At 55.5% G+C, this 53051-nt stretch carries 35 protein-coding genes and 21 pseudogenes; 26 read left to right on the top strand and 30 right to left on the bottom strand.

Annotation, left to right across the window (positions count from 1 at the left end; translation table 11 throughout):
• Positions 1–944, top strand: a pseudogene (locus tag ACTBDU_RS05475) (IS3 family transposase); the annotation flags it as partial.
• Positions 945–1200: 256 nt separating this feature from the next.
• Here ACTBDU_RS05475 and ACTBDU_RS05470 read toward each other — a convergent pair.
• The 5 genes and pseudogenes from ACTBDU_RS05470 to ACTBDU_RS05450 all read right to left on the bottom strand — a co-directional run bounded on the left by ACTBDU_RS05470 (position 1201) and on the right by ACTBDU_RS05450 (position 8042).
• A pseudogene (locus tag ACTBDU_RS05470) lies at positions 1201–3201 on the bottom strand (aminotransferase class I/II-fold pyridoxal phosphate-dependent enzyme).
• A 131-nt stretch (positions 3202–3332) separates the two neighbouring features.
• Positions 3333–3578 carry a hypothetical protein gene (locus tag ACTBDU_RS05465; protein WP_438805790.1) on the bottom strand — a complete coding sequence of 82 codons (246 nt, stop codon included), beginning with the start codon at positions 3576–3578 and terminating at the stop codon, positions 3333–3335.
• A 79-nt stretch (positions 3579–3657) separates the two neighbouring features.
• Complete coding sequence (locus ACTBDU_RS05460; protein WP_438805789.1) at positions 3658–3897, bottom strand: hypothetical protein; 240 nt, start codon at positions 3895–3897, stop codon at positions 3658–3660.
• 513 nt (positions 3898–4410) lie between these two features.
• A pseudogene (locus ACTBDU_RS05455) lies at positions 4411–7022 on the bottom strand (MlaD family protein).
• Positions 6994–8042, bottom strand: a pseudogene (locus ACTBDU_RS05450) (paraquat-inducible protein A). The pseudogenes ACTBDU_RS05455 and ACTBDU_RS05450 overlap by 29 nt, the downstream one beginning before the upstream one ends.
• A 273-nt stretch (positions 8043–8315) precedes the next feature.
• Here ACTBDU_RS05450 and ACTBDU_RS05445 point away from each other — a divergent pair.
• The 4 genes and pseudogenes from ACTBDU_RS05445 to ACTBDU_RS05430 all read left to right on the top strand — a co-directional run.
• Positions 8316–8771: pseudogene (locus tag ACTBDU_RS05445) on the top strand (GAF domain-containing protein).
• A gap of 101 nt (positions 8772–8872) precedes the next feature.
• Positions 8873–9535 (top strand): RNA chaperone ProQ, encoded by a 663-nt coding sequence (gene proQ, locus ACTBDU_RS05440; RefSeq protein ID WP_438805788.1) that lies wholly within the window; start codon positions 8873–8875, stop codon positions 9533–9535.
• Positions 9536–9554: 19 nt separating this feature from the next.
• Complete coding sequence (prc, locus tag ACTBDU_RS05435; RefSeq protein ID WP_438805787.1) at positions 9555–11594, top strand: carboxy terminal-processing peptidase; 2040 nt, start codon at positions 9555–9557, stop codon at positions 11592–11594.
• Between the two features lie 192 nt (positions 11595–11786).
• Positions 11787–12260, top strand: a pseudogene (locus ACTBDU_RS05430) (M48 family metalloprotease); the annotation flags it as partial.
• On the opposite strand, the pseudogene ACTBDU_RS05425 reads toward ACTBDU_RS05430, so the two are convergent.
• A pseudogene (locus ACTBDU_RS05425) lies at positions 12236–13405 on the bottom strand (IS3 family transposase). The pseudogenes ACTBDU_RS05430 and ACTBDU_RS05425 sit on opposite strands and share 25 nt — an antisense overlap.
• A gap of 81 nt (positions 13406–13486) precedes the next feature.
• Positions 13487–13879, bottom strand: a pseudogene (locus ACTBDU_RS05420) (MFS transporter); the annotation flags it as partial.
• A gap of 214 nt (positions 13880–14093) precedes the next feature.
• Here ACTBDU_RS05420 and kdgR point away from each other — a divergent pair.
• The 8 genes and pseudogenes from kdgR to cspE all read left to right on the top strand — a co-directional run bounded on the left by kdgR (position 14094) and on the right by cspE (position 18149).
• Positions 14094–14883, top strand: a pseudogene (gene kdgR, locus ACTBDU_RS05415) (DNA-binding transcriptional regulator KdgR).
• Between the two features lie 64 nt (positions 14884–14947).
• Positions 14948–15196, top strand: coding sequence for a DUF2766 family protein (locus tag ACTBDU_RS05410; protein ID WP_438805796.1), 249 nt, complete (start codon positions 14948–14950; stop codon positions 15194–15196).
• Positions 15197–15393: 197 nt separating this feature from the next.
• Positions 15394–15495 carry a PhoP/PhoQ regulator MgrB gene (gene mgrB / locus ACTBDU_RS05405; protein WP_438805795.1) on the top strand — a complete coding sequence of 34 codons (102 nt, stop codon included), beginning with the start codon at positions 15394–15396 and terminating at the stop codon, positions 15493–15495.
• Positions 15496–15603: 108 nt separating this feature from the next.
• The gene (locus ACTBDU_RS05400) at positions 15604–15768 is read left to right on the top strand and encodes a YebO family protein (protein WP_438805786.1); all 165 of its coding nucleotides are present in this window, start codon (positions 15604–15606) and stop codon (positions 15766–15768) included.
• A gap of 194 nt (positions 15769–15962) precedes the next feature.
• Positions 15963–16145: a hypothetical protein gene (locus tag ACTBDU_RS05395; RefSeq protein WP_438805785.1), complete on the top strand. Its 183-nt coding sequence runs from the start codon at positions 15963–15965 to the stop codon at positions 16143–16145.
• A 290-nt stretch (positions 16146–16435) separates the two neighbouring features.
• The gene (locus ACTBDU_RS05390; RefSeq protein WP_438805784.1) at positions 16436–16588 is read left to right on the top strand and encodes a hypothetical protein; all 153 of its coding nucleotides are present in this window, start codon (positions 16436–16438) and stop codon (positions 16586–16588) included.
• Between the two features lie 1193 nt (positions 16589–17781).
• Positions 17782–17916 carry a DUF2627 domain-containing protein gene (locus ACTBDU_RS05385; protein WP_438805783.1) on the top strand — a complete coding sequence of 45 codons (135 nt, stop codon included), beginning with the start codon at positions 17782–17784 and terminating at the stop codon, positions 17914–17916.
• 23 nt (positions 17917–17939) lie between these two features.
• Positions 17940–18149, top strand: a complete 210-nt coding sequence (cspE, locus tag ACTBDU_RS05380; RefSeq protein WP_005968829.1) for a transcription antiterminator/RNA stability regulator CspE — start codon at positions 17940–17942, stop codon at positions 18147–18149.
• 191 nt (positions 18150–18340) lie between these two features.
• Here cspE and ACTBDU_RS05375 read toward each other — a convergent pair whose 3' ends face one another.
• A complete protein-coding gene (locus tag ACTBDU_RS05375; RefSeq protein ID WP_438805782.1) occupies positions 18341–18463 on the bottom strand; it encodes a hypothetical protein in 123 nt (40 codons plus the stop codon).
• 661 nt (positions 18464–19124) lie between these two features.
• On the opposite strand from ACTBDU_RS05375, the pseudogene rlmA reads away from it, so the two are divergent.
• Positions 19125–19944: pseudogene (gene rlmA / locus ACTBDU_RS05370) on the top strand (23S rRNA (guanine(745)-N(1))-methyltransferase).
• A 30-nt stretch (positions 19945–19974) separates the two neighbouring features.
• On the opposite strand, the pseudogene ACTBDU_RS05365 reads toward rlmA, so the two are convergent.
• The 5 genes and pseudogenes from ACTBDU_RS05365 to manX form a co-directional block, all read right to left on the bottom strand.
• Positions 19975–20488, bottom strand: a pseudogene (locus ACTBDU_RS05365) (manganese efflux pump MntP); the annotation flags it as partial.
• 74 nt (positions 20489–20562) lie between these two features.
• On the bottom strand, positions 20563–21021 hold the full coding sequence (locus ACTBDU_RS05360; RefSeq protein WP_438805781.1) for a DUF986 family protein: 459 nt from the start codon (positions 21019–21021) through the stop codon (positions 20563–20565).
• Between the two features lie 61 nt (positions 21022–21082).
• Positions 21083–21931: a PTS mannose transporter subunit IID gene (locus ACTBDU_RS05355; RefSeq protein ID WP_438805780.1), complete on the bottom strand. Its 849-nt coding sequence runs from the start codon at positions 21929–21931 to the stop codon at positions 21083–21085.
• A gap of 12 nt (positions 21932–21943) precedes the next feature.
• On the bottom strand, positions 21944–22744 hold the full coding sequence (locus ACTBDU_RS05350) for a PTS mannose/fructose/sorbose transporter subunit IIC (RefSeq protein WP_438805779.1): 801 nt from the start codon (positions 22742–22744) through the stop codon (positions 21944–21946).
• Positions 22745–22833: 89 nt separating this feature from the next.
• Entirely contained in the window at positions 22834–23769 is a 936-nt protein-coding gene (gene manX, locus ACTBDU_RS05345; protein ID WP_438805778.1) for a PTS mannose transporter subunit IIAB, read from the bottom strand.
• Between the two features lie 581 nt (positions 23770–24350).
• Between manX and ACTBDU_RS05340 the strand changes: the two genes are divergently transcribed.
• Positions 24351–25907 carry a TerC family protein gene (locus tag ACTBDU_RS05340; RefSeq protein WP_438805777.1) on the top strand — a complete coding sequence of 519 codons (1557 nt, stop codon included), beginning with the start codon at positions 24351–24353 and terminating at the stop codon, positions 25905–25907.
• A gap of 66 nt (positions 25908–25973) precedes the next feature.
• Here ACTBDU_RS05340 and ACTBDU_RS05335 read toward each other — a convergent pair.
• The 3 genes and pseudogenes from ACTBDU_RS05335 to pabB form a co-directional block, all read right to left on the bottom strand.
• Positions 25974–26515 (bottom strand): annotated as a pseudogene (locus ACTBDU_RS05335) (L-serine ammonia-lyase, iron-sulfur-dependent, subunit alpha); the annotation flags it as partial.
• Positions 26467–26829: pseudogene (locus ACTBDU_RS05330) on the bottom strand (CoA pyrophosphatase); the annotation flags it as partial. The pseudogenes ACTBDU_RS05330 and ACTBDU_RS05335, both read right to left, overlap by 49 nt.
• Positions 26822–28183, bottom strand: a complete 1362-nt coding sequence (gene pabB, locus ACTBDU_RS05325) for an aminodeoxychorismate synthase component 1 (RefSeq protein WP_438805776.1) — start codon at positions 28181–28183, stop codon at positions 26822–26824. The gene pabB and the pseudogene ACTBDU_RS05330, both read right to left, overlap by 8 nt.
• Positions 28184–28341: 158 nt before the next feature.
• On the opposite strand from pabB, the pseudogene ACTBDU_RS05320 reads away from it, so the two are divergent.
• A pseudogene (locus tag ACTBDU_RS05320) lies at positions 28342–28515 on the top strand (YoaH family protein); the annotation flags it as partial.
• A gap of 90 nt (positions 28516–28605) precedes the next feature.
• Here ACTBDU_RS05320 and ACTBDU_RS05315 read toward each other — a convergent pair.
• The 3 genes and pseudogenes from ACTBDU_RS05315 to ACTBDU_RS05305 all read right to left on the bottom strand — a co-directional run bounded on the left by ACTBDU_RS05315 (position 28606) and on the right by ACTBDU_RS05305 (position 30685).
• Positions 28606–28974: a RidA family protein gene (locus ACTBDU_RS05315; protein WP_438805794.1), complete on the bottom strand. Its 369-nt coding sequence runs from the start codon at positions 28972–28974 to the stop codon at positions 28606–28608.
• 368 nt (positions 28975–29342) lie between these two features.
• A complete protein-coding gene (locus ACTBDU_RS05310; RefSeq protein WP_438805775.1) occupies positions 29343–29519 on the bottom strand; it encodes a hypothetical protein in 177 nt (58 codons plus the stop codon).
• A pseudogene (locus tag ACTBDU_RS05305) lies at positions 29516–30685 on the bottom strand (IS3 family transposase). Before ACTBDU_RS05305 ends, ACTBDU_RS05310 begins: the two are co-directional and overlap by 4 nt.
• Before the next feature lie 433 nt (positions 30686–31118).
• Here ACTBDU_RS05305 and ACTBDU_RS05300 point away from each other — a divergent pair.
• Positions 31119–31496, top strand: coding sequence for a hypothetical protein (locus ACTBDU_RS05300; RefSeq protein WP_438805774.1), 378 nt, complete (start codon positions 31119–31121; stop codon positions 31494–31496).
• 632 nt (positions 31497–32128) lie between these two features.
• Here the strand turns inward: ACTBDU_RS05300 and cgtA are convergent.
• From cgtA to rplU, 4 genes and pseudogenes are all read right to left on the bottom strand, one after another.
• Positions 32129–33298, bottom strand: a complete 1170-nt coding sequence (cgtA, locus tag ACTBDU_RS05295; RefSeq protein ID WP_438805773.1) for an Obg family GTPase CgtA — start codon at positions 33296–33298, stop codon at positions 32129–32131.
• A 16-nt stretch (positions 33299–33314) separates the two neighbouring features.
• Positions 33315–34213 (bottom strand): annotated as a pseudogene (locus ACTBDU_RS05290) (DMT family transporter).
• A gap of 166 nt (positions 34214–34379) precedes the next feature.
• Entirely contained in the window at positions 34380–34637 is a 258-nt protein-coding gene (gene rpmA / locus ACTBDU_RS05285; RefSeq protein ID WP_438805772.1) for a 50S ribosomal protein L27, read from the bottom strand.
• 15 nt (positions 34638–34652) lie between these two features.
• Entirely contained in the window at positions 34653–34964 is a 312-nt protein-coding gene (gene rplU / locus ACTBDU_RS05280) for a 50S ribosomal protein L21 (RefSeq protein WP_438805771.1), read from the bottom strand.
• Positions 34965–35230: 266 nt separating this feature from the next.
• On the opposite strand from rplU, the gene ispB reads away from it, so the two are divergent.
• Complete coding sequence (ispB, locus tag ACTBDU_RS05275) at positions 35231–36202, top strand: octaprenyl diphosphate synthase (protein WP_438805770.1); 972 nt, start codon at positions 35231–35233, stop codon at positions 36200–36202.
• 100 nt (positions 36203–36302) lie between these two features.
• On the opposite strand, the gene ACTBDU_RS05270 is transcribed toward ispB, so the two are convergent.
• The gene (locus ACTBDU_RS05270) at positions 36303–36548 is read right to left on the bottom strand and encodes a YfeC-like transcriptional regulator (RefSeq protein ID WP_438805769.1); all 246 of its coding nucleotides are present in this window, start codon (positions 36546–36548) and stop codon (positions 36303–36305) included.
• Between the two features lie 326 nt (positions 36549–36874).
• On the opposite strand from ACTBDU_RS05270, the gene ACTBDU_RS05265 reads away from it, so the two are divergent.
• Positions 36875–37138 carry a helix-turn-helix domain-containing protein gene (locus tag ACTBDU_RS05265; protein WP_438805768.1) on the top strand — a complete coding sequence of 88 codons (264 nt, stop codon included), beginning with the start codon at positions 36875–36877 and terminating at the stop codon, positions 37136–37138.
• A gap of 48 nt (positions 37139–37186) precedes the next feature.
• On the opposite strand, the gene ACTBDU_RS05260 is transcribed toward ACTBDU_RS05265, so the two are convergent.
• Together ACTBDU_RS05260 and ACTBDU_RS05255 are read right to left on the bottom strand one after the other, a co-directional pair.
• Positions 37187–37564, bottom strand: a complete 378-nt coding sequence (locus ACTBDU_RS05260) for a DNA-binding protein (protein WP_438805793.1) — start codon at positions 37562–37564, stop codon at positions 37187–37189.
• 778 nt (positions 37565–38342) lie between these two features.
• Positions 38343–38465 carry a hypothetical protein gene (locus ACTBDU_RS05255; protein WP_438805767.1) on the bottom strand — a complete coding sequence of 41 codons (123 nt, stop codon included), beginning with the start codon at positions 38463–38465 and terminating at the stop codon, positions 38343–38345.
• 341 nt (positions 38466–38806) lie between these two features.
• On the opposite strand from ACTBDU_RS05255, the gene argR reads away from it, so the two are divergent.
• Complete coding sequence (argR, locus tag ACTBDU_RS05250) at positions 38807–39277, top strand: transcriptional regulator ArgR (protein WP_438805766.1); 471 nt, start codon at positions 38807–38809, stop codon at positions 39275–39277.
• Positions 39278–39890: 613 nt separating this feature from the next.
• Positions 39891–40148 (top strand): YdgH/BhsA/McbA-like domain containing protein, encoded by a 258-nt coding sequence (locus tag ACTBDU_RS05245; protein WP_438805792.1) that lies wholly within the window; start codon positions 39891–39893, stop codon positions 40146–40148.
• 301 nt (positions 40149–40449) lie between these two features.
• Here ACTBDU_RS05245 and mpl read toward each other — a convergent pair.
• Positions 40450–41827 (bottom strand): annotated as a pseudogene (gene mpl / locus ACTBDU_RS05240) (UDP-N-acetylmuramate:L-alanyl-gamma-D-glutamyl-meso-diaminopimelate ligase).
• A 190-nt stretch (positions 41828–42017) separates the two neighbouring features.
• Between mpl and fbp the strand changes: the two are divergent.
• Complete coding sequence (fbp, locus tag ACTBDU_RS05235; protein ID WP_438805765.1) at positions 42018–43007, top strand: class 1 fructose-bisphosphatase; 990 nt, start codon at positions 42018–42020, stop codon at positions 43005–43007.
• A gap of 193 nt (positions 43008–43200) precedes the next feature.
• A complete protein-coding gene (ppa, locus tag ACTBDU_RS05230; RefSeq protein ID WP_438805764.1) occupies positions 43201–43728 on the top strand; it encodes an inorganic diphosphatase in 528 nt (175 codons plus the stop codon).
• 64 nt (positions 43729–43792) lie between these two features.
• On the opposite strand, the pseudogene ACTBDU_RS05225 reads toward ppa, so the two are convergent.
• The 3 genes and pseudogenes from ACTBDU_RS05225 to tamA all read right to left on the bottom strand — a co-directional run bounded on the left by ACTBDU_RS05225 (position 43793) and on the right by tamA (position 49675).
• Positions 43793–44157: pseudogene (locus ACTBDU_RS05225) on the bottom strand (gamma-glutamylcyclotransferase family protein).
• A 2-nt stretch (positions 44158–44159) separates the two neighbouring features.
• Positions 44160–47987 carry an autotransporter assembly complex protein TamB gene (gene tamB, locus ACTBDU_RS05220; RefSeq protein ID WP_438805763.1) on the bottom strand — a complete coding sequence of 1276 codons (3828 nt, stop codon included), beginning with the start codon at positions 47985–47987 and terminating at the stop codon, positions 44160–44162.
• The gene (tamA, locus tag ACTBDU_RS05215) at positions 47984–49675 is read right to left on the bottom strand and encodes an autotransporter assembly complex protein TamA (RefSeq protein ID WP_438805791.1); all 1692 of its coding nucleotides are present in this window, start codon (positions 49673–49675) and stop codon (positions 47984–47986) included. The genes tamB and tamA overlap by 4 nt, the downstream gene beginning before the upstream one ends.
• 454 nt (positions 49676–50129) lie before the next feature.
• Between tamA and msrA the strand changes: the two are divergent.
• The 3 pseudogenes from msrA to ACTBDU_RS05200 all read left to right on the top strand — a co-directional run.
• Positions 50130–50673 (top strand): annotated as a pseudogene (msrA, locus tag ACTBDU_RS05210) (peptide-methionine (S)-S-oxide reductase MsrA).
• A 139-nt stretch (positions 50674–50812) separates the two neighbouring features.
• A pseudogene (locus ACTBDU_RS05205) lies at positions 50813–52058 on the top strand (hemolysin family protein).
• Positions 52059–52405: 347 nt separating this feature from the next.
• Positions 52406–53051: pseudogene (locus ACTBDU_RS05200) on the top strand (transposase); the annotation flags it as partial.

Genomic DNA, 53051 nt, shown 5'->3' with positions numbered 1-53051 from the left:
TGAAATGGAAAACGAAATATTAAAAAAGGCTACAGCGCTCTTGATGTCAGACTCCCTGAACAGTTCTCGTTAATCGGGAAACTCAGAGCGCGTTATCCTGTGGCCACACTCTGCCACGTGTTCAGGGCTCATCGCAGCAGTTACAAATACTGGAAAAGTCGTCCTGACAGGCCAGACGGCAGGCGAACGGTATTGCGCAGTCAGGTTCATGAACTGCACAGTATCAAGCATGGTGCCGCTGGCGCGAGGAGTATCGCCACCATGGCAACCCAGAGAGGCTTCCGGATGGGGCGCTGGCTCGCAGGCAGGCTCATGAATGAGCTGGGTCTGGTCAGTTGTCAGCAGCCGACGCACAGGTATAAGCGTGGCGGTCAGGAGCATGTTGCGATCTCGAATTATCTTGAGCGTCAGTTCGCTGTAACGGAGCCAAACCAGGTATGGTGCGGCGATGTGACGTATATCTGGGCCGGGAAACGCTGGGCATACCTTGCGGTTGTTCTTGATCTGTTCGCGAGGAAACCGGTGGGCTGGGCTATGTCGTTCTCCCCTGACAGCAGACTGACCATCAAAGCACTGGAAATGGCATGGGAAACGCGTGGTAAACCAGCCGGAGTGATGTTCCACAGCGATCAGGGTAGCCACTATACGAGCAGGCAGTTCCGACAGTTGCTGTGACGTTACCGGATCAAACAAAGCATGAGTCGGCGGGGGAACTGTTGGGATAACAGTCCGATGGAGCGCTTCTTCAGAAGTCTGAAGAACGAGTGGATACCGGTAACGGGCTACATAAGCTTCAGCGAAGCAGCTCATGGAATTACCGACTATATCGTGGGATATTACAGCGCACTCAGGCCGCATGAATATAACGGTGGGTCGCCACCAAACAAAACAAATCAGAAAATAGATACTGGAAAAACGTTAATGCGGTGGCCAGTTTTGGTTGACCACTACACAATTCTGGACTGTCCAAAATAGCTATTTTTTAGGGTTTAAGGGAGTCCAGAATTGTCTGCAAATTAGTCCAGAATATTTTGCATCGCTACACTGTGCCTTAAAACGCGCATGTTCAATATGCGGCAGGTGCCTAAACGCCCTTACTTAATAAGGGCCATCAGGAACATCTGGCGATGGCGCCCACACGGCCGTCGCCAGCCATATCGATAATGTGCACGACAGCATCGTCAGCCGCTTAAGCCAGATTTAATCACGGCAACCGTGCACGAGCTCGGCGCCATGGTAGGGGGCGGACAATCTTCGCCCGCCTCTTAGCCGCTTAACGCGCATCGTGGGCCCTCTCGCTGCGGCTGGCGAGCATCGCCGCCAGCACCCTGGTGGCGATGGCGAAATCCTCAAGCGCCATGCTTTCCAAAGGATTGTGGCTGCCGTTGGCGTTGCGCACAAACAGCATCGCGGTGGGACGCCCTGGGCTGCGAACAACGCCGCATCATGACCGGCGCCGCTGGGCATGATCATATTTCGCACCCGCTGTGCTTCGGCTGCGTGGCGCAGCGCGGTCAACAGCGCAGGATCTATCTGCGCCGGGGCGCTGCCGGTCTGCTCGCCGAGGTCAAAACCTACGCCGTGCCGGCCGCCTATTTCTTCTATCAGCCGCCGCAACTCGGTATCCATCAGCGCCAGCGTTGACGTACTGCGCGAACGGAAATCCAGGCAAAAGGCCACCTCGCTGCTGACTTTACTAAAATCCGCCTGCTGAGGATGGGTCGCGAACTGGCCGACGGTCACCGTCAGTTCATGCCCCTCCTGCTCCAGCGCGCCCCATAGTCGATGCGGCTCGCTCACCAGTTCCGCTATCGCCACGACCGCATCCTGGCGGTGGCCCCGCGGTGGCGCCCGAATGGGAATAGCGGCCGAGACAGCGTGCCGCACAATAGCGCAGATTGCCGCAAATACCGCTGACACGGCCGAGTGGGAGGCCGTAATCCAACAACACCGGCCCCTGTTCAATGTGCAGTTCAATAAAACAGGCGACGGCCGCAGCGCTGAGCCAGAGTGGCTCTGCCAGCAACCGCGCCGCGTCCGCCCCCCGATTCGCGAAATGCTGCGCCAGAGTGCGGCCGTTATCGGCCCGTGGGGTCTCCATTGCCGCAGGGGGCAGCAGACCGAAGGCCGCCTTGCTGCTGAGATAGGAAATCGGAAACCAGGCGCTTTCCTCCGCGCGGATGGCCATGACCGTGACATCCCGCTGCGGCTGAAAACCTGCCGCCACCCAGCCCGCCCGGCCATGCCGGCCAGTACGTCGGCGGCGTCGTCGAAATTGCCGCCGCAGGGTACGGAATCCAGATGCGAACCGGTGATAACCGCCGTCACCGCGGGCAAACGGCCGGGCAGCGTCATGTACAGGTTGAGCGCCGAATCGGTGGCGACGCGCAGCCCAAGCGCCTCAGCGGTGTGGCGCAGACGGCCGCACCATTCGAACAGCAGGGTTTGTGGTCCATTGAGTGCGGCCAGCGCACCTGCCTGACCGATAGCGCTGGGGCAGGAGGTACTTTGCGATTGCAGCAGTGCCAGACCCTCAATCAGCCACGCCGGGCCGCCGGCGCAACCAAGACGCCAGCCCGTCATGGCATAAGCTTTCGATACGCCGTTGACGGTCAGGGTGCGTGCTGCCAGTGACGGCACGGCTGTGGCGAAAGAGACAAACTTCCCTTCGTAGACGATGTGTTCATAGATATCGTCAGACATCACCAGCACCCGCGGGTAGGCCGCCAGGACCTCGCCCTGCGCGCGCAGCCCTTCTGCGCCATAAAGCGCCCCGGACGGATTGCCCGGAGAATTTAACAGCAGCCAACGGCTGTTGGCGTTCAGCGCGGCCTCAAGACGGGCGGGCGTCAATTTAAAATCGTCCTGGTCGCCCGGCTCGACATAACGCGGCACGACGCCGGTCAGCCGCACCATTTCGGGATAAGACACTTAATAAGGGGCAGGGATAATCACTTCATCTTCCGGCTCAAGCGTGGCTAACAGCGCATTAAAAATGATTTGCTTGGCGCCGGTACTGGCGATAATTTGCTGTGGGGTGAATTCGAGCTGATTCTCACGCCGGAATTTGGCGATAATGGCCGCCTTGAGCGCGGGGGTGCCGCTGACATCCGTATAACGGGTCTGTCCGTCGTGCAGGGAGGTAATGGCCTCGCGTACGATAGGCTCAGGCGTGTCAAAATCAAGCTCGCCGGAACTCATGTTGATGATATCGAGACCTTCTGCGGTCAGTTTGCGGGCAAACTAGGAGATTACCAGCGTTACCGAGGGCTGTAGCGCGGGCAGCCGCGTTGACAGTTGGTCATGAATGGCGTGGGCGGCGCATCCTGCTGTCATCCTGTGCGGGTGAATAGCAAATATTTCGATTGCCCACCACAAAAGATTTTGATGAATAGGGCGTTACGGCGCTGCCGGCGGCGGCCGGCGCGGTCGTTTGACGCAGCACCTCGCTGACCACGACGATAACAATCGTCGATATGGCTATTTCCCAGCAGCTTCATCGCGCTGAAGCTCAGGCCTGCCGCCAGCGCCTGACCCAACAGCGGGACATAGCCTCGTGCCACCGGCTTGGTGGCCACCCTGACCCCCACGCGTTTAAGCGCATGGCTGACGGCTTCGCAGGTGAGGGTTTTGCCGATAAGACGACTGCCGACGGCGCTAATGGCGATAAAAGATATACTTCTTGCGGTTGGGATGAAGCTGCGCCAACTGCTGCTCGCTCAAGCCGAATCGCTCATTGATAGCCGACAGCAGCGCCAGCAGAATCGATACATCAGTACCGATATCCAGGCCGGGGAGCGGAATAACCGAGGCCCTCGCCGACAGCGCAGCGCGTTTGGTTACCATTTTGCGGCACGCTTCCCGGGCTTCATCAAGTTGTTGACGGGTTTCAATCATAAACTGAAGCAATCCTGTGGCTTAGCCATAGCGCTAAGTTTAGCAGGCGCAACACGGGGGAGACGGGTGGTAGGGCGAGGTATCCTATTGCAGCAATAGGTCGCACCAACGTCGCAGGGGCATTATCATCTTTGCACCCTCATTTGTATTCATACTTGTTTAACTTACTCTTCTCAGCCTGCGGGCTGATTTTTTTGCCCCGAGCCTGTTCGCGATGTCAGCGATATACGCCGTCGCCCCGCCCGATCATCATCGCCCCTGGATAAGGGTGGCATCGTCAACGGCAAAACTGCCGATTTGCACTGTCGTCTTGGCCATAAATAGGCCCTTTTTACTGTGAGGTGAGAATGGCGTACTCCTGTGGCAAAGAGTTATTGCAGTATAGCGCAAACAGCACGAAAAGCTAAATTCTCCGCTGGCGGCGTATTCCCCCCCCCGCTGCCAAGGGAGAAGGCCGCGGTTGCCGGGCCGCCGTACCCATCAATTTGGCGGCACGGCGGTGCCCCGGGTTTTTCACTCTTGTTGTTCCTCACTGTTAAGCAGGAAATGCTTGCCCTCGGTAGCTTTTGGCGCCAGCGGGGTCGTCGGCGGGGTGGCAAACGCGATGCCGCCGCGGACGAACTGCTGGAAGGTGCCGCTCTTCACGCTGCCGCCGGTTAGGCCGAATTTGATATCGTAGCCCGATGCCAGCCAGAACACGGGATTAGTACGCACCAGGTGCTGGTATTGACGGCTGATGCGCAGCGCTACATAAACCCGGTCAGCCAGCGTGCCAAGGGCAAGCTCGGTGACCGTGCCCACCTCAATGCCGCGATACAGTAACCGGCGTGCCGACCTGCAGGCTGCCGGCTTCCGGCGTGTCTACCACAATATTCAGCCCATTCAGATAACGGGAATCGGTGATGGTGGTCTGCTGCAGTTCAAATTCGCGCGCGCCGCCGCCTTTGCCCGGCTCAACGTTGATATACGGCTGTCGCAGCGTTTCCAGATGGTTGCCCCCGCCGGCGGGAATTTTCGGCGTCACGACCGAAAAGCGTGTGCCGTTACGGGCGAAAGCCTGTACGTATTCGGGATATAATACCGCCCGCGCTAGCACCAGATTACTGCCGGGGGAGAACTTCATCGTCTCCATCTGGCCGACCTCGATCCCCAGATAGCGGATGGGCTTTCCTGGCGAAAGTTTGCTGGCGTCATAGGCACGCAGCACGATCTGGCTGCCCACCGCCCGCGCGGCGTTTTCCGAGCCGTAGAGCTTACGCGGCGCGCCTTTTGTCACCGCGGCACCCGCCAGGTTGTCGAAACTGACTGCGCCTTTCAACGCGCGGTTTAGCGGTGAAGCCTGTACCGTGAGGCCGCTGCCGTTAATTTGTACCCGAGGCGCGGCGCTTTCGGCCCAAAACACCCTCTTGTCTCTCAATAAATTACGGTATTTCGGCTGGATGTAAACATCGACTTCAAAGTCCTGCGGCGTAGGCCGCACATCGACAATCTCACCCACCTGGAATTTGCGGTAAAGCACGATCAAACCGGTCTGGATATCGGGTAAATCGGTCGCGCTCAGCGTCAGGGTGGCGGAGGGCCTGTCTCCTTGGATGCCTTGTTCAGCCATTTCGCGATTGCCGTACAATGGATAGTGGCTCTGCGCCGGCCCTTGCGCGCCCGGTATGACTTCCACACCGCCGTCGAGCCATTCCTGCGCGCTGGTCCCCCAATACCCGTACCCCGTCCAGACCGAATTTGACATCGACCCGGCTGTTAACAACAAATTTAGTGTCATTGATAAATGAGGCTGGCGTATTCCGGCTTAACGGCGGCGCTGACCACGACCCGATCGCCCGTGAGTTGACGTGCGGTAATCTTGCCCACCTGTATCCCTTTCATAGTCAGCGGCTGACCGGCGTCGATACCGTAGGTTTGCGGCGCGCTCAGGGTAAAGATTTTCACCCCCGGCAACTGCAGCAGACTACGGTTACCGTCGGGCACCGTGAAACGCTGCTGCGGTTCTCCGTCTCCGGGAATCAGCTCCAGCGTGGTGCCGGCCAATAAACCGCTGATATCGGGCTGGGTGAGCGAGAGCTGCGGCGTGGTCATTTCGATACGGGTACCGCTGCGCATCAAATCGGCAACCGACGGATTAAGCGTCAATTCGCCGGTGACATGTTTGTCTTTTCCCAGGGTGGTTTTCGTTAACATGCCGACTTCCAGGCCCTGATACAGCAATGGCGTATGGCCGGCGCTAAGATGGCTGCCGTCGGGCAGGTCGAGGGTAATGATAACGCCGCGCTAGCTGTGGGCCAGATCGGGGTAAAGCCGATAATTATCGTCAGTGCTCGCCTGGGCGCTATCGGCCTGCGAGTCGAACGCGATAACGCCGTTGACCAGCGCCGCCACGCTTTCCATTTCTACCCGCGCGCCGTGAAGATTTACATTGGTTTTCAGCCCGGAGACATTCCAAAAGCGGCTGTCTTTTTTCACCAGATGGGTAAAGCGGCGATCGATCAGCGCGTCGATGGTCGCCCCTTTACGGTTGCGGGCGATGTCGAAATCGTAGACTTTGCCGACCGGCAGCTTGCGGAAATACACCAGCGAACCGGTGCTGAGCGAGCCCAGATTGTCCGCCTGCAAATGCACCATCATCTCGCCGGTATTGACGCGATATTTTGGCTGGGTATCCAGGGCGGTAAAGTGGGTTTGTTCGTTGCCCTTACCCGGCATGATACCGACGTAGTTCCCGCCGACCAGGGCGTCCAGGCCGGAAATGCCGGCCAGGGATGCCTTAGGCGTCACCAGCCAGAATTGCGTCCCTTCGCGCGTATCGCTTTTGATGCTGGCCTCGACCTTAATAGTGCGCAGGTCATCGCTGAGCTTGATATTCTGTACGGTGCCGGCCTCCACGCCCTGATAACGCACCGGCGGGCGCCCGGCGACGATGCCATCGGCGGAGACAAAATCAATCGTTACGGTGGTACCGCGCTCTTGCAGGGTGCTATTATAGACCAGCCAGCCAGCCAGCCAGCCAGCCAGCCAGCAATCAGCAGGGCGATAAACGGCAGCAGCCAGAAAGACAATATCCGGCGTTTGGTGCGGATCGTCGCATTAATCGGTGTAGTCGGCGTGTGTGGCATGTGCGTCCCATAGCAAACGGCTGTTTAACCACTCGATAGCGAGAATTGTCAAAATCACGGCGGAGCCAAAATAGAAACCAGCCGGTCCCAGCATAAAGGCAAGCAGTTGATCTCTATCGACCAGCGACAGAGTAATGGCAATCACAAACAGATCAAGCATGGACCACCGTCCAATCCAGATAATGAAGCGCCGCCGCCGGACGCGGGTCTTCATGCCCTGGCGAACATTGAAATGGATGCTCAGCAGAAGCGTAAACAGCACAATGATTTTGATAAACGGGACCAAAATGCTGGCGATAAAGACGATGGCCGCCACCGCCACATTCCCCTGTGCCAGTGGCAGAATGCCGGACATAATCGTAGCCTGGTTACGGCTCCCGTTGCTCGTTGAGGTAGATAATGGATATCGGCAGCACATTGACGGGGATCAGCATGATAATCGCGCCAATGCGCGCCGTCCAGGCCTTTTGCAGACTGTGATGGCGGAGTTAGTCGGTGTTGAGACTGATTAAGCTCAGGATGCTGAACAGGGTCAAAATAACGTGGGCGGTTAATCCCAGGCCGGTGGCCACGTTGGCGTAATCCTTCACCTTGATTGACGCTACGGCCATACCGACCAAATAAGTATCAAGCATCACCCATTCTTTCAGCCAATGCAACATCAGCAGCACGGGGCGTAAATTCAGGCCCAGCCGCTGGCCAAAATATAAATATGAAAGAGAAAAAACCAGCGCGGCTGGCGCCCCTACGGTACAAAACGCCAGCATACTGGCAGTAATGATATTGCCCTGTAGCGCCATTTGCCAAATGGCCTGCAGCGAATTGGCGTGCCGAGCAGGCGGATGCTGATTAACGGCTCGATAAAAGCAAAAGGCATCAACAGCAACATAGCGACCGGCAGCGCGGGCAGCAGCCATCCTGATTATCGCTCAGGGCCGGCAGGATAAACAAAACATCGCATTCCGGACAGCGTTGATATTGGTCGGACGGAAAAACATCATAAATCGCGGTTATTTTCATCGCGCGGCGTTTACGCCTCCCTCACACCTCATTTTTTCATTCTCCATGCCGCCGTTGTCGGGTTATAATTACCGCTTGGCGAACGGCCTGCCTGGCCGGGCCAACATACCCGCGCGAGAACACTTTGTGAAGTCATAACGGATTAATCTTGTGGCTTTGGGCATTTATTGCTTATTTTATAGAGTCTAGCGTGCCGTCTGCTAACACAAAGATTAGCTCATTTAATGGTTTATTATGAATAAATAACAATTTTACGCCGAATTATTGCAGGATATGTCGGCACTCCTGGATGGCGAAACGCATTTTATCGCCGCGATGGCCAATGCCAGCGCTTTGCTTTATGAATGAGCGCCTGAAAGGGGTGACCTGGGCCGGTTCTTATTTACTTGACGGTGATATACTCGTTCTCGGGCCTTTTCAGGGCAAGGTCGCCGGCGTGCGCATCCCGCTGAGCAAAGGAGTTTGCGGCAGAGCCGCGGCGGAAAACGGAATTCAGCGTATTAACGATGTACATGTCTTTCCGGGACATATAGCCTGCGACACCGCCAGTAATGCAGAAATCATATTGCCTATTACGCTAGACGGTCGTGTGGCGGGAGTATTGATATCGATAGCACGATTTATCAACGCTTCGATCAGGACGATGAAGGGGGACTGAAGGCGGTGGCAGATTACCTCTGCCGGCAGTTGGGAACCACCGATATGCGCAAATTTATCACTAATACTTGATAATGATATACGAATAACGTGGCATTTGCCGATGGCGTCATTATAATGACGCCTGTTCATGCCTGCACTGGTTGGCAAGCCCGTTGTAATCAGGAAAATTCATGGAAAATCAACCTAAGTTGAACAGCAACAAAGAAGTGATTGCCTTTCTGGCGGAGCGATTCCCGCTCTGTTTCACGGCAGAAGGCGAAGCCAGGCCGCTTAAGATCGGCATTTTTCAGGACCTTGTTGAATGGGTTCAGGGCGAAGAAAATATCAGCAAGACGCAATTGCGCTCCGCGTTGCGTCTTTATACCTCAAGCTGGCGTTACCTCTACGGGATAAAGCTTGGCGAGCAGCGCGTCGATCTCGACGGTCATCCCTGCGGCGAACTGGAAGCGCAGCATGTTGAGCATGCACGCAAACAATTAGAGGAAGCCAAAGCGCGCGTGCAGCTTCAGCGGGCCGCCGCCCAGCAGGCCAAAAAATGCGAAAACAGCGAGGCCGCGGCAGGCAAGCGGCCCGCCAAGAGTGACAACGTCACGCCCAGCAAACCGCGTCCTAAACAAGAACGTCCTGCGCCCGCCCCCAAGCAGGAGGTGCCGGTCGTCAAAATTGTGCCTGTTACCGATATTTCCAGGTTACAAATCGGCCAGACTATTGAAGTCAAAGTAGGTAAAAATCCCATGGACGCAACTGTCATGGAAATCGCCAAAGAAGGGGTACGTGTGCAGCTCTCTTCCGGGATGGCTTTGATAGTACGCGCAGAACACCTTCAGTTCTGATACGGAGGCCAACCAGGGCATGAACACATTTATCAGAGTCGCCATCATGGCGGGAGCGCTATTGGCGGGCGTCGCGATGGCGAAAGGCGACATCGCCCGCGCTGATCAGATCCCGGCGTTGAAAGAAGAAGCACAGCAGCGGACGGTGAGCCAGCGGGTCAGCGCGCGGTTTACGCGTTCGCATTATCGCCAGTTCGATCTGGACGCGGCTTTCGCCGGTAAAATTTTCGACCGTTACCTCAACATGCTCGACTATAGCCACAATGTGTTGCTGGCTTCGGATATTGCGCAGTTCGCCACCCAAAAAGCCGAGCTTGCCGATGAGCTGAAGAGTGGGAAACTGGACCTGCCCTATGCGATGTACAACCTGACGGAAAAACGGCGGTTCGAGCGCTATCAGTATGCCCTGGCGCAGTTGAGCAAACCGATGGACTTCAACGGTAACGGCGCCATCGAAATCGACCGCAGCAAAGCTCCCTGGCCCAAAACCACGGCTGAGCTGGCCGTGCTTTGGGATGCCAAGGTGAAGTATGACGCGCTGAATCTTAAGCTTACCGGTAAAGATGAGAAAGAGATCCGCGATATATTGACCAAGCGTTATCAGTTCGCCATCCGGCGGCTAGCGCAAAGCAACAGCGAAGACGTGTTCCAGCTTATCATGAACGCTTTCGCCCATGAGATCGATCCGCACACCAATTACCTTTCTCCGCGCAATACCGAACAGTTCAACAGCGAAATGAGCCTGTCGCTTGAAGGTATCGGCGCGGTATTGCAGATGGATGATGATTACACGGTAATAAACTCGCTGGTACCGGGCGGCCCGGCAGCGAAAAACAAAGCCATTACCGTAGGCGATCGCGTGGTGGGCGTCGGGCAGACCAACAAACCGATGGTGGATGTCATCGGCTGGCGGCTTGATGATGTCGTATCGCTGATAAAAGGGCCGAAGGGCAGCAAGGTGTGGTTGGAAATATTGCCCGCCGGCAAAGGCACCAAAACCCGTATCGTCACCGTCATCCGCGAGCGTATCCGGCTTGAGGATCGGGCGGTGAAAATGTCGGTAAAGACGATCGGCAAAGAAAAAGTAGGCGTTCTGGATATCCCCGGGTTCTACGTGGGCCTGACCGATGATGTCAAGGTACAGATGCAGAAGCTGGAAAAACAGAACGTGCAGAGCATCATTATCGATTTGCGCGCCAACGGCGGCGGCGCGTTGACCGAAGCCGTTTCGTTATCGGGGTTGTTTATTCCCAGCGGGCCGGTCGTACAGGTGCGGAATAACAACGGTAAAATCCGCGAGGACAGCGATACCGACGGCATTGTCTACTATAAAGGCCCGCTGGTGGTGCTGGTCGATCGGTTCAGTGCCTCCGCGTCGGAGATTTTCGCCGCGGCGATGCAGGATTATGGTCGGGCGCTGGTGGTCGGTGAGCCGACCTTCGGTAAAGGTACCGTGCAGCAATATCGCTCGCTGAACCGCATTTACGATCAGATGTTGCGCCCGGAATGGCCTGCGCTGGGGTCTATTCAATACACGATTCAGAAATTTTACCGCGTCAACGGCGGAAGCACGCAGCGTAAAGGCGTCGTGCCGGATATCATCATGCTCACCGGCACCGAGACCGTCGAAACCGGCGAAAAATTTGAAGATAATGCGCTCCCTTGGGACAGCATTAACGCGGCCACCTATACCAAGGCCGGCGATCTGAAGCACTTTGCTCCAGAATTGCTTAAAGCGCATCAGGCGCGTATCGCCAAGGATCCTGAATTCCAGTATATACAGCAGGATATCGCGCGATTCCACGCCCTGAAAGATAAGCGTAACTGGGTATCCCTCAATCTCGCCCAGCGGGAAAAGGAGAACCATGAGGATGACGCTATCCGTCTGCAGCGCACCAGCGGGCGGCTGATACGTCAGGGCAAGAAACCGGTGAAAAATCTGGAGGCGATTCCCAAGGATTTCAAAGAGCCGGATCCCTACCTGGATGAAACGGTGCAGATTGCGCTGGATCTCGCTCATGCCGAAGCCAGCCAGCCCGTCGTCCCTCCTGCGAGGTAACAGGCTCACCAGGGCGCCGACACCGGCGCCCTTTTTTTTGGTGCGGGTCGGGGAAGAAGACAAAAGTTTAACAAAATGTAAAGTTATGTCTTTTTAGCGACTTATCGGCCCGTAATGCTTGAAAATCGCCGGCGAGGCCCTAGATCAACGTTACGCACTAAGCGTGATAATTTTCGAGGAACCAGACATTTTATGATGCGTATCGCTCTCTTCCTGCTCACTAACCTGGCGGTGATGGCGGTGTTCGGTATTGTACTGAGCCTCACCAGGATCCAGTCCTCAAGTGTAGCCGGATTAATGATTATGGCCGGCCTGTTCGGTTTCGGCGGAGCTTTCCTTTTGCTGTTAATGTCAAAATCCATGGCGCTGCGCTCGCTCTGCGGCGAAGCGATTGAACAGCCGCGCAACGAAACCGAACGCTGGCTGCTCAATATACCGTGCGCCAGCAGGCGCAGCAGGCGAACATCGCCATGCCGCAGGTGGCGTTGTACCACGCGCCCGATATCAACGCTTTTGCTACCGGCGCCCGGCGCGATGTTTCGCTGGTGGCCGTCAGTAGCGGCTTGTTGCAGACATATGAACCGCGACGAGGCCGAAGCGGTGATCGCGCACGAAATCAGCCATATCGCCAATTGTAGTGGTCAACTAATACTGGCCACCGCATTAGACTGTATGTAAAACAGTCGCTCAGGTTGGTTTGGAGTTAAGCCGCCGTTACACCAGTGAGGTTGGATAGCGCTGTAATATCCCGTGATGTAGCGGATAATCGTGTCCTGGGTTTCGCTGAAGCTGTTGTAACCCCTTTGTCGGCACCCATTCTGTCTTCAGGCTGCGGAAGTACCGCTCTATCGGGCTGTTATCCCAGCAGTTACCCCGCCAACTCATACTCTGCTTTATCCAGCAGCCCATAGGGCTTGCCGGTATTGACGGCTGGTATAGGGGCTGCCCTGGTCGCTGTGGAACATGACTCCTGTTGGCTGCCCCCGGAGTTCCCAGGTCATCTGTAGCGTTTTGACTGTCAGCGCCGAGTCTGGCGACGTCGACATGAGCCCAGCCCACCGGTTTGCGGGCGAACAGGTCCAGCACCACCGCAAGGTAAACCTAGCCTTTGGCCGTCCAGATGTAGGTCACATTGCCGCACCAGACTTGATCCGGCGCGGTAACCGCGAACTGGCGGTTGAGATGGTTCGGTATTTCAACGTGTTCATTGCCGCCGCGTTTGTATTTGTGAGCCGGTAGGTGGCAGCTGGCGATACCCAGCTCCTCCATCAGCTTACCGGCCAGCCAGCGCCTCACTTTAACGCCAGAGCTGCTGGTGACGATGGTCGCGATGCTTCGAACGCCGGCAGAGCCGCCGCTGGCGTTCCAGGCTTCCATGACGCGGCTACGATTAACCACACGCTCACAGTCGGCTTCATTAGCGGAAGCCTGGCAGTGCCTGTAGCTGCTGCGATGTACCTCAAAAGTTTGGCACAACGCCGTGACCGGGTATCGCGCTCTCAGCCTGTCGACTATCGTGAACTGTTGAGTGAGTCCGACATTAAGGACGCCGTAGCCTTTTTTAGAATTTTATTTTCCATTTCGAGGCGCTGTATCCGTTTTCTCATTTCCCTAAGTTCAGTCTGTTCCGGAGTTAGAGGCAGCCCCGGAGGCGTTTTCCCCTGTCGCTCCAGACGTAACGATTTTGCCCAACGGTTGATAGCAGAAAGACTGACGTTCACCGCCTTAGCCGCTTCGCCGCGTGTGTAGTTCTGGTCGAGGACCAGCTTTGCCGCTTCGAGTTTAAATTCAGCAGTAAATGTTTTACTCATTGGTTCACCTGTAAGATTTTGAGGTGAGCATATCACCTCAACTCAGGTGGTCAAATTCAGTGTGCCACTACAATGCGGATTAATGCGGATTGGCGCGCCATTGATGCTCATCACTGCCGCGGCGCCGAAACCCTGGAGCGCGCGGGCGCCAATCAACATCCATAGACTGTCCGACAATGCACAGAGTAACGATATGACGCTGAATACCGCCAGACCACACTGATAGACGCGCCGGTAGCCGTAGATATCGCCGAGGCTGGCGAAAGAGAGCAGGGAAACGATTATCGCCAGCTGATAGGCATTGACTACCCAGATCGGGGCCGCCGGGCTGGCGTGGAGTTCCCGGGCGATAGCGGGCAGGGCGACGTTGGTGATGGCGCCATCCAGGACCGCAATGGAGACGCTCAACACAATCGTTAAAATGGCTCCGTAGCGTTGCGGCAGGGGAAGGCAGTCATGATCGATATGGGTCATTAAGGTTCGTTCATCCGTAAAAGCATTTGCTGTAACACTTTTGTTGCAATCGGCGAGGTGCGATTCGAGCGTGAAATGTAATAAATACTAACTAACGGTCAATGTTGGGCACTTCTGTATTGCACATTGCGCAGGCGATGGCCTTGCCATGATACTAAAAATCATGTTCTATTTTTTTTAAAACACAAACTCCATTTATAGGACACCCATTAACATGGCGATAGCAGAAGTCGACCGGCAACCCGATTTGGTGTCGTCGGTATTAAAAGTGTTTGGTATTCTCCAGGCATTAGGGGATGAGCGTGAAATTGGCATTACCGAGCTATCGTAGCGGGTAATGATGTCCAAAAGCACGGTGTACCGCTTCCTGCAAACGATGAAATCTCTGGGGTATGTCGCCCAGGAAGGGGAGTCGGAAAAGTATTCATTAACGCTTAAATTATTTGAACTGGGCGCCAAAGCACTGCAGAATGTCGATTTGATACGCCTCGCCGATATTCAGATGCGGGTATTGTCTAATCTGACGCGTGAGACTATCCATCTCGGCGCGCTGGATGACGGCAGCATTGTCTATATCCACAAGACAGATTCGTTGTACAATTTACGGATGTATTCCCGCGTCGGCCGCCGCATCCCCGCTTTACAGTACCGCTATTGGCAAGGTGCTGCTGGCCTGGCGCGAGACCTCTGAGGCGCGCGACATTCTGGCTGAAGTGGTCTTTACCTGCAGTACATCGCGCACGGCAGGTAGCAGCGAGGCGCTATTGCCGGAGCTTAAGCAAGTACGGGCGCAGGGCTTTGGCGAGGATGGCGAGGAGGAGGAAGGGTTGCGTTGTATCGCCGTGCCGATTTTTGGCCGTTTTGGCGTCGTCATAGCCGGCCTGAGCATTTCGTTTCCCACGATTCGTTTCTCCGAAGACGCCAAAAACGATTATGTCAAAATGCTGTACGATGCGGCGCGCATGATCTCCCGCCAGATGGGCTACCATGACTATCCGTTTTAACGCCCCGTTGATTAAACCGGGTTGATCATGCCTGGTTCAGATGCCCAGGCTTAAAGGAAAAGAGATGGTAAAGCCTTTCACCGAAAACCAGGAACTGGTGGCCGATCTGGTCACCTGCCCGCTGGTGATGAAACAAATTCTGGATGTTATCGATATTATAGCGTCTGCGGAGGTGCGGGACAAAATGTCCGCGCAACTGAAAAACATCGATTTTGGCATTCATCTGGCCGCGCGTGATCTCATCACGCAGCGCGCCATTGAGAAAGCTATCGCTCTTATCGACATGAAGTTTGACCGCGTTACCCCGCATTAACTGCCCTCTGTTAGGCCGCATTTAGCCGATGAGTGCGATCAATTTAGTATGCACGTGTATTTTTTTACTTAAAAAGTATTATATTAGAAACTAATTAAAGTGTTGTTATCTGTTGTTTAAGTTTTAGCGAACAACATTGCTGCATTAGGCATTTCAGGAATAGGGTTTTGAAAAGAGGCACAACGGTTAAACTCATCATGGTTCTGCTGCTCTGTTTGGCGCTTTGGGTGTCGGCGCTAAATAGCTTTTGCGATCAGGGAGGGGATTTCTTCAGCGGCATGTGTCTAGTGACTAAATAGATAAATGCCTTGGTAACATCTGTTAACAGGCAAATTTTATCAGTAAGGGACTAAGTCCGCCGTGGAGTGATAAGATAGCCACTGGTTTAATGAGTGGCAGGTCAGTTCATGAATGAGTTGGGAGATAGCAGCTTGAATATCGCCGTCGCCGTGGCATCTGCCGCGGTATTCGTCATTGTGTTGGCGGTGTGGTTTTTTCTCAACCGCGCTAGCGTCAAAGCCAACGAGCAGATAGCCTTGCTCACCGAGCTGCTAGAGCAGCAGAAACAGTAAACCGCGCTGCTATTGAAGTTAACTCGGGGAGAATAGCTGAACCCGGCAGCGCCGCCGGGGATCAGCGGGCTCGTCATGTTTAAAGGTTTTATCGCTGAACGGTAGTACCCTAACGGGCGTTAATTACCCCGCCGATATAGGGACGGTGGGCTATCCTTTGCGTTGTCCGTCCCTGACAGGGGCAGTGCAAAACCATGAGCAAGCCCAATCGCTGGTATGATTTCGCCAAACTCCACCACACGCCAACAGGCTTCACCAATTTAGATGTTTCTCTGCGCGACCCGGGGGCGTTAAAACGCTGGCGCGAAGAGCGCAAGGTGCAGGGAATGCCTCGACCGCCTGACGAGGGTTGTGATATCTTCATTCGCCAGTGGTAGCAAAAAGCCGACTTCAGCGGTCAGGAAGACGCCGTGTGGTGACTGGGTCACGCCTGTCTGCTGTTGCGGGTAGTGGGCCGACATATTTTTATCGATACCGGTGCTTGGCAAACGCGCCTCATCGCTGCCGTTTGCCGGGTCGCAGCGCAAGACCTCGCTTGCGGCGACCTTCGCTGAATTGCACGCCATCGATTGGGTTTTATACTCCCATGATCATCTTGATCGCGGCATCCTGCGGCGGGTGTTATTGCGTTTTCTTTCATTACGGAGCCTATGTACCAGAATAATTCATGGCGGAAAGCTATATGAGTCCGACCGAGGCAGTGCGTTTTTATCAGGAACTACAGCAGCCGCGGGTCATCCCGATTCATTGGGGGGGGCTGGCGGATGAATCGCTGGACGAGCCGCCGCGGGAATTGCAGCGTGCTCGGGCGCGCGGTTAGTTTAGACAATGCCTATTTTACCACGTTAGAAATGGGCGGCAAAATGCGCTTTTGACCTGTTTTTGTCCTCTTGGCTCGGGGTCTGTGGCTGGGGGGCAAAGGGCTGGCGGAAGACAAATCGGATGGCTTGAGGCGCGTTGGTGTCTGACCCGCAAGGTCTGCGGTATCTAAACCGGTAAACGCCGAGTTTGTGGCACCGTTGTGCGGCGGCCCTTGTGAGCCCGGTGGACCTGGGCAGGGAAAATCGGTGCCTTCCTGGGCCTGCGGGAGGTGGTGGTCTGAGCGGTATACGCGATGCTGATGGGATTGGCATCAGAGAGGCGAGGGAATCTGTCGCGGTGAAGGGATGGCGGCGTTATGGACGGAGACGACTAAGTCGGCCGCCCATGGGCTATTGTTAAACGGTCGCGTCAACTTCGATGATACATGCTTTCGCAGGCACACGGGATATTGACGATGGAACCGTGTATCAGGGAAAGGGCGATTAAACGCAGTGGTGCGATGAATACCTGCAACCGGCTGTGCAGTTAATTTCCTTTTCCAATTGCCATACTGCTTTAATATTTATCGTATATAGCGCGTTATTGTTAAACCAGCGTGAATTCAGCTGGTAGTAAATAAACATTATGTGTCTTTTTTGTTCGCTTGTGCGCATTAACGGTCTTTAGGTTATTTTTAAATTTATTAATTAGCATATTATGTACACACAAAGATTGCACAAGATTGGTGATCTTTTATAGCGCAAGTTCAGCTCCCGGACTGGGGAGACAGGCGGTGTTCATAAGCGGGTGTTATCCTGTCTGAAAGGCGAGGGGACCGGCAAGTGTAAATGCCACGATTATAAAGGTCATACACAATCTTTTACTATGTAAGAAAAAGAGGTTATAAGCGCAGGAGCAAAAATTGTGAACTGGGCCTCTTGATTTCTTACATTGATGAATGAATAGTTATTTTTGAATAATGCATTGGACGTCGGCAGGGGTTTGCGCTAATGTTATCCTTATCCGCTAACGGCAAACCGCAGCGCTATAACCCAGAGTATAAAATGAGGACCTCCCGCACCTCATTGATGCCAGATGGGCAGTCTAGTGTCTTGATTGTGTGCGACATATCCGGCCCTGATAAAAATGGCTTGCCATTATTTACAGAGTATGTGATAACGCAATTGGGTAAAACGAGGTACAGTTCTGTATATGAGTGGCATTTTCAGTAAAGAAGTTTTGCGTGTAGACGATTTCGTTGTATACCGCTTCTCTGCCGATCCTTATCTTAGTGCCTCAAGCAGTAACGACTCCAGTTTGTCTCTGTATCGCCAAAAGGCGATTTAAACACTCCAAAGGAAATATGCAAGATGGCAAAGATTAAAGGTCAAGTGAAGTGGTTCAATGAGTCTAAAGGTTTTGGTTTCATCACTCCAGCTGATGGCAGCAAAGACGTGTTTGTTCACTTCTCCGCTATTCAGGGTAACGGGTTCAAAACCCTGGCTGAAGGCCAGAATGTTGAATTCGAAATCCAGGATGGCCAGAAAGGCCCTTCAGCAGTTAACGTAACTGCCCTGTAATCCAGGTTGCTGCGGCAACAGTCGGTCATTTGACTGACGGATAACATCTAAATCCCCCTGCTGGCTTTGTGTCAGCAGGGGGATTTAACTTTGGGCCAGCACCCGTATCGGGTTTGTCCCGGTATTGTCGCTGCTGGCTGGCACGTGTTTTATTATTCCGCAATCGGGTATCCCGTCACACCCGCACCGGCTTAAGCCACAGCGTCGTCCGGCAGGATGATAAGCCCGCTGTGCTGATTGCGGCCCCTGATGGGGGGATGGGCAGGGTCCTGCTCCCGCTGCTTGCTATTGCGGCGAAAACTGGCATAGCGCATGCCACCTCCCGGCGCCAGCGCCGGGCAACAAAGACTGCAATGACCGATCGTGTCGACCGCATTGAAACCAATGCGTTAATAACTGCGGCCGGGCAATGGCCGCCAAATCCAGATGGCGCGGACGCGGCGCGATAACCGCGGCGGGTAGCGGCAAACGTTGCTTGAACTCATCTAACAACGCCTAGCTGACTTCATAACAGCGCGGTCCGCCCGCGGGGTTAGTCACCGCAACCCACTGTGATGGTGTATCACCCGCCGCATCAAGCGTAGCGGCAAACCGAGGATCCCCGCCAGCCCGCGGGCACTGCGCCAATACGTCGGCCGTCGCGGCAACAAAACAGCACAGGCAGTCATTCAGCGGTAATGACGCCGTCAAGCTTGCCAAGCGCCTCGCCCCGGCCGGGGCACCCAGCCGATGGCGGTACCATGAACCTGCTTCTTGTCCGGCAGAGTTGTTTGGCAGGCTGATGCCTTTCAGGCATGAGCGACGCCTTGGCGCCAAAACCGTGCGCCACCCTGGGGATGGAAGTCAGCAGGGAAGAATAAGCGGTCATCGTCGAAATGCGTGCCTAGTGAATGATGCGCCCAGTGTAGCGCGTTTTTCTGCTGCCAGAGGGGTTATTTTACGTTACACTGCGCCCTACGAAGTTTTCCGATCGGAATGGCCATGTCTTGTTTCCAATGTCCGCTTTGCCACCAGCCGCTCTCGCTGCACGACGCGTGCTATCGTTGCATCGGGCAGCATAGCTTTGACCTCGCCAAAGAGAGGTATATCAATCTGCTGCCGGTGCAGTTCAAACACAGTAAGGATTCGGGGGATGCGCCTTTAATGATGGCGGCGCGGCGCGCGTTTCTGGATGCAGACCATTATCAGCCGCTACGGGACAGGGTCATTGCAGCCGTCGCGGCGCTTACGCCCGAACCCCGCCGTCGCTGGCTGGATATCGGCTGTGGCGAGGGATATTACACACACCGCCGCGCTGGCGGACCAGCTCAAACACCACTAGCCGCAAGCGGAGGTTTATGGGATGGATATCGCCAAGAATGCTGTTCGCAGCGCCGCTAAGCGCTATAAACAGGTCCGCTTCTGCGTCGCCTCAAGCCAGCAGCTGCCGTTCGTCGACACATCGCTGGACGGTATCATGCGCATCTATGCGCCGAGCAATCCCGCCAAGCTGAGGCGCACGCTACGTCCGGGGGACGTGCTGCCTGACGGTGACCCCCGGCCCGCGTCATCTTTGTCAGCTTAAAGCGCTTATTTACCGCGAGGTGCAACTGCACGAACCCAATGAAGAAAACGTTGCGGGCTTTACCCTGTTGCAGGAATTGTCGATCTGCTACCCGCTGCGGTTGACCGGCGAGGAGAGGGCGTGGCGCCCTTCGCCTGGCGCGCCACCCCATTGGTGCTGGAACGGCTGGCGGCCTTGCCCCGGTTCGACTGTGAAACGGATTTTATCGTGCGCCTGTGGCGGCCTGCCTGACGTTTGGGCGATACGGGGAGCAGGGCGGATTTAACCGGGCAGATGGGCGAGCATAGCCTCGCCGATATGGCTGTAAAGTATGTTGCAGACGATGCCAATGAGAATCAGGCCGCCGATGATTTCCGCTTTACTGCCCAGACAAGGGCCGACAAAACGTCCCAGCAGCATGCCGATGGTCGACATAATCAAGGTGGCGAGAGCGATAAGCAGCGCGGTGTGGAGGATATTGACCTGCAGCATTGCCAGACCCACACCGATGGCCAGTGCATCAAGGCTGGTGGCGATGGCAGTAGCGATCAGCACGCCCAGACTATGCTTGCCGACCAGCGACGTCTCTGCCCGGCTGCTGTTTCCAGCCCGCCAGCACCATCCGGCCGCCCAGAAACGCCAGCAGGGTAAACGCCACCCAGTGATCCCAACGCATAATATATTGGCTGGACAACAGACCAAGCCCCCAGCCGATAATCGGGGTGATTGCTTCTATTACGCCGAAAATTAGTCCGGTGCGCAGCGTTTCACGTAGCGCGGGCTTGTGCAGCACGGCGTAATTAATGAATAAAGTATTTTTCATGGTGGTGACTAATTTATTTAGTCAAGTCTATAAATAATTATAACATACTATATTTTAATGAGTAAGTGATAAATTCTTTGTAAGTCATCTAATTTATTGACCTGGATCAGAAAACGTCTTTTTTCCAAACCAATGACCAGATAACCATCTTCAGATAAATTTATGTTTTTGATGCGGGAATAACGAATAAAGACATTGCCGTAAAAAAAACCTTCGGTTTTGAACAGCATTCGAGGGCGGCGAATATAGGCCAGATAGACCATTATCAAACCCAGAAATAAAATCAGGGTGGAGGTAAGTACCGTGCCGCCGGTGGTGATATTCTTGTACAGCAGGATAAGCAGCAAGACGATAAAAATCAGCCCGTCCAGGCGTCCCTGGCGGCGCAACGGTACCCGTAGCCGCGTCTTACCGCGCAGCGCGTAATCCACAATGAACTCATCAAAGACGGCAAACAGCAATGCGATAACAATCATTATTATCAGACCGATATCGGTAACGGTCATGCTTCCCCCAAAAAAGCAAAAAAAAACCGGGGCAGCATCCCCCGGTTTGGTAACAATACGCTTACAGGCCCAGTAAACAGGCCCAGTAGCCGACAATACCGATAACGAAGAAGCCCATGATAATCCACAACGCGTTCACCTTGCGGCGCAGCAGCCACATACAGCCGAAGGTTAGCAGCAGCGGTACCAGACCCGGCATCAGTTGATCCAGAATCGTCTGGACGGTGGTGACGGTGGTTTGTCCCTCGGTGTTGGTGATACGGGACACCACAAAGGGAATATTAACGTGTGTCCATTTATTGACCAACGCCCCCATAACAAACAACCCGAGGATGGACGCCCCTTCCGTCAATTTTTGCAGGAAGCCGCCGCCCATATCGTTGACGATATTGACGCCTTTACGGTAGCCATACGCCACGCCGTAATAGCGGGTGGCCAGACGCACCAGGTTGAACAGAACGAAAAACAGCAGTGGACCGAGTAAACTACCGCTCATGGCAATACCGGCGCCGAGGGCGGCGAAGACCGGCCGTACCGTACCCCAGAATATCGGGTCGCCGACCCCGGCCAGCGGCCCCATCAACCCGACTTTGATGCCGTTGATGGCGGCGTCATCAATCGGTGCGCCGTTGGCGCGCTGTTCTTCCATGGCCATTGTGACGCCCAATACCGGCGCGGCCACATAGGGGTGCGTGTTAAAGAACTCCAGATGGCGTTTGATCGCCTGCTTGCGGTCGTCGTTATTTTCCGGGTACAGGCGACGAATCACCGGCACCATAGAGAAGCAAAAACCGAGCGCTTGCATACGTTCAAAGTTCCAGGATCCCTGGAAAAGGTTGGAGCGGATAAATACGCCGCGTACATCGCCGGGCGTGAGTTTCTTTTGACCTGTAACTGTAGTATCGACCATGTCTCTCACCTATTAATCCAGTTCATTATCAAGATCGTTAGCACCCCGCGCCGGTGCGGCCTGTCCTGCGACCCGGTTATAACGCGGGCTATGCTGGATGTAGAGTATGGCCATGACCACGCCGATGACCCCCAGCGCCACCAGGTTGAAGCTGGTGAAAGCCGCGGTGACGAAACCGAGGTAAAAGAACGGCATCAAATAGCCTGCGCGCATCATGTTGATGACCATCGCATAACCGACGACCACAATCATGCCGCCGGCGATATTCAGACCGTTGGTGACGACTTCCGGAATCGAGCTGAGCATGTTGTGCACCGCGTCGGTACCGACCGACACGCCCACGATGACCGCCGGAATGGCGATACGCATGGCTTGCAGCACCAGCGCCGAGACATGGATCCAGCTCAGCGCCGTCAGGTTGCCGCGTTCGGCGGCGCTGTCGGTGGCATGCTGGAAGGCGACGGTGATGGTCCGTACGATGATGGTCAACACCTGTCCGGCGGCGGCCAGCGGAATCGCCAGCGCGATACCGGCGCCGACGCTTTGCTTACCAGCTATGACCAGAATGGTGGAGATGATGGACGCCAGCGCGGCATCGGGCGCCACTGCGGCGCCGATATTCATCCAGCCCAGCGCGATCATTTCCAACGTCCCGCCGATGATGATACCGGTTTTCATGTCGCCCAGGACCAGACCAATTAAGGTACAGGCTACCAGCGGGCGGTGGAACTGAAATTCGTCGAGAATCGATCCCATGCCTGCGATACAGGCGACGACAAATATCAGTACAATTTGAAGCGTGGTGATCTCCATTATACTTCTCCTCTTACCTTGCGTAATAGATCGATGAATCCGTTTCCAGGCAAACTTACGCTCTTAAGGGTGATAATGCGGCGTAGGGCTTAACTGCCGAGTTTTTTAATTAAATCCATCATCTTCAACCGGGAATCGCTGGACACTTTACGCACTTCCAGTTCAATCCCGCGATCGTTGAGTTTGTTGAATGCCTCGATATCTTTTTCGTCTACCGATACGGCATTGTTGACCTGGGTTTTGCCCTGGCGGAAGGCCATGCCGCCGATATTGACTGAAGTAATGGCGACACCGCCTTCGACTAGACGCAACACATCGGTGGGGTTGGTAAATAACAACATGACGTGATCGTTGGCATATTTCGGATTGTCGTAAACGCGGATTGCTTTTGCCACGTCAACCACATGGGCCGTGACGCCCGGCGGTGCCACCTGGGTGAGCAGGGTTTTACGCACCGTGTCCGCGGCCACTTCGTCGCTGACCACGATGATGCGTTTAACGTTGGTTTCTTTCGTCCAGCGCGTAGCCACCTGGCCATGGATCAAGCGGTCGTCGATCCTAGCCAAACCGATAGTCATATGGCCGCCCTGACCGTTAGCCACCGCTGCGGCGGCGGCCTGTTCCGGTTCCGGGGTTTTCAGCGCCTTCACGCCGATACGTCCGGTTTCCACCGCGATCCCTACCAGCTCCTGGAAAGCGGGATTATCATCGCGCGCCATGAAGGTTTCGGCCAGCATGGGGATATTGACGCCGGTGACGACTTCATAATTTTCTTCATCGATGATAATCCGGCTGGCGGCATTAAACGGGCTGCCTCCCCAGGTATCGACCAGAAATAACACGCCTGCTGTGGTATCAAGTTCCGCCAGACGGGCGGTATATTTTTCAATCAATGTTTCAGCGTTTTCGCCTGGGACGAAATCGATCCAAGCGACATTATCTTGTGCGCCTAAAATCATTTCAGCCGTCTTCAATAATTGCTCGGCCGCTGACCCGTGAGTGCCAATAACAATAGCAATACTCACTGGATACCTCCTCTATTGACAAAATGGGTTGTGCGCCCCGCACAAAGGGTGTGTCGAGGCCCCTAACTTTTTGGTGGTATAACTGCAATGTCAGGAACGATGCCTGCCCTGACCGATATCCGCCCTACAGATTAATCTGCTTCAGTTATTGGTTCAGACGATCATAAGTAAATCACGATTTATTTTAGTATGTAAAAAAAAAAATTGTGACGGCTCTCAGTTATTTGGCTACCGAAATCGGTAGAAGCGCACAAAAGAGTGTAGCTGGAAATGAACAAACGGCCTCAGGTGAAAAAGTTTTGTGCCGGAAGGGGAATCCTTGATACAGTAAAGCGTTTAAATTATAAAAGGAGCAAACAGCCCTCCGATGGACTGCCACCGAAGCCGTTTCATCAACTTTAGTCCGCCTGCACGGCCATTCGTCTTCTCTCACTGGCGCCTCGCGCTGGATCTTCTTTCGTCATGTTTGATCCCGCTCTCAAGAACGTTTGCCTCTTGGCGGCATGCCCCTGCGCGTTTGCCGGCAAAGATGCGGTTTAACCCTGTCATAACTATAGCCTGAATACCTTACGGAGCCTGTGATGGAATTCTTAATGGACCCCTCAATTTGGGTGGGACTGCTAACCCTGATCGTATTGGAGATCGTTCTCGGCATAGATAACGTGGTCTTTATTGCGATCCTGGCAGACAAACTGCCGCCCAAAAAGCGCGACCGCGCGCGAGTGGTGGGTCTTTCGCTGACGCTTATCATGCGTCTGGGCCTCCTGTCGTTAATATCCTGGATCGTCACGCTGACGCGGCCGTTGTTCGATTTGGGGGGATTCTCCTTCTCCGGCCGTGACCTGATTTTGCTGCTTGGCGGGATTTTCCTGTTGTTCAAAGCCACCACTGAGCTGCATGAACGTCTGGAAGACAAGGAGCACGACAGCAGCGCCGGCCGTGGGTATGCTAGCTTTTGGGCGGTGGTGGTGCAAATTGTTATCCTCGACGCGGTATTTTCCCTGGATGCGGTAATCACCGCGGTGGGGATGGTCAACAATCTGCCCGTCATGATGACCGCGGTAATTATCGCCATGGCGATTATGCTGCTGGCGTCCCGTTCATTAACCCGTTTCGTTAACCGTCATCAAACCGTGGTAGTACTGTGTCTCAGCTTCCTGCTGATGATAGGTCTTAGCCTGATTGCCGAAGGGTTTGGCTTTCACATTCCGAAAGGCTACCTGTATGCCGCCATTGGTTTCTCGATCCTTATCGAAATGTTCAACCAGATAGCGCGCCGCAACTTCATCAAAAATCAATCCGCCAAGCCGATGCGCGAACGTACGGCGGAGGCGATTATGCGGCTGATGGGCGGCAGGGCGCAGCGCGAAACCGACGAGGACGATACAGCCGAAGCGTTCAAACAGGCGCACTTCGCCGAAGAGGAACGGCACATGATTACCGGCGTGCTGTCGCTGGCCTCGCGGATGTTGCGCAGCGTCATGACCCCGCGCAACGAAATTACCTGGCTGGACTGCCAGCGGCCTGTTACGGAGTTGCGCGCAACCTTAATGGACACACCGCACAACATGTTTCCGGTCTGTAACGGCGAGCTGGATCAGCTTATCGGTATCGTGCGTGCCAAGGATTTGATGGCGGCGGTCGATAACGGCGAACAGGTCAAGGCTTACGCGGCCGCTAATCCGGCGATTGTGGTGCCGGAGACCCTGGATGTACTTAAGCTGCTGGAGGAGTTGCGCCGGGCGAAAGGCAGCATGGTAATGGTATCCAACGAATTTGGCGTCGTACAGGGTTTGGTGACGCCGCTGGATGTCCTAGAAGCGATTGCCGGCGAGTTTCCTGATGAGGATGAGACGCCGGAAATCGAGGTCCACGAGGACGGTTGGCTGGCAAAAGGTAGTACCGATCTGCATGCCTTACAGCACGCGCTGGACACCCAGGTGCTAGCGCGCGGACGGGACAACGTCGCTTCTTTAGCCGGGTTGCTCCTGTCGCAGTGCGATCAGATGTCGGTGGAAGGGGACGTGCTGACCCTTGACGAGTGGCGGTTTACTATCCAGCAGATGGTCGAGTACCGTATCGAACTGGTGTGGATTGAGCGGCTGGCGCCGCAGCACGGTATGGATAAGGAAGAATAACCCCGAGAGCGCCATAACCCCGTGAACGTTGCCGAAACGCTTACGGTGTCACAATTGCCTTGCTCGTCAGTCACACTGTACCTTAATAGCCAGGCCGCCGCGTGAGGTTTCACGGTATTTGGCATTCATGTCCTTGCCAGTTTCGTACATGGTTTCGATGACCTTATCGAGGGATACCCGCGGCGCGCTGGTGCGGCGCAGCGCCATGCGTAAGGCGTTGATCGCTTTTACCGAGGCGATAGCGTTACGCTCAATGCAGGGTACCTGCACTTGACCAGCCACCGGATCACAGGTCAAGCCGAGATTGTGCTCCATGCCGATTTCTGCCGCGACGCAGACCTGTTCCGGGCTCTGCCTCCCATCAGTTCCGTCAGCCCGGCTGCGGCCATGGAGCACCCCACGCCCACCTCGTCTTGACAGCCGACTTCAGCGTCTGAAATCGAGGCGTTCATCTTGTACAACATCCCGATAGCGTCGCTGGCGAGGAAATACCGCAGCCAGATATCGGGCGAAACTGGTTCGATAAAATGGTCCTAGTAAGCCAGGACCGCGGGGACGATACCACAGGCGCCGTTAGTAGGCGCGGTGACAACCCGTCCGCCGGCGGCAGTTGTCCCAGCACCCGGACCCGGTGCGGATCGATTGCGACTTCTTCTTGTGCTTCGCGCAACGCGGTCGCGACGGCGGAAGCATCGCTTGCATCGGCGCTGCCGCCGGGAAACGCCACCTGACCGGCGTGTTTGCGCAAAGACGTGGCTCGGCGGGTGAGCAGCAGCGTTGGTGTAGCATGGCAAATGATGGGAATCAGCACCGCCGGCAGACGGCGGTGATAGGTGGCGTGGCGGGTTTCCGGCAACAGGAGTTGGAAACGGGTGATAAACTCCGGCAACGCGAGCGGACGTTCTGTCAGGAATTCAAACATGCAGCCGTTCCAGCAGCGGGAGCAGCGAGACGGCTTTCGCCAGTGTCTCCTGGTATTCCGCTTCTTCATCGCTGTCGGCGACAAGGCCGCCGCCGACAGAGCAGTGAATGTGCCGGGCTGCGACCAGCAGGGTGCGAATGGCGATATTGGTGTCCATCGCGCCGCAGCAGCTGATATAACCGATGCTGCCGCACCAGGCACTGCGACGCTGCGGTTCCAGCCTTTCGATGATTTCCATTGCTCGCACCTTAGGCGCGCCGGTAATGGAGCCGCCTGGGAAGCAGGCGCGCAGCAAATCGCAGGGGCTGCAATCGGTCGGCAAAACGGCGCTGATAGTGCTGACCATGTGGTGCACTGCCGTAAACGTCTCAATGGCAAACAGCGACGGCACGCGCACGCTGCCGGGCTGGGCTACACGGCCGATATCGTTGCGCAACAGATCCACTATCATCAGATTTTCCGTCTGATCTTTGGCGGAGTCGGCCAGCCGCGCCGCCTGCTGGCGATCCGCCTCGGCATCCGTCAGCCGAGGTAACGTGCCTTTGATGGGGCGGGTCTGGATCTCGCCGTCGCGCAGACGCAGGAAACGTTCCGGCGACAAGCTAAGCACCGTCTGGTCCGTCAGGCGGATAAACGCCGAGAAGGGCGCCCGATTATGAGCCAGCAAGAGGCGGAACGCCGGCCATTCATCCCCATCGCAGGGGGCGCTGAAACGCTGTGACAGACAGACTTGATAGCAGTCACCCGCCAGCAAGTGCTGCTGCACTTGGCGGAATTTATCGCCATAGTCGGCGCGGGTCATATTGGCGCGCCAGGACCCGAGCAGATGAAACGGCGCGGGTGGTGCAGGCGTCGCTGCGGTTAACCGGGCAAGTATGGGGGCGGGATCGTCGTGGCTGACCAGCGTCACCGTGTGGCGGAGATGGTCGGCCACTACCGCCCAGCGGTAAATCCCAATTGCCATGTCCGGCAGCGGGAGGTCCTGTTGCGCCAATACCGGCAAAGTTTCGATGCTGCGGGCAAGATCATAGCCAAAATACCCGAGCGCCCCGCCCTGAAACGGTAATTCCGCGTTCGGCGGCGCCATCATGCCTGCCGCCGCCAACTGCTGTTGCACCAGCGCAAAAGGGTCGTCATACCGCAATTCGCACGTTTCCTCCCAGCGGATTTCAGTGACGCCGTCACGCGTGACAAGCGTTACCGCCGGCGCAGCCACCAGGATATCGTAACGGCTATCGGGATGGTCACTATGCCCGGAATGCAGCAGCATCGACCAGGGCTGGCCGGCAAAAGAGGTAAAATAATCCAACACGGCATCGGGCCGATAGGGTATTGCTGTCAATTGTGGCTGCATGGTCAAGCGCCTGTTCCCGATCGACGCGGCTTCGGCATCCTGCCCGCGTACGTGGTGAGTGATAAGTTTATGGCGCGATCCTAGCATAACTCCCCATCATGGCGTAACCGGCCGCGTCACGAGATAATCAACGTAATCGCCGTAACCCAGAGAGAACAATGCTAAACGACATGCCCGTGTTAACCCATGAACAGCAGCAACTGGCCGTAGAGCGAATCCAGGCGTTTATGGTCGAAGGAATGAGCAGCGGCGCGGCGATAGCGCGGGTAGCGCGCGAGTTGCGCGCCGGCCACAGCGGTGAAATGGTCACCCTGCGCTGGGAGGAGGAGGATACCGAGGTGCCTGAGACGCCGGTGGCGCGTGCCGAAACGGATCCTTATGATAGCAACCCCGATGATGATTAAGCGCAGGGTGGTTTGCCGTTATGACAACGCGGCGACGATTTCGATTTCGATTTTATAGTGCGGATTCATCAGGCCCCCCTGAACCGTACAGCGCACCGGCACGCTACCGGCCCCGACCCAGTTATCCCATACCTCATTCATCGCGGCGAAATCCGCCGCGTCAGGCAGGAAGATGGTGGCATCCACCAGGCGGCGTTTATCGGTATTGCAGCGTGCCAGCATGGCATCCATAGCGGCAAGCGCGTTGCGGGTCTGGCCGGTAATGTCTTCATTGAGCGCGGCATCCGCTGTCACGCTGGTGTAATAAAGGGTCTGATGGTGAATCACCGCATCGGACATACAGGCGCCGGCATCAATACGCTGGAGGGTCGTTGCATTTCCTTTCAGTGGTTGAGTGAAAATAACAGCATACCATACCGGCGCGGGAAGCCCAGCGTGCCCGATGGCGGTTGCAAAACTCGTTTGCGCATGAGGCCGGATGAAGGCTATCCGGGCGCGGCATAAAAAAACAGTGTTGGGTGGCAAGCATTTCTAGACTCTTAAGGGGAACGATGGATTAGCCGGAAGCCCTTTACTAGCGCGGCTTACAGTGATTTTACTGATTTTGGGCTCGTCGCAAAAAAATGAGCGGAAAATGATTTTTTGCACTATATTCTGGACTGGATTGATTGTAATTTGGATAAGTTTGAAAGCCGTTTAAAAATTCTCTCATTAACAATTGCGTTGCTAAAAATAAACAAGAAATTTATAGTTTTTTAAACGGCCTTTTTGCGTTCGCTTGCTAGGCTATCTTCTAATGCTACTTCACCAATCTCACTAGCCCCCCTTTTGATTTGGTCATAGACCCGCATTAGACGCTCTTTTTCTTCAGGAGGAAGCTGTAAGATTTTTATGTTCAGATCATCACTTAGGCTAAGAAGTGTAGTGGTCAACTAAAACTGGCCACCGCGTTAGCGTCTTTCCAGTATCTATTTTTTGATTCGTTTGGTGGCAACCCACCGTTATATTCATGCGGCCTGAGTGCGCTGTAATATCCCACGATATAGTCGGTAATTTCATGAGCTGCTTCGCTGAAGCTTATGTAGCCCGTTACCGGTATCCAGTCGTTTTCAGACTTCTGAAGAAGCGCTCCATCGGACTGTTATCCCAACAGTTACACCGCCGACTCATGCTTTGTTTGATCCGGTAACGCCACAGCAACTGTCGGAACTGGCTGCTCGTATAGTGGCTACCCTGATCGCTGTGGAACATCACTCCGGCTGGTTTACCACGCGTTTCCCATGCCATTTCCAGTGCTTTGATGCTCAGTCTGCTGTCCGGGGAGAACGACATAGCCCAGCCCACCGGTTTCCTCGCGAACAGATCAAGAACAACCGCAAGGTATGCCCAGCGTTTCCCAGTCCAGATATACGTCACATCGCCCCACCATACCTGGTTTGGCTCCGTTACAGCGAACTGGCGCTCAAGATGGTTCGGTATTTCAACGTGTTCATTGCCGCCGCGTTTGTATTTGTGAGCCGGTAGCTGGCAGCTGGCGATACCCAGCTCTTTCATCAGCTTACCGGCCAGCCAGCGCCCCATCCGGAAGCCTCTCTGGGTTGCCCATGGTAGCGATACTTCTCGCGCCAGCTGCACCATGGCTGATACTGTGCAGTTCATGAACCTGACTGCGCAATTACCGTTCGCCTGCCGTCTGGCCTGTCAGGACGACTTTTCCAGTATTTGTAACTGCTGCGGTGAACCCTGAACACGTGGCAGAGTGTGGCTACAGGATAACGCGCTCTGAGTTTCCCGATTAACGAGAACTGTTTAGGGAGTCTGACATCAAGAGCGCTGTAGGCTTTTTTAATATTTCGTTTTCCATTTCAATGCGTTGTACCTTCTTCTTGAGCTCACGTATTTCGATTTGTTCCGGGGTTATGGGAGAGACTTTTGGCGTCTTCTCCTGTCGCTCATCACGCAGTTGTTTTACCCATTTCGTTATCGTAGAAAGGCCTACGTCCATGGCTTTTGCTGCTGGCGCGGCGGTGTAATTTTGGTCGACAACCATTTGAGCGGATTCGCGTTTGAATTCAGGACTAAAATTTCTTCTTTTCATTGGTGCACCCGTGTTGTTCTGAGGTGAGCATATCACCTCTGTTCAGGTGGCCAAATTCAGTGTGCCACTACACTCGCTCCAAAGGCAGGCTGCGAAGGTGCCGTGCCAGGGAATGCCTGTCATTATTCTCTCCCTGACGTGCAGCCTGCCGTCGGGATGAAGAGTCTCGCGCAACGCTGTCTCTGCGCCTCGCCGGTCGACGTTATGTCCAACCACGCGCGCACCATGCCCGACAGCGTACGCACCGGAAGTCGCAGGAGCGGCCACTCGTATCAGGGCGCTGGCAGGCGCGGGTATAACGCTGGCCGTTGCGTCGGCAGGTGCGTACCGCGTACGTTGCGGCGTAGCGTAGCGTTCGACCCGCCGTGCGCAGCGGCCTGAGGGTGTTTTGTTACACCTCGGCGAGAGCGGGTTTTGCCCGTCGGCGCGGATAATGGCACCACCGCCCTGCTTCCGTCGTCGATTGGCGTCAGCGATGACGACATCGCTGACGGTACTGTGCGGGGTATTGTCTTCCTGGGTCTGCACCAGGGAATCGGGGCCCGCGCTGACCAACTCGGTGCTCGTTGCCGCCTGCGTCAAGGGCGAAAGAGGGGTAACCGTCGCGCTGCTACCGAAGCGCCTCAGAGGCCGGGAGGTGTTGTTCAGTAGGGCATTTAACGTTAGCGGAAAGTTTCTCGCCACGGCTGACCCCGGGGCGCGTACGCGAAGTCCTACCGGCGGCGCAGATCGCACCGATGCCCGGGCGGTGATGACGGGCGACCGGGGCGAAATCGGTCGTCCCCCAGAAGAATGTGGCGGGGTAGACTGACGGGGAGCGCCGCTTCTCCCTTTCTACCTGACATCCAGTGTATTCGGCATAATGACTCCTGTTCAGTTCCATTGGGTCGAAGTAATCCCTCGCGATGCCGTGCAGGCAACGGTGCTATGGCGCAAAATGGCGGGATAATCCCCCGTTTCAGAGACTGCCGACCCTGCCTTCAGAAGCCCCCTGAAGGAAAGCACAGGCATCATTGAGGACAGGTGCCGCCCATCCCCTGACGGCCGGATCATTTAAGACGAACAAATGTACCATGCAGCAAGGAAGCGGAGCGCTGCAAAGGCCCTTTCTCGCGTCTTAAGTGATCTGGGTAGTATGAGAGCCGCCGCAGCGACATGAAGAAAAGACGGTCTGTGCAGGACCGGTTATTTACAGCGGATTCTTCAGCGATAGCGTCAATTTACCGTTTCAAACGGGCACCAAGCAAGAGGATTGTGGCCCGCCATAGGGGGCGGCGCCAAAGAAATATCTTACGGAGCGGGGAGACATCCGCACGGCAACAGCGCACAGTCCATTCACAGCCTGCGCCGGGAAAGGCGACCATTGCCAGTCAGCGCTTACTGACCGGCAACCGCCGCACGGGCAATCTCCTCACCGCGGAGGAGGAAAAAAGTTAATGTTGCTCAGCGCTGATAGATGGTTTCCACGCCGTCTTCGTCATCTTCGTCCCAATCATCATTATCCACCGTTTCTTCAGCTTCCGCCTGCTGGAGTTGGTCGGGATGATAATCATCCCACATGAATTCAACTTTTTTCGGCGCGCCTTCCGGTGACGCCTGCTCTTTGGGATGGGCATTGATAAACGCCATCACATTCCAGCACAGTGCCTTCACGCCGTCGCGGTTGGCGGCGGAAATCAAATAGTATTTCTCTTCCCAGCCCAGCGCCTTCGCGATGGTGTTGGCGCGCGAAGTCGCTTTCTCCGCATCAAGCAAATCCGCTTTATTAAACACCAGCCAGCGCGGTTTAGCGGCCAGGTTTTCACTGTAGCGTTCCAGTTCGGTAACGATGATGCGGGCATTCTCCACCGGATCGGATTCATCCACCGGGGCCAGGTCGATAAGATGCAGCAACACCCGGCAGCGCTCCAAATGCTTGAGAAAACGGATCCCTAAACCGGCCTCATCGGCCGCGCCCTCGATAAGCCCCGGAATGTCTGCCACCACTAAGCTCTGTTCGTTATCCATACGCACCACGCCCAGGCTCGGCACCAGCGTGGTGAACGGATAATCCGCCACCTTGGGCTTGGCCGCCGACACCGCGCGGATAAACGTAGACTTACCGGCGTTGGGGAGGCCGAGCATACCCACATCCGCCAAAAGCATCAGCTCCAGCTGGATCTCACGGATCTCGCCTTTGGTGCCGTCGGTTTTCTGCCGCGGCGCCCGATTGACCGATGACTTAAAGCGCGTATTGCCTAGCCCGTGAAACCCGCCTTTGGCCACCATCAGCCGCTGTGCGTGGCGGGTCATGTCGCCCATGACTTCATTGGTGCCCGAATCCAGCACCCGAGTGCCCACTGGCACTTTGATGATGATGTCTTTGCCGCGTTTGCCGGTACAATCGCGACTCTGGCCGTTTTGGCCGCGTTCGGCGCGAAAGTTTTTCTCAAAACGGTAGTCGATGAGGGTATTCAGGTTCTCATCCGCCAACAGCCATACATCGCCGCCGTCGCCGCCATCCCCGCCATCGGGGCCGCCGCGGGGGATGTATTTTTCCCGGCGGAAACTGACGCAGCCGTTGCCGCCGTCACCCGCCGTCACCAGAATGGTGGCTTCATCAACAAACTTCATGTTAATTCTCCAAAACTCATTTGCCGGACGGCTTAATAACCGTGTCCGCAGCCCGCCTGTTCAGCCCGGGCCACCAGCGGCGGCCGACAACGGAGCACATCGCGCCCGCCACCACTACGACCGCACCGCTATAGCCGACAAAGTTCAGCGGCGGCGGCGCGAAGGACGCAGGCCAGAATTGCGCCAGCAAATTAGAAAAAATCAGGGTAAACAGCGGCGCCAGGGTAATGATGGCGCTCACCAGCGCCGCCTGCCAGCGGCCCCGTATCTCACCAGAGTATTCAGGCCGCAGAACAACAGACAGGCCAGTTGGCCGCTGGTTAATTGCAGAAGCGTCAGCGGCTTTGCCACTACCGTCAGCGCTATTGTACACAAAATATACAGCAGCAGTAGAATCTGTTGCGACGCCAAACGCCGCAGCAACACTTTTTGCGCCACGCCATAACTCACCCACACCATTGCCGCGCAACAGCCAAAAATCACGCCCAGGGTATTGGCGGTCAAACGGGTGAAAATCTCGCGCAGGCTGCTGTTGAAAAACATCAGCAATCCGTCAATCAGCATAATAGCCCCAATCAGCTGCGTAATACGCATGCCCTCTTTCAAAATGACTACGCTCGCCACCATCATGCCCACCGGCGACAGCTGGCCGATGACCTGCGAGGCGGTGGGATTCAAATATTGCAGCGAGGTGCTGAAAAAACGAGATTGCCCAACAGCCCCGCAGTCGCCACCGCAAGCAATATCAGCCAGCGCCAGCGAAAAAACAGCCGCAGCGCGGATAATTTACCTGCGCTGCGCCAAAAACAGCAGCAGACCGACGCTAGCTAGTAAAAAACAATACTAAACCACGGTATAAGGTTCCATGGTGGTCAGGACCTGCTTCATGGAAATGGGGAGCGCGCCCCAGCACATAGCGGTGGTCAAGGCGAGCGCAATGCCGATGCCCGCTTGCTGTCCGGCCTGCTGTCCGGCCTGCTGTGTATTTTTTATGATAAACGATAAGCGTAAAACAGCGGATAAAGTAAAAAGCCCCGCACCTGGTTGCGGGGCTTTACTCGGCAATCAGAGAACGGGGAATTTATTCAGCAACGATGCTAACAAATTTACGGTTCTTCGGGCCCTTCACTTCAAACTGGATTTTACCCGTCGTCAAAGCGAACAGCGTATAATCTCTGCCGCAGCCTACGCTGGTCCCCGGGTGGAAACGGGTTCCACGCTGACGAACGATGATACTGCCGGCATTTACCAATTCGCCGCCGAAGCGTTTAACGCCAAGGCGTTTACTTTCTGAGTCGCGACCGTTGCGTGTGGAGCCGCCAGCCTTTTTATGTGCCATGAGTCTGCTCTCCTGTTAGGCGCCAATACCGGTGATTTTAACGTCAGTGAACCACTGACGGTGGCCCTGATGCTTACGGAAGTGCTTACGGCGACGAAATTTAACAATCATCATTTTATCGCCGCGACCGTGCGCCAGGACTTCCGCCGTGATCTTGCCGCCGTTCACGAAGGGGCCGCCGATCTGGATGTCGTCGCCATTGGCGATCATCATAACCTGGTCAAATTTAACAGTTTCACCCGTTGCGATGTCCAGTTTTTCGAGGCGAACGGTCTTACCTTCGCTCACCCGATGTTGTTTACCACCACTTTGGAAAACCGCGTACATAAAAAACTCCGCTTTCCGCACGCTCAATCTGTAATCGTCTGGAGCGTGCTATAACGTGCTATAAATATTCATAATAGGGCGCGAATTCTACGCAAGAATCTCACTAAAGACAAGTGCAGAATACGTACACAAAGCGAAAAAGATGCAGTTTCTTCGTCGCCATTTATCTCTTACGTTTTTCAAGTACAATCAGTAACACTCTTTCCGCCATCCGGTCCCGTGTGCGGCATTACACTGCCGGTATACCCTTAAACCGATAGAAAATAATGAATCTTGAACAAATTACTGAACTGACCGCGCAGGATATGGCGGAGGTCAACACGGCAATTCGCGAGCAGCTAAACTCCGAGGTCGCTCTGATAAATCAGCTTGGCCACTACATTATCAGCGGCGGCGGCAAACGCATCCGGCCCATGATTGCGGTGCTGGCGGCGCGGGCGCTGCATTATCAGGGTAAGCAGCACGTCACCGTCGCCGCACTGATTGAATTCATTCATACCGCCACGCTGCTGCATGACGATGTGGTGGACGAATCCGACATGCGCCACGGCAAAGCAACGGCCAACGCGGCGTTCGGCAACGCCGCCAGCGTGCTGGTCGGCGACTTCATCTACACCCGTGCCTTCCAGATGATGACCGCACTGGAATCCTTGCGCGTATTAAAGCTGATGTCCGAGGCGGTTAACATCATCGCTGAGGGAGAAGTCTTGCAGTTGATGAACTGCAACGATCCGGATATTACCATCGACAGCTACATGCGGGTCATCTACAGCAAAACCGCGCGGCTATTCGAGGCGGCATCACAATCTTCCGCCATTTTAGCCGGCGCCAATGCCCGCCAGGAAGCGGCGCTGCGCGACTACGGCCGCTATCTGGGCACCGCTTTTCAACTGATTGACGATCTGCTGGATTACGGGGCGTACGGTAAAATGCTGGGGAAAAACACCGGCGATGACCTTAACGAAGGTAAGCCGACGCTTCCTTTGTTGCACGCCATGCGTAACGGCACGCCGGAACAGGCGGCGCTGATCCGTCAGGCCATTGAACAGGGCAACGGACGTCACCTGCTGGAAACGGTGCTGGAAACGATGCACCAGTGCGATTCTTTGGGCTACACCCGCCGCTGCGCGGAAGAAGAGGCGGACAAAGCTATCGCCTGTCTGGACTGCCTGTCGCCCTCGCCTTATCGCGATGCGCTGGAAAGTCTGGCCCACGTAGCGGTGCAGCGCGACTCGTAAACCCCCAGCTCTCGTCAAAGGGAGATGTTTGGAAAATAATCATCAGTGAACATTGACCCACGGCATCACGAATTGGTCGGCGCCTCCGGCGTACCGGCCGTTACTCTCCCTGCAGTCCCAGACGCAGGATAAACGCGTCGATACCTTCACGGATGACAAAAGCGATGACCCGTTTCCGCTCTTCAACGGTTAGTTGCCGGTAAATGGCAATCCAGGTCGCAAGTGACGCAGGTACCACCGCGGCGGGCGCGTCAAGCGTCCATTCGGCCTCAGCGCCATCGCGCATTTCCCGTCGTAGCAACGCCTGTTGCACTGCCGCAGGCAAACTATCAAAAGCGTACTCCATTCATTCCCCGCCCCTGCGCTCCTTGTCTGCGGCGTCGGTTTCATTTCTCACGCCTGGCAAGATCACACAGCCCCCCTGACGTGTATCGGGCAGCCCGGCTACAGACAGCAGTTCCTGCGTGCTGAACCAGGCTTGTTTCATAAGATTTTCATCCCTTATTCGACCCGCATAACAAAATAGAATTTATTTAGAAAAAATTGAACACTTTTAAAAATTTTTGTGTTATATGTTTTCCAATTAAAGGCTATGACCATAGACAACGTTTTATCTGAATTGGTTAGTTATACCATTAACCAGCGTTTGTCTTACAGCACAAGAAATAAAATATGAGCGAAAGGAATACAGATTGGCACCCTGCGGATATCATCGCAGCATTCCGTAAACGCAGGATCTCACTGGCCGCAGTATCGCGGGCAGCAGGGTTGAGTTCTTTCACGCTGGCGAACGCCCTCACCCGGCCCTGCCCGAAGGGGGTGTGGCTTATCGCTGATGTGCTGGAGATTTATCCCTCGATCATATGGCCCAGTCGCTATATCGATCCGGAAACCAAACAAGTACTGGATAGGAAAAGCCTGATACGCCGGCGCTGACCGGCGCGCCGGCGCCGGGGAGGGCCATCTCTTCCCCGGCGCACTATGTCATTCCGGCTTGACGTCGTTAAGTGGTTCGTCGGGATAGTCAAGACGCTTTAGCAGGTTAAGTACCCCTTCTCGTACGATAAAGGAGACGATAAAATCGCGCTCCGCATCGGAAAGTTGCCGATGAATTTCGTTCCAGGTAGCCGACGTCTCCTGTGGAGAGAGTTGGTACTCCGCTGGGTTGGTTCTTAAAGAAAGCGTCTTTTTCACCATGTCCGGCAAACTGTGCCAGGCGTACTCTACTGCTTTACCGCGCGCGCCCTCGCGCCGTCTTTTCTGCCAGCCCTCCTCTCTAGCCCGCCGATTCAGTCCCTGTCGTGTTTTGGGTAGTCCACCTACCCCAATCAATTCGTGCGTTGCAATCCATTCTTTTTTTATTTCCATCTTTTATCCCCCTCCTTGTCATGGTGACAGCCTGGCGCTATCGCCATCGCACGGTTTGGGCAGGTACTGTGGAATTTACGGCACCTGATTCCCGTTCCGCTATTACGACAACATTTAATGTATAACATACAAGACTTGTCGCAACGCTAATTACAACACAAAAAAAGCGCATTGGATCAAAAATGGCATTAAAAAATGAGATCAATGCCAGATATTAGAATAAAAAACACAAAATTAATAAAAATTATTCATTATTAATTGAATTATTATAATAATATATATGTTATTATCGTAATTCAATAAACTATATCTTTAGAAAAAACTTTTATGTGGAGACGAATAACTGGAGAAAGGAAAAGAAAACGTCGGCACGGCTAACTTTTTTGCCACGGAAATTGGATGCGAAATAGTATTTAGCATTAGGGAAACGTGCACCCTTATACACCTTGGCGACACAGGAACGTCCGGCGCAGGCACAATACCGCTGCCCGCGCGCAACGCCGCTGAGATGATCAGCGGCAAACGTTGCCTGCGATGCGTGCGCAGAGCGCCGCCAGACTTATCGACGGCAAACCTGCCCTGCCACGCCGACGCGCGCTGCGCTAAAGTTACCCTGTAAGGGCGCGGCAAACCGCGCAGAGCTCTGCCGGCACTGCCGGCATAGAAAAAGACACAGTCTGCCGCGCAGAGGATACAGAGCCATGCCAATGGAAAGATCGCATTGCTCTGAGGGGAATACCCATCACCCTCTCCCCGCGCTGCCGACGGCGGGCTAAGGTTGTAAAAACCGTTCGCCGAGTGCGATATCCTGGTTTAGCGCCGGGCGCATGCCTTGCAGCGCCCGCACTAGCGACAGCGTAAAGCGGGCGGCGGCGATGGGGACCAGGGTATTCACCGGATTGGTGACGATGCCGATAAGCGCCTGCGGCGCGCACGCCGCCTGCCGCGCCGAGCAGTGCGACTTTCATTGTAATCTCCTTATAACCCTAATAGCCTTACAAAGAATGGCATCTCATACTCTACTAAAAAGTATAAATGCATCGCCTAATAAAGATAATTAACCAACTTCAGGTTTGCTGCGACGCTTTGGGATAGACTGGCGGGCGGGTTGCAAGTGATAGGCTTTTCACCGACCATGGACAGCGCCGCTGTCACCAGCAGCGCGATCCAATTGCATAAAAATTCAAGTTTATGCATAGCAATCCATTAAATAATCGGCTCACTCTGCGGTAAAACATGCGAAATCAATCGAAACAGGAAGAACTGGTCAAGGCGTTCAAGGCGCTGCTAAAAGAGGGAAAATTCAACTCTCAGGGCGAGATTGTGCTTGCGCTGCAGGAGGCTGGCTTCGAGAACATCAACCAATCTAAGGTCTCGCGCATGCTGACTAAGTTTGGTGCGGTGCGTACCCGCAACGCCAAGATGGAAATGGTGTACTGCCTTCAGGCGGAGCTCGGCGTTCCCACTGCCAGCAGCCCGCTGAAAAATCTGGTGTTGGATGTAAATCATAATGACGCACTGGTCGTCATCCATACCAGTCCCGGCGCGGCGCAGCTCATCGCCCGGATGCTGGATTCGTTGGGGAAATCGGAGGGGATCCTCGGCACCATCGCCGGCGATGATACCATCTTTACCACACCCGCCCCCGGCTTTTCGGTCAAGCGGTTGTATCACTTCATCCTGGTCCACTTTAACCAGGAACTGTGATCCCGCCTTTGCCATCAGAGCCTACCACGCTTAGGGCGCGACATGTCAGCCGCTTCGACGGGGGACATCGCCGTCGTCCGTCTGGGCCCTATGCGCCGTCAAGCGGCCCTTGATGCCAGCAGCGCGGCGTTCCCCGGCGTCGTTGCCAAGGGAGCGCACGCTTTGACAGTGAATTATCGGTGCCTAGGCTTGTCGCGCCCCGGGCAGCCCTCCCTCTCCGAACTAACGTTATAGCGGTAAAGCGCCCATGACGCATCTTGTTAACATTTTTTTACCGGCGGTAAGCTTTTGCACCTTGGTAAATAGCGTGACATCCGGCGTTATCTGTGAGAAATAAAGGACTTCATTTGTGAAGGCAGTGAGAAATGCTGATACGGACCGCACTTTCAGCCACATCCTCTTGTCCACATGATTTTACATGACTTTAACAAAGTTCGGCTATTTTTTTGTGCAAATTTAATAACTTTTGCTTCTAATAACAACCTTAGTACGCTTATAGATTTAATAAAAATTATTATCAAACTATTAGTGCTAATTGTTACTAGTGTATACTTAGCTTCGTGATGTGCATCACAGTACAGAATCTGGGATGCGGCTGATGAGGAAAAACATGATGAACACTAAAACGGCATTACCCTTGATGGCGGACCTTTCCGCTTTGTCCTTCGGTGCTTTCGCCGCGGACTCTATCTCGCTACAGCAGGCCCAGGATTTACAGCCCATGGGCAGCGTCAGTGGTATCGACGGCGCACCGAGCGACATTCACCAGGCATTGAATCAGGCGGCCGACGCCAAAGGCGCCCGCGCCTACCATGTGACTGAAGCTTATGAACACGGTAGTTGGCACGCCACCGCTCAGCTTTATAAATAAGTCAGATCAGCCGAATCAGGCACGTTGTCACGGGTCACGGTCGGCAGGTAACCCTCAGGCTGCCCCTATTTTTTGGCAGCACTATGCAATGTGTCACGTTGTGAAACACTCTCTGTAACCCACATCAAACTCGCGGCGACCCTCAGTTAATCCTGAGTCCGGAATTAACCCATCGCGATTTGATGATTCCCTCATCGTCTAACAGACGATTTCCCCCCGCTCGCGGGGTTTTTTTTTGGCCTGAAAACGGTATGGCTTAACCTCGCGCCGAAACGCTACCGCGACGCCTCACCCCCCCCCATCAGCCCTGCCGCGCCGCTTTTTGCCCCAGCTGGGGCAAAAGCTTGGCATAAATGCCGCCGAAGCCGCCATTGCTCATCACCAGGATGTAATCCCCCGGCTGCGCGGTCTTCACTATCATTTCCACCAGCGTATCGACATCGGCGCTGCAGTGCGGCGGCTGCACACAGGCTTCCGCCACTTCGCTCACCTGCCAGGGAATAAATATGCTGCGGCTGATAGAAAAACACCTAATCCGCGCGGCCGAGTGACGGCGCCAGCTCATTTTTGGATAAATTCATCTTCATCGTATTGGAACGAAGCTCCAGCACGGCGATGATGCGCGCCGTGCTGCCCACTTTGCTGCGCAGCACCGCGAGTGTCGCCAGGATAGCAGTAGGATGATGAGCAAAATCATCATACACCGTCACGCCGTTGACGGTCCCTTTCAGCTCCAGGCGCCGGCGGGCGTTGATAAAGCCGTCCAGCGCCCGGCAGGCGTCCGCCGGCTGCAGGCCGACATGGCGAACGGCGACGACAGCCATCAGCGCGTTGTGCATATTATGCTCGCCTACCAACTGCCAGTTGACCGTGCCGACGGGCACATCGTGCAAAAACACCTCAAAACCGCTGGTGTCCGGCGCGGGTTTCTTCGCCCGCCACACGCCTTCTTCACCGGTGTATTCCGTCTCGCTCCAGCATCCCATCGCCAAAGTGTGTTTAAGATCGACATCGTTATCCGGCAGAATAATTTTTCCCTTGCCGGGCACCAGGCGAATCAGGTGATGGAACTGCTTTTGAATCGCTTTGAGATCATCGAAAATATCGGCGTGGTCAAATTCCAGATTATTCAGAATGAGGGGGCGCGGACAGTAATGGACGAATTTGGACCGCTTGTCGAAAAAGGCGCAATCATATTCATCCGCCTCCACGACGAAAAGCGGCCCGTCGCCAAGCCGGGCGGAAACGGCGAAATTATCCGGTACGCCGCCAATCACGAAACCAGGTTGGTAACCGCACTCCTCCAGCATCCAGGCAACCATGCCGGCGGTGGTGGTTTTGCCGTGGGTGCCGGCGACGGCGATAACCCAACGCTGCGCCTGCACGTGATCGTGCAGCCACTGCGGACCGGATACATAAGGAATACCGCGTTCTAATACCGCTTCCACGCAGGGATTACCCCGCGTCATAGCGTTACCGATGATGACCCAATCCGGGGCCGGATCGAGCTGCGCCGGGTCGTAACCCTGAATCAGGCCGATTCCCTGCTCTTGCAGCAGCGTACTCATCGGCGGATAGACATTATCATCCGAACCGGTGACGTCATGTCCCAGAGAACGCGCCAGCACCGCCAGACCGCCCATGAAGGTGCCGCAGATACCAAGAATATGAATGCGCATAATTTTTCTATTTTTAGCCGCGTATTGCCGCCTATTCTAGCGCCCCGGCCGATTGATAGAAACGGTATTTGATGATGTACTGGTAATCTGTTTAGGCTAAACTGGATGGACAAAGGCGTAGTGGTAAAAAAATTATACCGCTTTTCATCCATAGCTTCAGGGTCCTTTTTAGAGATTCAGGGAATGTGTCATGAAAACTTTAGGCGAGTTTATTGTTGAGAAGCAGCATGATTTTCCGCATGCCACCGGCGAGCTTACCGCGTTACTTTCAGTGATAAAGCTCTGGGCTAAAATCATTCACCGTGATATCAACAAAGCGGGACTGGTGGATATCCTCGGCACCAGCGGGGCTGAAAACGTGCAGGGCGAAGTCCAGATGAAGCTGGATCTGTTCGCCAATGAAAAGCTGAAAGCCCGTGGACAAGTGGCGGGCATTGCTTCCGAAGCAGAAGATGAAATCGTCGTCTTTGAAGGGATGGGAAACGGCAAATATGTGGTGTTGATGGATCCGCTGGACGGTTCGTCCAATATCGATGTCAACGTCTCGGTCAGCACCATTTTCTCCATTTACCGGCGCATTACCCCGCTGGGTACACCGGTGACCAAGGAAGATTTCTTTCAGCCCGGCAATAAACAGGTGGCCGTAGGCCATGTGGTCTACGGTTCCTCCACGATGCTGGTGTACACCACCGGCTGCGGCGTACACACCTTTACCTACGATTCGTCGCTGGGCGTGTTTTGCCTGTCCCATGAAAACGTGCGTTTCCCCGCCACCGGGCAGATGTACTCCATCGACGAGGGCAACTATATCAAGTTCCCCAACGGGGTGAAGAAATACATCAAATACTGCCAGGAGATGGACGAAGCGACCCACCGTCCTTACACCTCGCGCTATATCGGTTCGCTGGTGTTCGATTTCCATCGCAATCTACTCAAAGGCGGGATTTATCTTTACCCCAGCACTGCAACCCATCCCAACGGCAAGCTGCGCCTGGCCTATGAATGCAATCCGATAGCCTTTCTGGCTGAGCAGGCCGGTGGCAATGCCCGAAACGGCAAAAACCGTATACTGGACATCCAGCCGCACGAGCTGCACCAGCGTTCCGTGTTCTTCACCGGCACGGAGTCAATGGTTAACGATGTAGAGCGCCTTATCCGCGATTATCCGGATAACGTTTAAGCCGGGGGAAGTTTGTCGGCGCGGCAGCGCAGACTGCCGTGCCGTTACCCTATGCGCCCGCGCCACAGACCGGGTTGACGCCGGTGTAACCGGCGCAACAGCGTGAGTTCCCCCGCAGGCGCCGGGCGCACCGCGGGGGGAAATCGGTTAGCCTAGCCGCCTAGCCACTATTGAAAAGTTTGAGGAAAACGACATGAGCTTGAATCAGGTACCAGCAGGCAAAGATTTGCCGGAAGATATTTATGTGATCATCGAAATTCCGGCTAATGCTTCCCCCATTAAATACGAAGTTGACAAGGAAAACGGCGCCCTGTTTGTCGATCGCTTCATGTCCACCGCGATGTTTTATCCCTGCAACTATGGCTATATCAACCACACGCTTTCCCTGGATGGCGATCCGGTAGACGTGCTGGTGCCCACACCCTATCCGTTGCAGCCAGGCTCCGTAGTACGCTGCCGTCCGGTGGGCGTGCTGAAAATGAGCGATGAGTCCGGCGAAGACGCCAAGCTGGTGGCGGTACCGCACACCAAATCGTCGAAAGAGTATGACTACATCAAAGACGTCGACGATCTGCCGCCGCTGCTGCGCGCGCGAATCACGCACTTCTTCGAGCATTATAAAGATCTGGAAGCCGGCAAATGGGTCAAGGTGGACGGATGGGACAACGCCGCAGCGGCCAAAGCCGAAATTATCGCCTCCTTTGAACGCGCCAAAAAGTAATCTCGGCACCAAAAGTCATCGCGATGCCAAAAAAAACCGCTCACCGAGCGATTTTTTTCACGCCTTAACCTGCTTCGTCGGAGTGATTCTCATGCCGGCGGACCCAATCTCCTCCCGGCAACAGCCTCAGACCGTCCACCGGACGCTGGTACAGATACATCCAGGCGCTGCCGTAGGGCGTGCCGATAAGGACCCCCGCTTGTATTCGCCGCTTTTGGTGCGCAGCGCATCCAACTCCGCCAGGGTGGTGGAATCTATACGGTACACTTCGCCATAGACCGCGCCATTGCCCGACACTACCGCCGGGTAATGGCCGAGATCGTAAAGTTCGTAGCCTGGGATAGTGTAATTTCCCAGCCATTTGGCGTTTGTCATCCAATGACTGTTTCCCTGTTTGCGTCGCAGACTACCGTAAACAACAATTCGCATGGTTAAAACTCAAACCGATAGAGCAAGTCTAGCGTCTGGTTAAGACCAGACACGGCTTCCAAATAAAGTTTAGGCATTAAACGATAACGCAGCGTTAACGTCGCCAAAGAATCAAAAATACCCACACCGTATTTAACCTGCAAACCGGGCGCGATATATCCGCTGACCACCACCTGGGAGCTGTCGCCAACCCCCTGAGTATGCAGCGCCAGATCGCTTACCCCGAATGCTTGTCCGATTTTACCCACAACTTGCCCGCTTTGCGCAACCCCCATGCCAATTAACATCGATGTCATCATATTGCTGTCGGCGCCGGAGGCGTCCAGACCCTGTCCACGCAGCAAATAAGACAGTGCCTCCTGCTGGGATTTGAGCGGGTCGGAAAAGACTTCCACTTTCGGCTGATCGGCCAATCCGGTTATCCGGACCCCTGCCGTAACATCATCTTCGGTGGAATCAGGATTGCGGATGGCTTCGATGTTCAGGTAAGGCTGATCGACCGGGCCGGAGAACAGCAGTTGTCCTTTGTTAACGATCAAATCCTGCCCGTAGGCGTGGAAACGACCGGAGGGAATATCGATTTGTCCGTTAAGTCCCAGTCCTTGTTTATCCTGCGCCACTTTCAGATCGCCTGTCAGCCTGGCTTTCAGGCCAAAAGCATCAAGGCTCACATCCGGGCCGACGTGAACCAGCAGGTTTGAACTAATCGGGATCGCGGCGCCGCCGGCGCTGTCGGGCACCGGCTGCAGGTTGTCGTCCAGCAGCACTTCATCGCTGGAGACGCCGACCGCGCTTTGCGGCATATCTTTTACCTCGATACGCGTCCAGGGGATATCGACCTTACCGTTGAGGGCGAACAGCGACGGCGTGGCTTCAAACACGATATCCGGCGACATATCCAGCCGCACCATCGGCGGTACGGTGATACGCACCCGGTTGCCCTGCGCGTTAATGCGCGCACGCCAGGCTTCCATCCTGCTCCAATCGGCGTCGCCGGTCAGGTTGACCTGACCATGGGTGGTACCGATGAGGCCCTGCAGCGCGGAGCGGGTACCGCCGAAGGAAAGCGCCAGCCGGCTGTCGGTCATGGCAAAAGGCATGAAAGTGCCTTTGATGACCAGGCGCTCCAGCCCCAGCTGACCGTAGAGCTGTGGCCGCTGCACATTCCCGCTGAGACCCAGCGCGGCGTTAACCAGTCCATCGACGCTTTCGCCCCGCGACAGCAGCGGTTTCAACAGCGCCAGCGAAAGATTATTGATATTGATGTTGCCGGACAGCCCGCGCCGGCTCTGGGGATTTGCGACCTGCACCTGACCGTTGAACTGGCCGTTACCGGCAATTTTTATTAACCAGTCCAGACGCGCCAGGCCCTTATCCAGCGCAGCATTGAGCGTCAGCGTCTCAAAGTCTACCAGTAGCGTCTTGCCCTGCACGGTCTGGCTGACTTTCACGCCGCTGCCCACCAGCGCCACTTTACCCTGCGGCAAACCGCCGCCCGCGGTCCAGCGCATATCGGCCCGGCCGGTAAAGATGCCGTTGGCCTGCGTCTCTGCCGGCAGCATCGGTTTCAGCATCGCCAGGTCAAAGCAATTAAGCAGCACACTCGCCTGCCCGGACGCGCCGAGGTCAATATTCTGCGGCGCACAGATCTGCGCATTGGGGTTTTGCCAGCAGTGCGGCCCCATGACCAGATTTTGCGTCGCGGCTCGGTAATCCAGCGTCATGGCGCGCGTCAGCCGCCACTCCCCAACCGGCGTATCAAAGCGGCTTTGGCTCAGCGTACCTTGCCAACGTTGCCGCTGCAGGTCGAAGCTTCCGTTCAGCTGTAGTTGGCCGGCCACCGGCTCGCCCTGCATCACCAGCTTCAGTTGATACTGCTTTTCATCGCCGGTCGCGTCCAGGGTCAATTGCGCGATGGACAGCGCCCCCTGCTGCAGGCGATCCAGCCGCAACTGCACGTCGCCCCGGACGATGTCGCTGGAGCGCACATCCCCCTGCAACGCGATACGCGCAATGCTCATTTCCCCCCAGCGCAGCGCATGCGCGTTGAGATCCATCAGCAACTGCGGCGCCTGGAGATTACCGCGCAGCTTGATATTCCCTGCCGCCCGACCTCCCAAGCCCGGCAGCGCACCGTTCAGCGCTGGCGCGTTGAGCACGGCGTCCAGCGCGAAGGCATCGTTCAGCTCGCCTTTCACCGTCAATTGGTTGCGCCCCAGCGCCAGCAGAAGCTGCGGCACCTGCCACTGACCGGCGGCGTTACCGCGCAGCGATCCTTTGGCGGTCAACGCGTTCTGGCGAATTTGACCGTGCAAATCCAATTCAGGCACCTGTAATTGCCAGTTGCCACCGAACAGGCTGCCGCGGCTGGTGATTTTCCCCTCCACCCGCGCCGGCCAGTCCGGCCACTGGCAAACGGTATTGATACCGCTTAACGCCAGCTCACTGCGCCAGCTGATGGCGCGTTGCCAATCCACAACCGCGCTCAGGTCGGTATTGCCCTGCAACGCCGCCAGCCGCAGGCGCGACAGCGTAAAGCCGTCGGTGTTGCCCTTGGCGTCTATAGTCATATCCGCCGGCGGCAGTCCCTCGCCGCTGAGCGCCGCTTTCAGCGCCAGCCGGTAATCCCGCGCTTCGCCATCCAGCCGTAAGGCCACGCTTCGCGCCTGATATTGCGGTGTGCCGGTTAACGGCCATTGCAGAGACTGGCTATCGAACGTTAACGTCAGCGGCAGGCCCGCCTGCGCCAGTCGCGTCTTCAGCGCCAGTTGCGCGGAGAGCGGGCCGGACAGATTGAGCGCGGCGCGCAGCTCGTCGCGTAACTCGCCGTCCACCGCAAGTTTGATTTTTTCGCTTTTCAGCGGCGCGCTATTCAAGGTCGTGTTGACCGTCATCGCTACCGGCCAGCGCCCGCTCAGCTCGGCATGGCCGGAAGCATTTAGCAACCCCTGGGGCGAGTCGATATCCAGCAGCGTCAGCTCAGCGTGTTGATCCTGGATCGCCGCTTGCAGGCGTAAACGGGTAATAAGCAGATTGGCGTCGCCCGTCAGGTGCAAATTCTCCCCGTCAACGCTCGCCAGCGTCAGATTCAACGGCAGGGTAAACGACGGCAGCGGCGGCAATAGCGGCTTGGCGAACAGGGCGCGCAACGTCTCGGCCAACGGCGGCTCGGCACGAATCGCCGCCCGCGCCGCCTCTTCGTCGGCGCGTTTTTGCGCCGGGGTGCGGCGCATGTCAGGTTTGACCGCCTCCGCGGCGGTGGCGGCCGCTTTATCCGCCACTAACTGCGCTGCCGTCGGCAGCGCCACTAAAAGACCGGCGATGCGCGTCGGCGTCACCGTCAGGCTGTTGCCCTCAAACTGGAAGCCGGTGGTAAACTCGTCAAGGGCGATGCGGGTGTTATCCACCTTGACCTGGACATTATCCAGCGCCAGACGGCGCTGGATAAGCGGGTAAGGTGTGGACAAGGGGCCGCCGTCCGATGCCGCCTGCGCTGCCGACGCCGGCGGGCCCAGTTCGGCGGTGTTCACGCCGACCATCACATCGCGCAGGGCGAGATCATTGATGCACAATTGGCGCTGGCGTAAGCAGCTCAAATCCAGCGCCAAATGGAATTCGCCGGCACCGAACGTCACGCCAGGCATCTGGTAACGCAGTTGTTTGATGGTCAGATCGCGCCAGCCGCCGCTGACCGAGGCCATTTCCAACCCCGGCACCCAGCGGGCCGCGCCGGTCAGCAACAGGTGCAGGCCGTTAGTGGTGCCGATGAGATAGGCCAGCGCGCCGAGCAGCAGCACAACGCCCAGGCAAATTTTCTTAACAAGGCTCATAATTCCTGCCCCAATCCAATGTAAAATTGCACGCCGTGCTCATGTTCATCCGCAACCGGAACGGCAATGTCCAATTTGATGGGGCCGACGGGCGACTGCCAGCGCACGCCGGCCCCGGCGCCGGTTTTGATGTTGCTTTCTCTGATGTCGTTCACCGCTTCACCGCTGTCGACAAACACCGCACCCCACCATTTGTTGGTAACGTTATATTGATATTCCAGCGACCCGGTCGCCAGTTTAGAGGCGCCGGTCAGTTTGCCGTCATCGTCCCGCGGCGACAGGGATTTGTATTTATAGCCGCGGATACTGCGATCGCCGCCGGCAAAAAAGCGCAGCAACGGCGGGACGCGTTCAAAATCATTGGTTTTAATCCAGCCCAGATTGCCGCGGGCCACAAAACGGTGTTTTTCCGCCAGCGTTCGGATCCAGACGTTTTGCGCCTGCAAAATGACAAAATCGATATCCGATCCCCACAAAGTATTGGAAACATCGACGGAATAGCGCTGGCTATCGCCCCAGGTCGGCATCAGGCCGCCGCGCTGGCGGGTACGCTTGATACTGACGCCGGGGTAAATAAGCATGGTGGTATCGGTGACGTTGGACTGCGTAAAGTGATCCAGGTTCCAGCGCAGATTGACGGCTCGCTGCCAGCCGCTGGACAGATCCCAATAGCGCGCCACATTCAACGTTGTTGAATCCGCCTGGGTATCGTTGAGATCCTCGCGCTTAAAGCCGCCCTGCAGGAGATAATATTGCTCCAGGGGATCTTTGAGCAGCGGGATTTTATAGCTGACATCGGCCGATTGCTCCGGCGCCGACAGGCTCAGGTTGGTCTGCAGGCTGTGCCCGCGAAAATTGAGCCAGGGTTTGCTCCAGGTGGTCTTTACCCGCGGTCCCACGTCGGTAGCGTAGCCGACGCCGGTCTCGATGCTGTTGCGGGTGCGCGGCGTCACGACCGCGTCCAGCGGCAAGGTTTTACTCTGTTTGCCACTGGCAAAATCCGGCGAAATGACCACCGAATTAAACCAGTTGGTGGCCGCCAACCGGCGGTTGAGCTCCGCCAGCGATTCGGCGCTGTAGGGCTCCCCCTCGCGCACTTTGGCGAGGTTTTGCAGATAATCCTCGCGAATTTGCGCGCCGTGAAAACGCACCTTGCCAAAACGATAACGTTGACCGCTGTCAAAATCGATATCCCAGTAGGCCTGGTAACGAGCCGGAGAGACGCTCAATTGGCTTTTACAGAATTCGGCGTCGAAATACCCCTTGCGCAGCGCCAGGCTGGAAAAGCCATTTTTGAACCTGTCGTACGCGCCGTGGTTCAACACGGTGCCCGGCGCGGGTTTGCCGTTGGCGAGCCACTGCCGGTAATCGCTATCCTGCAGGGCGTCGCCGCGCGAGATGACATTAACGCCGGCGATTTTCACCGGCTTTCCCGGCGTGATGCGGGCGATAAGCACATCACAACCGCCGTTGACCGCCGGCTTGAAGATAAAATCAATCGTAAGTGAATAGTAGCCGAACGCCCGTAGTCCTTCGCGCACCGCATTATCCACCCGGCTTTGGAACCGCCCATCGGCGGTCACTTCGTCCGTGCCGATGGTCGACAGGCGCGCGCGTACGTTGCGCTGCAGATCGCCGCTGAGCCCCTCCACCAGCAGGCGGACGTTGGCGCTGTGGGCCTGCGGCATCAGCAATAGCGCGCAGAAGAATAAGGACTTTCGGCCATGCCATGTTTTCACGCTGATGACCTCTGTGTATTTCTTTTCTGGCAAAGTCTCTCCATCTGCAACGAATCAGTGTTGATGCTATTATTAGCAGACTCAACAGTCTGTTGGCAAAATCGCCGGTCTGGACCTTGCGCGTCCGTGTCCGTCTCGCCGCCGGGCGTTAACTGGCGCTTACTCACCTGATGCTCAGGTGTCACACCCCCCACCTCTCTGGTGTAAGGTGAGCTTTTTCACTGAAAAACCGATTTATCTTCACAGCATCATGTAATAATGCGCTTTATTGTCGGTAAAGGGTGCCGGTTAAACAACCCCTGACCGAGTATTTCGCCGGCATTTGTTTAAAGAGGATTAAAGGGTGGCGCACAATTTCGACAAAACTACGCGCATTACGCAAAGTGAGGCGCTGCCGGGACGCATGACTCCAATTCCCGTCGCTACCACGCATGCGGTGCTGCACCATTCGATGAGCCATGTGCCGGCGGGAATGGCGGTAGCCATTTTTGCCATGGGCTGTTTCTGGGGCGTGGAGCGGCTGTTTTGGCAACAGCCCGGCGTGTACAGTACTGCGGCAGGCTACATCGGCGGTTATACCCCCAACCCGACCTATCGCGAAGTGTGCAGCGGCTAGACTGGTCATGCTGAAGCGATAAGGGTGGTTGTTTGATCCGCGGGTTATCACCTATAACACCTTGCTCGGGTTATTTTGGCAGAACCATGATCCCACACGGGGCATGCTCCAGGGTGGCGATGTCCGTACCCAGTACCGCTCCGCGCTTTTTCCTCAGGACGACGCGCAGCGGCAGCCCGCTGCCGGCGATAGCCGTCCCATCACCACTGCCCTGGAAGCTGTGGTGCCCTTTTATTATGCCGAGGACGAGCATCAGCAATATTTACATAAACATCCCGACGGCTACTGTGGCCTCGGAGGCATTGGCGTATGCCTGCCGCCGGCGTGCTAAACCGTATTGACGGGCCGGCGACAGTCGCTGCTATTACTGTCCGTGCGACACGGCGTTCGTGGCGTTGAGGGCGATATGCGCACGCAAATTCGCCCTTAACGGGCGCCAACTCTTCCTATCAGCCCGAAGTGGTTAACTTATGCTAAACAGTTTTTTGCTTATTCTGCTACTGATTACAGTAAGCCCCTTTTTCTTGATATCAGAGATATCGCTGGGCGTCTTTTTTACCGTCATTCAAATCGGCCTCAACGCCGTGGCTATTTTGGGCGGCATCGTCGGCCACGCTGCCTTTCCCCCTGGTTCGCCGCGGTATTCGCGCACTTTATGTCCCCCGAGCTAGCGGAACAACTGAGTTTTATTTGCCCGTTCTCGCTGGTAACCAGCATGTTTATTTTGTTCGCCGATTTGACCCAGAAATGCATCGCGTTGATCTCACAGGAAATTTATGCCGTCAAGATCATCAACTTAATGCGCTTCTGCCTGCTGGTATTCCGTCCGCTGGTCTGGCTGTTCAACGGCCTGGCCAACGTTATTTTCAAAATGTTGAAACTGCCTATGGTGCGCAAAGACGACATTACTTCCGACGATATTTACGCGGTGGTCGAGGCCGGCGCACTGGCCGCGTATTGCGCAAACAAGAGCATGAACTTATCGAAAACGCCTTTGAGCTGGAATCGCGCACCGTGCCTTCCTCGATGACCTTGCGCGAAAATATCATTTATTTCGATTTGCGCGAAACCGAGGATAGCATCAAAGAAAAAATAGCCACTCATCCTTATTCCAAATTTCTGGTGTGCGACGCCACCATTGATCACATCGTCGGCTATGTCGACTCGAAGGACTTGCTTAACCGCGTCCTGGGCAATCAGAGCCTGCCGCTTAATAGCGGCATGCAGATCCGCTCGGCGCTCATCGTACCTGACACGCTGACCCTGTCCGAAGCGCTGGAGAGTTTTAAAACTGCCGGCGAGGATTTCGCGGTCATCTTGAATGAATATGCTCTGGTCGTCGGCATCATCACCCTGAATGATGTGATGACCACCCTGATGGGGGACCTGGTAGGCCAGGGACTGGAGGAACAGATCGTCGCCCGCGACGAGAATTCCTGGCTGATTGAGGGGAGAACCCCGATTGATGATGTCATGCGGGTGCTGCACATTAATGAGTTCCCACAATTTGGCAATTACGAGACCATCGGCGGCTTCATGATGTTTATGCTGCGCAAAATCCCTAGACGTACCGACTTTGTGCGCTACGCTGGCTACAAATTTAAAGTGGTGGACATCGACAGCTATAAGATAGATCAGCTACTGATGACCCGCGTCGAAGAAAAAGCGTCGCCGCTGCTGTTACAGGCGTCCGACAATAGCGCCCATGTGGCCTGAGATTAGCGGCGCCCATCAAACGGCCTGACGTAGCATCTTGCCCCTTGGCGCCGCGCAATCCCTTGCCGCGCCCGCCGACTCTTCAGCCTGACCACGACGGCGAGGGTTAATATGGCGGCGGCATTTTCCTCACTGCTGCGCGGCGGCAGTCAAAAAAAACCCCCGCGCGGCGGAGGCATAAGTATACGGCGGCAGTTCGCCGTAAAAAGCGTTTTTAGACCATATCCAGCTCGAGCCGCATTACCTGGCGATTGACTTCAGACATAATGCTGAAATGTAGTGGCCCACTGAATTTGGCCACCTGAACAGAGGTGATATGCTCACCTCAGAACAACACGGGTGCACCAATGAAAAGAAAAAATTTTAGTCCTGAATTCAAACGCGAATCCGCTCAACTGGTTGTCGACCAAAATTACACCGCCGCGCCAGCAGCAAAAGCCATGGACGTCGGCCTTTCTACGATGACAAAATAGATAAAACAACTGCGTGATGAGCGAGAGAGGAAAACGCCAAAAGCCTCTCCCATAACCCCGGAACAAATCGAAATGCGTGAGCTCAAGAAGAAGGTACAACGCATTAAAATGGAAAACGAAATATTAAAAAAGGCTACAGCGCTCTTGATGTCAGACTCCCTGAACAGTTCTCGTTAATCGGGAAACTCAGAGCGCGTTATCCTGTAGCCACACTCTGCCACGTGTTCAGGGTTCATCGCAGCAGTTACAAATACTGGAAAAGTCGTCCTGACAAGGCCAGACGGCAGGCGAACGGTATTGCGCAGTCAGGTTCATGAACTGCACAGTATCAGCCATGGTGCCGCTGGCGCGAGAAGTATCGCCACCATGGGCAACCCAGAGAGGCTTCCGGATGGGGCGCTAGCTCGCAGGCAGGCTCATGAAAGAGCTGGGTATCGCCAGCTGCCAGCTAGCGGCTCACAAATACAAACGCGGCGGCAATGAACACGTTGAAATACCGAACCATCTCAACCGCCAGTTC

This window comes from Sodalis sp. (in: enterobacteria) (genome assembly GCF_051710625.1).
In the GTDB taxonomy this organism is placed as follows: domain Bacteria; phylum Pseudomonadota; class Gammaproteobacteria; order Enterobacterales; family Enterobacteriaceae; genus JBPESN01.
This window is presented reverse-complemented; position numbering and strand designations above follow the sequence as displayed.

Excerpts from the sequence above, each read along its gene's own strand:
- ACTBDU_RS05460 (WP_438805789.1), bottom strand. The coding sequence starts at position 3,897 with ATGATTGAAACCCGTCAACAACTTGATGAAGCCCGGGAAGCGTGCCGC.
- proQ (WP_438805788.1), top strand. The coding sequence starts at position 8,873 with ATGGAAAATCAACCTAAGTTGAACAGCAACAAAGAAGTGATTGCCTTT.
- prc (WP_438805787.1), top strand. The coding sequence starts at position 9,555 with ATGAACACATTTATCAGAGTCGCCATCATGGCGGGAGCGCTATTGGCG.
- ACTBDU_RS05410 (WP_438805796.1), top strand. The coding sequence starts at position 14,948 with ATGGTAAAGCCTTTCACCGAAAACCAGGAACTGGTGGCCGATCTGGTC.
- mgrB (WP_438805795.1), top strand. The coding sequence starts at position 15,394 with ATGGTTCTGCTGCTCTGTTTGGCGCTTTGGGTGTCGGCGCTAAATAGC.
- ACTBDU_RS05400 (WP_438805786.1), top strand. The coding sequence starts at position 15,604 with ATGAATGAGTTGGGAGATAGCAGCTTGAATATCGCCGTCGCCGTGGCA.
- ACTBDU_RS05395 (WP_438805785.1), top strand. The coding sequence starts at position 15,963 with ATGAGCAAGCCCAATCGCTGGTATGATTTCGCCAAACTCCACCACACG.
- ACTBDU_RS05390 (WP_438805784.1), top strand. The coding sequence starts at position 16,436 with ATGGCGGAAAGCTATATGAGTCCGACCGAGGCAGTGCGTTTTTATCAG.
- ACTBDU_RS05385 (WP_438805783.1), top strand. The coding sequence starts at position 17,782 with ATGAGTGGCATTTTCAGTAAAGAAGTTTTGCGTGTAGACGATTTCGTT.
- cspE (WP_005968829.1), top strand. The coding sequence starts at position 17,940 with ATGGCAAAGATTAAAGGTCAAGTGAAGTGGTTCAATGAGTCTAAAGGT.
- ACTBDU_RS05375 (WP_438805782.1), bottom strand. The coding sequence starts at position 18,463 with ATGCGCTATGCCAGTTTTCGCCGCAATAGCAAGCAGCGGGAGCAGGAC.
- ACTBDU_RS05360 (WP_438805781.1), bottom strand. The coding sequence starts at position 21,021 with ATGACCGTTACCGATATCGGTCTGATAATAATGATTGTTATCGCATTG.
- ACTBDU_RS05355 (WP_438805780.1), bottom strand. The coding sequence starts at position 21,931 with ATGGTCGATACTACAGTTACAGGTCAAAAGAAACTCACGCCCGGCGAT.
- ACTBDU_RS05350 (WP_438805779.1), bottom strand. The coding sequence starts at position 22,744 with ATGGAGATCACCACGCTTCAAATTGTACTGATATTTGTCGTCGCCTGT.
- ACTBDU_RS05340 (WP_438805777.1), top strand. The coding sequence starts at position 24,351 with ATGGAATTCTTAATGGACCCCTCAATTTGGGTGGGACTGCTAACCCTG.
- pabB (WP_438805776.1), bottom strand. The coding sequence starts at position 28,183 with ATGCAGCCACAATTGACAGCAATACCCTATCGGCCCGATGCCGTGTTG.
- ACTBDU_RS05300 (WP_438805774.1), top strand. The coding sequence starts at position 31,119 with ATGGCACCACCGCCCTGCTTCCGTCGTCGATTGGCGTCAGCGATGACG.
- cgtA (WP_438805773.1), bottom strand. The coding sequence starts at position 33,298 with ATGAAGTTTGTTGATGAAGCCACCATTCTGGTGACGGCGGGTGACGGC.
- rpmA (WP_438805772.1), bottom strand. The coding sequence starts at position 34,637 with ATGGCACATAAAAAGGCTGGCGGCTCCACACGCAACGGTCGCGACTCA.
- rplU (WP_438805771.1), bottom strand. The coding sequence starts at position 34,964 with ATGTACGCGGTTTTCCAAAGTGGTGGTAAACAACATCGGGTGAGCGAA.
- ispB (WP_438805770.1), top strand. The coding sequence starts at position 35,231 with ATGAATCTTGAACAAATTACTGAACTGACCGCGCAGGATATGGCGGAG.
- ACTBDU_RS05270 (WP_438805769.1), bottom strand. The coding sequence starts at position 36,548 with ATGGAGTACGCTTTTGATAGTTTGCCTGCGGCAGTGCAACAGGCGTTG.
- ACTBDU_RS05265 (WP_438805768.1), top strand. The coding sequence starts at position 36,875 with ATGAGCGAAAGGAATACAGATTGGCACCCTGCGGATATCATCGCAGCA.
- argR (WP_438805766.1), top strand. The coding sequence starts at position 38,807 with ATGCGAAATCAATCGAAACAGGAAGAACTGGTCAAGGCGTTCAAGGCG.
- ACTBDU_RS05245 (WP_438805792.1), top strand. The coding sequence starts at position 39,891 with ATGAACACTAAAACGGCATTACCCTTGATGGCGGACCTTTCCGCTTTG.
- fbp (WP_438805765.1), top strand. The coding sequence starts at position 42,018 with ATGAAAACTTTAGGCGAGTTTATTGTTGAGAAGCAGCATGATTTTCCG.
- ppa (WP_438805764.1), top strand. The coding sequence starts at position 43,201 with ATGAGCTTGAATCAGGTACCAGCAGGCAAAGATTTGCCGGAAGATATT.
- tamB (WP_438805763.1), bottom strand. The coding sequence starts at position 47,987 with ATGAGCCTTGTTAAGAAAATTTGCCTGGGCGTTGTGCTGCTGCTCGGC.
- tamA (WP_438805791.1), bottom strand. The coding sequence starts at position 49,675 with ATGCCGCAGGCCCACAGCGCCAACGTCCGCCTGCTGGTGGAGGGGCTC.